This window comes from uncultured Gemella sp. (assembly GCF_963515875.1).
Classification (GTDB): Bacteria; Bacillota; Bacilli; order Staphylococcales; family Gemellaceae; genus Gemella.
The window spans coordinates 1-44560 of record NZ_CAUPZX010000009.1; the positions used below are offsets into that span (position 1 = coordinate 1).

Annotated in this window: 45 protein-coding genes and 1 riboswitch; of the genes, 14 read left to right on the forward strand and 31 right to left on the reverse strand. The window is 29.6% G+C overall.

The window, feature by feature from the left end:
* Nucleotides 1-163 precede the first annotated feature (163 nt).
* The 3 genes from RWL85_RS02780 to lepB form a co-directional block, all read right to left on the reverse strand.
* Nucleotides 164-817, reverse strand: a complete 654-nt coding sequence (locus tag RWL85_RS02780; RefSeq protein ID WP_314084704.1) for a DNA alkylation repair protein — start codon at nt 815-817, stop codon at nt 164-166.
* Between the two features lie 23 nt (nt 818-840).
* On the reverse strand, nt 841-2442 hold the full coding sequence (locus tag RWL85_RS02785; protein WP_314084706.1) for a CTP synthase: 1602 nt from the start codon (nt 2440-2442) through the stop codon (nt 841-843).
* A gap of 162 nt (nt 2443-2604) precedes the next feature.
* On the reverse strand, nt 2605-3156 hold the full coding sequence (gene lepB, locus RWL85_RS02790) for a signal peptidase I (RefSeq protein ID WP_314084709.1): 552 nt from the start codon (nt 3154-3156) through the stop codon (nt 2605-2607).
* A 214-nt stretch (nt 3157-3370) separates the two neighbouring features.
* Nucleotides 3371-3475, forward strand: a riboswitch (TPP riboswitch).
* A gap of 38 nt (nt 3476-3513) precedes the next feature.
* Between lepB and RWL85_RS02795 the strand changes: the two genes are divergently transcribed.
* The 4 genes from RWL85_RS02795 to RWL85_RS02810 are packed head-to-tail and all read left to right on the forward strand — an operon-like array spanning nt 3514 to nt 6250.
* Nucleotides 3514-3795, forward strand: a complete 282-nt coding sequence (locus tag RWL85_RS02795; protein ID WP_314084712.1) for a thiamine-binding protein — start codon at nt 3514-3516, stop codon at nt 3793-3795.
* A complete protein-coding gene (locus RWL85_RS02800; protein WP_314084715.1) occupies nt 3770-4555 on the forward strand; it encodes an ABC transporter permease in 786 nt (261 codons plus the stop codon). The genes RWL85_RS02795 and RWL85_RS02800 overlap by 26 nt, the downstream gene beginning before the upstream one ends.
* Nucleotides 4536-5531, forward strand: a complete 996-nt coding sequence (locus tag RWL85_RS02805) for an ABC transporter substrate-binding protein (RefSeq protein WP_314084718.1) — start codon at nt 4536-4538, stop codon at nt 5529-5531. Before RWL85_RS02800 ends, RWL85_RS02805 begins: the two co-directional genes overlap by 20 nt.
* On the forward strand, nt 5531-6250 hold the full coding sequence (locus RWL85_RS02810; protein ID WP_314084721.1) for an ABC transporter ATP-binding protein: 720 nt from the start codon (nt 5531-5533) through the stop codon (nt 6248-6250). Before RWL85_RS02805 ends, RWL85_RS02810 begins: the two co-directional genes overlap by 1 nt.
* Nucleotides 6251-6297: 47 nt before the next feature.
* Here RWL85_RS02810 and RWL85_RS02815 read toward each other — a convergent pair whose 3' ends face one another.
* Both RWL85_RS02815 and RWL85_RS02820 read right to left on the reverse strand, forming a co-directional pair.
* Entirely contained in the window at nt 6298-7455 is a 1158-nt protein-coding gene (locus RWL85_RS02815) for a chloride channel protein (RefSeq protein ID WP_314084723.1), read from the reverse strand.
* Between the two features lie 102 nt (nt 7456-7557).
* Nucleotides 7558-8466 carry a YitT family protein gene (locus tag RWL85_RS02820; protein ID WP_314084726.1) on the reverse strand — a complete coding sequence of 303 codons (909 nt, stop codon included), beginning with the start codon at nt 8464-8466 and terminating at the stop codon, nt 7558-7560.
* 171 nt (nt 8467-8637) lie between these two features.
* Between RWL85_RS02820 and pssA the strand changes: the two genes are divergently transcribed.
* Nucleotides 8638-9156: a CDP-diacylglycerol--serine O-phosphatidyltransferase gene (gene pssA, locus RWL85_RS02825; protein ID WP_314084730.1), complete on the forward strand. Its 519-nt coding sequence runs from the start codon at nt 8638-8640 to the stop codon at nt 9154-9156.
* Nucleotides 9157-9270: 114 nt separating this feature from the next.
* Here pssA and RWL85_RS02830 read toward each other — a convergent pair whose 3' ends face one another.
* On the reverse strand, nt 9271-10032 hold the full coding sequence (locus RWL85_RS02830; RefSeq protein ID WP_314084733.1) for an alpha/beta hydrolase: 762 nt from the start codon (nt 10030-10032) through the stop codon (nt 9271-9273).
* Between the two features lie 133 nt (nt 10033-10165).
* Here RWL85_RS02830 and RWL85_RS02835 point away from each other — a divergent pair, with 133 nt between their 5' ends.
* On the forward strand, nt 10166-11416 hold the full coding sequence (locus RWL85_RS02835) for a peptidoglycan bridge formation glycyltransferase FemA/FemB family protein (protein WP_314084736.1): 1251 nt from the start codon (nt 10166-10168) through the stop codon (nt 11414-11416).
* A gap of 67 nt (nt 11417-11483) precedes the next feature.
* On the opposite strand, the gene clpP is transcribed toward RWL85_RS02835, so the two are convergent.
* Nucleotides 11484-12131, reverse strand: a complete 648-nt coding sequence (clpP, locus tag RWL85_RS02840) for an ATP-dependent Clp endopeptidase proteolytic subunit ClpP (protein ID WP_314084739.1) — start codon at nt 12129-12131, stop codon at nt 11484-11486.
* 164 nt (nt 12132-12295) lie between these two features.
* Nucleotides 12296-13174, reverse strand: a complete 879-nt coding sequence (locus RWL85_RS02845) for a YitT family protein (RefSeq protein ID WP_314084741.1) — start codon at nt 13172-13174, stop codon at nt 12296-12298.
* Between the two features lie 245 nt (nt 13175-13419).
* On the opposite strand from RWL85_RS02845, the gene cysS reads away from it, so the two are divergent.
* The 5 genes from cysS to RWL85_RS02870 are packed head-to-tail and all read left to right on the forward strand — an operon-like array spanning nt 13420 to nt 17011.
* Entirely contained in the window at nt 13420-14817 is a 1398-nt protein-coding gene (gene cysS, locus RWL85_RS02850) for a cysteine--tRNA ligase (RefSeq protein WP_314084743.1), read from the forward strand.
* Nucleotides 14802-15233: a ribonuclease III domain-containing protein gene (locus RWL85_RS02855; protein WP_314084746.1), complete on the forward strand. Its 432-nt coding sequence runs from the start codon at nt 14802-14804 to the stop codon at nt 15231-15233. The genes cysS and RWL85_RS02855 overlap by 16 nt, the downstream gene beginning before the upstream one ends.
* A complete protein-coding gene (rlmB, locus tag RWL85_RS02860) occupies nt 15217-16032 on the forward strand; it encodes a 23S rRNA (guanosine(2251)-2'-O)-methyltransferase RlmB (protein ID WP_314084748.1) in 816 nt (271 codons plus the stop codon). The genes RWL85_RS02855 and rlmB overlap by 17 nt, the downstream gene beginning before the upstream one ends.
* Nucleotides 16025-16465 carry a GNAT family N-acetyltransferase gene (locus tag RWL85_RS02865; protein ID WP_314084751.1) on the forward strand — a complete coding sequence of 147 codons (441 nt, stop codon included), beginning with the start codon at nt 16025-16027 and terminating at the stop codon, nt 16463-16465. Before rlmB ends, RWL85_RS02865 begins: the two co-directional genes overlap by 8 nt.
* 21 nt (nt 16466-16486) lie before the next feature.
* Nucleotides 16487-17011: an NYN domain-containing protein gene (locus RWL85_RS02870; RefSeq protein WP_314084753.1), complete on the forward strand. Its 525-nt coding sequence runs from the start codon at nt 16487-16489 to the stop codon at nt 17009-17011.
* A 66-nt stretch (nt 17012-17077) separates the two neighbouring features.
* Here the strand turns inward: RWL85_RS02870 and RWL85_RS02875 are convergent, their stop codons facing one another.
* Nucleotides 17078-17812 carry a DUF4097 family beta strand repeat-containing protein gene (locus tag RWL85_RS02875; RefSeq protein ID WP_314084755.1) on the reverse strand — a complete coding sequence of 245 codons (735 nt, stop codon included), beginning with the start codon at nt 17810-17812 and terminating at the stop codon, nt 17078-17080.
* Between the two features lie 95 nt (nt 17813-17907).
* On the reverse strand, nt 17908-19260 hold the full coding sequence (gene gorA / locus RWL85_RS02880) for a glutathione-disulfide reductase (RefSeq protein WP_314084758.1): 1353 nt from the start codon (nt 19258-19260) through the stop codon (nt 17908-17910).
* A 245-nt stretch (nt 19261-19505) separates the two neighbouring features.
* On the opposite strand from gorA, the gene RWL85_RS02885 reads away from it, so the two are divergent.
* The gene (locus RWL85_RS02885) at nt 19506-19832 is read left to right on the forward strand and encodes a thioredoxin family protein (RefSeq protein ID WP_314084761.1); all 327 of its coding nucleotides are present in this window, start codon (nt 19506-19508) and stop codon (nt 19830-19832) included.
* 188 nt (nt 19833-20020) lie between these two features.
* Here RWL85_RS02885 and RWL85_RS02890 read toward each other — a convergent pair whose 3' ends face one another.
* From RWL85_RS02890 to RWL85_RS02945, 12 genes are all read right to left on the reverse strand, one after another.
* Nucleotides 20021-22189, reverse strand: coding sequence for a hypothetical protein (locus RWL85_RS02890; RefSeq protein WP_314084764.1), 2169 nt, complete (start codon nt 22187-22189; stop codon nt 20021-20023).
* Between the two features lie 250 nt (nt 22190-22439).
* Nucleotides 22440-22736, reverse strand: a complete 297-nt coding sequence (locus tag RWL85_RS02895) for a DNA topoisomerase IV (protein ID WP_314084767.1) — start codon at nt 22734-22736, stop codon at nt 22440-22442.
* A 71-nt stretch (nt 22737-22807) separates the two neighbouring features.
* Nucleotides 22808-24070 (reverse strand): competence/damage-inducible protein A, encoded by a 1263-nt coding sequence (locus RWL85_RS02900; protein WP_314084770.1) that lies wholly within the window; start codon nt 24068-24070, stop codon nt 22808-22810.
* Nucleotides 24071-24240: 170 nt separating this feature from the next.
* Nucleotides 24241-25635 carry a polysaccharide deacetylase family protein gene (locus tag RWL85_RS02905; RefSeq protein WP_314084773.1) on the reverse strand — a complete coding sequence of 465 codons (1395 nt, stop codon included), beginning with the start codon at nt 25633-25635 and terminating at the stop codon, nt 24241-24243.
* A gap of 313 nt (nt 25636-25948) precedes the next feature.
* The gene (locus tag RWL85_RS02910; RefSeq protein ID WP_314084776.1) at nt 25949-27406 is read right to left on the reverse strand and encodes a DEAD/DEAH box helicase; all 1458 of its coding nucleotides are present in this window, start codon (nt 27404-27406) and stop codon (nt 25949-25951) included.
* A 178-nt stretch (nt 27407-27584) separates the two neighbouring features.
* The gene (locus RWL85_RS02915) at nt 27585-28523 is read right to left on the reverse strand and encodes a serine hydrolase (RefSeq protein ID WP_314084779.1); all 939 of its coding nucleotides are present in this window, start codon (nt 28521-28523) and stop codon (nt 27585-27587) included.
* 163 nt (nt 28524-28686) lie between these two features.
* Nucleotides 28687-29442, reverse strand: a complete 756-nt coding sequence (locus RWL85_RS02920) for a GNAT family N-acetyltransferase (RefSeq protein ID WP_314084782.1) — start codon at nt 29440-29442, stop codon at nt 28687-28689.
* A 55-nt stretch (nt 29443-29497) separates the two neighbouring features.
* Nucleotides 29498-30667 carry a slei family protein gene (locus tag RWL85_RS02925; RefSeq protein ID WP_314084785.1) on the reverse strand — a complete coding sequence of 390 codons (1170 nt, stop codon included), beginning with the start codon at nt 30665-30667 and terminating at the stop codon, nt 29498-29500.
* Nucleotides 30668-31615, reverse strand: a complete 948-nt coding sequence (locus RWL85_RS02930) for a polyprenyl synthetase family protein (protein WP_314084787.1) — start codon at nt 31613-31615, stop codon at nt 30668-30670.
* 17 nt (nt 31616-31632) lie between these two features.
* Nucleotides 31633-32019 carry a hypothetical protein gene (locus tag RWL85_RS02935; protein WP_314084790.1) on the reverse strand — a complete coding sequence of 129 codons (387 nt, stop codon included), beginning with the start codon at nt 32017-32019 and terminating at the stop codon, nt 31633-31635.
* A 222-nt stretch (nt 32020-32241) separates the two neighbouring features.
* Nucleotides 32242-32379 (reverse strand): hypothetical protein, encoded by a 138-nt coding sequence (locus tag RWL85_RS02940; RefSeq protein ID WP_314084793.1) that lies wholly within the window; start codon nt 32377-32379, stop codon nt 32242-32244.
* Nucleotides 32380-32563: 184 nt separating this feature from the next.
* Nucleotides 32564-33019, reverse strand: a complete 456-nt coding sequence (locus RWL85_RS02945) for a DUF4064 domain-containing protein (RefSeq protein WP_314084796.1) — start codon at nt 33017-33019, stop codon at nt 32564-32566.
* 339 nt (nt 33020-33358) lie between these two features.
* Here RWL85_RS02945 and RWL85_RS08550 point away from each other — a divergent pair, with 339 nt between their 5' ends.
* Nucleotides 33359-33526, forward strand: coding sequence for a LytTR family transcriptional regulator DNA-binding domain-containing protein (locus RWL85_RS08550; protein ID WP_399533478.1), 168 nt, complete (start codon nt 33359-33361; stop codon nt 33524-33526).
* A 104-nt stretch (nt 33527-33630) separates the two neighbouring features.
* Here RWL85_RS08550 and RWL85_RS02950 read toward each other — a convergent pair whose 3' ends face one another.
* The 8 genes from RWL85_RS02950 to RWL85_RS02985 all read right to left on the reverse strand — a co-directional run bounded on the left by RWL85_RS02950 (nt 33631) and on the right by RWL85_RS02985 (nt 41290).
* Nucleotides 33631-33918 (reverse strand): hypothetical protein, encoded by a 288-nt coding sequence (locus tag RWL85_RS02950; RefSeq protein ID WP_314084799.1) that lies wholly within the window; start codon nt 33916-33918, stop codon nt 33631-33633.
* A 205-nt stretch (nt 33919-34123) separates the two neighbouring features.
* Complete coding sequence (locus RWL85_RS02955; protein WP_314084802.1) at nt 34124-35353, reverse strand: HAMP domain-containing sensor histidine kinase; 1230 nt, start codon at nt 35351-35353, stop codon at nt 34124-34126.
* Complete coding sequence (locus tag RWL85_RS02960; protein WP_314084804.1) at nt 35346-36023, reverse strand: response regulator transcription factor; 678 nt, start codon at nt 36021-36023, stop codon at nt 35346-35348. Before RWL85_RS02960 ends, RWL85_RS02955 begins: the two co-directional genes overlap by 8 nt.
* A 432-nt stretch (nt 36024-36455) precedes the next feature.
* On the reverse strand, nt 36456-36626 hold the full coding sequence (locus RWL85_RS02965; protein ID WP_314084807.1) for a methyltransferase: 171 nt from the start codon (nt 36624-36626) through the stop codon (nt 36456-36458).
* Nucleotides 36627-37208 carry a methyltransferase domain-containing protein gene (locus RWL85_RS02970; protein WP_314084809.1) on the reverse strand — a complete coding sequence of 194 codons (582 nt, stop codon included), beginning with the start codon at nt 37206-37208 and terminating at the stop codon, nt 36627-36629. It abuts the gene before it with no gap.
* A 339-nt stretch (nt 37209-37547) separates the two neighbouring features.
* Entirely contained in the window at nt 37548-38486 is a 939-nt protein-coding gene (locus RWL85_RS02975; protein ID WP_314084812.1) for a carbohydrate kinase, read from the reverse strand.
* A gap of 1 nt (nt 38487) precedes the next feature.
* Nucleotides 38488-39798: a glycoside hydrolase family 32 protein gene (locus RWL85_RS02980; RefSeq protein ID WP_314084815.1), complete on the reverse strand. Its 1311-nt coding sequence runs from the start codon at nt 39796-39798 to the stop codon at nt 38488-38490.
* Nucleotides 39788-41290, reverse strand: a complete 1503-nt coding sequence (locus RWL85_RS02985; RefSeq protein WP_314084817.1) for a sucrose-specific PTS transporter subunit IIBC — start codon at nt 41288-41290, stop codon at nt 39788-39790. Before RWL85_RS02985 ends, RWL85_RS02980 begins: the two co-directional genes overlap by 11 nt.
* A 235-nt stretch (nt 41291-41525) precedes the next feature.
* Between RWL85_RS02985 and RWL85_RS02990 the strand changes: the two genes are divergently transcribed.
* On the forward strand, nt 41526-43289 hold the full coding sequence (locus tag RWL85_RS02990; RefSeq protein WP_314084819.1) for a glycerophosphodiester phosphodiesterase: 1764 nt from the start codon (nt 41526-41528) through the stop codon (nt 43287-43289).
* 93 nt (nt 43290-43382) lie between these two features.
* Here the strand turns inward: RWL85_RS02990 and RWL85_RS02995 are convergent, their stop codons facing one another.
* Complete coding sequence (locus RWL85_RS02995; protein WP_314084820.1) at nt 43383-44285, reverse strand: Rpn family recombination-promoting nuclease/putative transposase; 903 nt, start codon at nt 44283-44285, stop codon at nt 43383-43385.
* Between the last annotated feature and the right edge of the window lie 275 nt (nt 44286-44560).

Genomic DNA, 44560 nt, shown 5'->3' on the forward strand with positions numbered 1-44560 from the left:
TGTACATTTTTATTTTGTCACTTTTGTACATTTTTATATTGACATTTACATTTTCGAGTTACTCCTAAATAATCTAACATTAATCCGACTAAATCATAATTATTTTTTTAGTATTCGTCCTATGAACAAAGAAAAAAGAGCGATTAAAAACCACTCCTTTCTCTTACTTATCTAAATACTTACTAGCCTCTCTTAAGCTAAGATTAGCCATATTCTCTCTATTCTTTTCTATGAATTTTGTTACCCACTCTGGATTAGATTTCGAATAATCTCGAAGTGCCCATCCTATGGCTTTATTAATGAAAAATTCACTATCACCTAGGTTGTTTACTAAAATTTTATCTAGAATTATTTCATCTACTTTTTCTTTAAATGAAAGTTGGTGTAAAATAGCAACTCTTCTTAACCAAATATTACTATCCTTACTCCACTCTAGCATTATTTGATCATAACCTTCTATACGAATAACCAAACTACCTACAACCTTAGCAAGTAAATCAACAGTATCCCACCAAGATTTTGTCACGATTAGATATTTTAACCTTGAAATATCCTCTCTTTTTAAGAATTTCTGCATTGCCTTTAAATAATAAACAACTACATATTGAAATTCTCTTTCTTCTTTATTCCAACAAGTTTCAATAAAGTTCCAGTCTATTACTTTAGATTTTCTAGCCTCAGGAAAATATTTTTTATAGATTTCTGTTCTAGTTGCACCACGCACACCTAAAAATCTAAACTTATCCTGCATATATCTCTCCATTGATACTGCTAAAAGTTCATTACGATTTTCTTCAAGATCTGAAATTAAACACATTAGATTCATATTTTTTTTAGTTTCTATCTCTTATTTTCTAAACTTGCTTTAATAAATCCTGCGAATAATGGATGTGCTTTTTCTGGACGAGATTTAAATTCTGGGTGGAATTGACCAGCTACAAACCATGGGTGTTCAGGAATTTCTACGATTTCAACTAACTTACCATCTGGACTAACACCTGATAATACCATTCCTTTGTTAGTTATACGATCACGATAGAAGTTATTAAATTCATATCTGTGACGATGACGCTCAGTAATATTGATTTCTCCATATTCTTTATGAGCTACAGATCCTTCTGTTAATGTACATGGGTAGCTTCCTAAACGTAAAGTTCCTCCCATTTCTACAACATTTTCTTGGTCAGGTAGTAAGTTAATAATTGGGTACGGTGTGTTTGGATCTAATTCTGAAGAATGTGCTCCAGTTAAACCACACACATTACGTGCAAACTCAACAGCAGCAAGTTGCATACCTAAACAAATACCGAAGAACGGAACTTTGTTTTCACGTGCGTATTTAATAGTAGTAATTTTACCTTCAACTCCACGATCACCAAATCCGCCTGGTACAAGGATTCCGTCTGCGTCTTTAAGATACTCGTGAACATTTTCTTCTGTAATATCTTCAGATTGAATCCAATCAATTTTCACTTTAGCATTATGTTTATATCCTGCATGTTTTAGAGATTCTACAACTGAAATGTAAGCATCGTGAAGTTCTACATATTTACCTACTAATGCGATTCTTACATCTTCTTTTAAGTTATCTACTCTATCAACTAACGCTAACCATTCAGTCATATCAGCTTCAGGCGCAGTTAAACCAAAGTGTTTTAAAACGATATCGTCAATTTTTTGAGCTTTAAGATTTACTGGCAATTGGTATAAATTACTTACATCACGACTTTCAATAACATTTTGTTTCGGAATATCACAGAATAATGAAATTTTAGCTCGTAATTCATCATTTAGAGCAAGCTCGTTTCTAACCACGATAATGTCTGGTTGAATACCTAAACCACGTAATTCTTTAACGGATTGTTGTGTAGGTTTAGTTTTCATTTCTCCAGCAGCTTTGATATATGGTAATAACGTACAATGAATAAAGCATACATTTTCACGACCTAAATCACTACGGATTTGACGAATTGCTTCTAAAAATGGTAATGATTCGATATCTCCTGTTGTTCCACCAATTTCTGTAATAACTACATCGGCATCACTAGATTCACCCGCTAATAATACGCGTGACTTAATTTCGTTTGTTACGTGAGGAATAACTTGAACAGTACCCCCTAAATAATCTCCACGACGTTCTTTTTCAATAATTGAAGAATAAACACGTCCTGCAGTTACGTTAGAATATTGTCCTAAGTTAACATCGATAAATCTTTCATAATGACCTAAGTCTAAGTCAGTCTCAGCTCCATCTTCTGTAACGAAAACCTCTCCGTGTTGATATGGACTCATTGTACCTGGGTCAACGTTTAAATATGGATCAAATTTTTGTAATGTTACTTTTAATCCTCTATTTTTTAATACACGACCTACTGATGCCGCTACAATACCTTTTCCTAATGATGATACTACTCCACCTGTTACAAAAATATACTTTGTCATTGTGTTCTCCTTCTATTAAAAATAATAAACCCCCTACGAAAATATCGCAGGGGGTGGTTTCTTAAATCACTCTTTAAGAGTGCCCGTATATTATTCTAGCATAACGCTAAATTTTTAGCAACTAAAATAATTCGATATATTAAATTTTTCTTTTAGTATTTATTAAAAGAATTTGAATGAACTAAATGGATAGTATCTTAAGCTTACTTTCCCAATCATTGCTTCTTTCTTAACAAATCCGAACACACGACTATCAGTACTGTGCTGTCTGTTATCTCCTAATACAAAGTATGTACCTTCTGGTACAGTTTTAGATTTTGTACTACTTAAATATTCAATATTAAAGTCTGGAGTAAATGGTGCAGTCCCAGAAGCTTTAGCTTCTTTTATTTTTTGAGCTAAATAAGGTTCTTCTACTTTTTCACCGTTAACATATAATACATCATTTCTGTATTCTATTGTATCTCCAGGAATCCCGATTATACGTTTAATATAATCATCAGTCTCATTCGCATGGAAAACTACCTCATCTCCACGTTCATAATTTTTATTAAACTTATTAACAAATACTTTATCGTTATCAGCAAATGTATAATCCATTGAATGACCTTTTACTGTGAAAGGTGCAATAACATATGTGCTTATAAGTAGATAGATAGCTATAGATACAACAACTACTACTACCCACTCCATTATTTCTCTAAAAATTTTCACTGGTAAATCCCTCTTTTATTTTATTTATGATTAATAATTCTATCATATATTAATAGAAAAATCAAAAATATTCTTTCTTTGATAAATTAAGTATTAACAATATAAGCTTAGTTTTTTTTATTTAATACATTACACAAACAAGTATAATTCAATATATTTGCATACCTATACAACTTGTAAGCACTTATATTGTATTTTTTTCTCGATATGCTATAATTATTTATACGGGAGTCTGTGAACAGTCTGAGAGGAAATAATAAAATTTCGACCGAACCTGATCTGGATAATGCCAGCGTAGGTACACTTAACTTAAAGACAAAACCTAGACCCCTTAAAGTTGTAAGGAGGTTTTTTATTTTGATAAATTGCAGTATTGCATTACAAATTCTTCCACTTGATAATCATGACGGGAGATTAGAAATTATAGATAAAGTTATCTATTTTCTACAAAGTAAACATTCTAATGTAAAGGTTACTCCATTTGAAACAGTCATTGAAGGTGAATTTAACGACTTAATGGATAGTCTAAAAGAATGTTTTGTCCTAGCGGGTGAGGACAGTAATAATATATTTGCTAATGTGAAAATTAACTACGGAGATATTTTAACAACAGATGAGAAGATTAAAAAATTTAATTAATAAATATGCTGCTCTTATTTCTATGTTGTGCTTAGTTGTTATTTGGCAAGGAGCTGGATTTTTAGCTTTATTACCTAAATACATTATTCCTACACCTATTGAAATAATGAGAGCATTTATAAAAAACTACGATCTATTAATTTTTCACAGCAAAATCACCCTACTTGAAGCTATTATCGGTCTATTTTTAGGAATTGTAATAGCTTGGCTTCTAGCTTTAATTATGGATAGTATACCTATATTTAACAAGTCTATCTATCCACTTCTTGTCCTAACTCAAACTATTCCAACAATTGCAATAGCACCTATACTTGTACTATGGTTGGGATATGGGCTTACTCCAAAGATTGTACTAATCGTCTTAACGACAACTTTCCCAATAGTAGTGAGTATTCTCGATGGATTTAGAAACTGCGATAAAGATATGATTACATTATTGCAGCTAATGAATGCCAGTAAATTACAAATACTTTGGCATGTTAAAATCCCTACGAGTTTAAGCTATTTCTATGCTGGGCTTAGAGTTAGTGTTTCTTATGCCTTTATCGCCGCTGTAGTAGCTGAATGGCTTGGAGGTTTTGAAGGATTAGGAGTTTATATGATTAAAGCAAAAAAATTATTTGAATACGATACTATGTTTGCAATCATAATACTAGTATCAGTTATTAGTTTATTAAGTATAGAACTCGTTAAACTAAGTGAGAAAAAATTTATTAAATGGAAATACATAGGAGAAAATCATGAAAAAGATATTAACTAGCATTTTTGCTTTTATTTTAGCTATTTCACTAACTGCATGTGGAACTGTAAATAAAAATGCAGAGAAAAAAGAACTTAAAAAAGTAGATTTCGTTCTTGACTGGGCGATAAATACAAACCACACTGGTCTATATGTAGCAAAAGAAAAAGGTTACTTTGCTGAAGAAGGTATTGACCTTGATATTAAACCAGCACCTGAAGATAGTACTTCTGACTTAATTATTAATAATAAAGCACCTTTTGGTATCTACTATCAAGATACTATGGCTAACAAACTTTCTAAAGGAGCAGGAATCACTGCTGTTGCAGCGATTATTGAACACAACACATCTGGTATCATCTCACTTAAGAAAAACAACATTAAAGAACCTAAAGATTTAGAAGGTAAAAAATACGGAACTTGGAATGATCCAGTAGAATTAGCAATGGTTAAATCACTAATTCAAAAACAAGGTGGAGATGCTAATAAATTAAACTTAGCCCCAAACACAGATACTAACTCTGTAACACCATTAGAAAACGGACTTTTTGATGCAGCTTGGATTTACTATGCATGGGATGGTAAATTAGCTGAACACATGAAATTAGATATTAACTACTTCTATTTAAAAGACTTCAATAAAGACTTAGACTACTACTCTCCAGTAATTATTGCTAATAATGATTACTTAAAACAAAATAAAGAAGAAGCTAAAAAAGTTCTTAAAGCTATTAAGAAAGGATATGTCTATGCTATGGAACATCCTGAAGAAGCTGCAGAGATTTTAATTAAAAATGCTCCAGAATTAAAAGATAAAAAAGATTTCATCGTTGAATCTCAAAAATATCTATCTAAACAATACGCAACAAACAAAGATCACTGGGGTGAATTTGACGCTAACAGATGGAACGCATTCTACCGTTGGGTTAACGAAAACAAAATCACTGAAAAACCTCTTGCAGAAAACACAGGATTTAGCAATGACTTTATAAAATAATGAACATATTATCAATAAAAAACTTATCTTTCAATTATCCAAACAATAAAATACTACATGATATAAACATTCATGTCGACAAAGGTGAAGTAGTTTCTATACTTGGGGGTAGTGGTGTCGGTAAAACTACACTTTTCAATATTATTGCAGGTATAAATCCACTGCAAACTGGTGAAATATCTATAAAAGGAAATACTGACTATAAAGGTCGCGTAAGCTATATGCTTCAAAAAGATTTATTATTAGAACATAAAACTATTATTCAAAATATTATACTCCCTCTTCTAATAAGAAAAGTTAACAAAAAAGAAGCTGAAGAAGAAGCGATAAAAAGCCTAAAGCTATTTAATCTTTATGACTATAAAGATAAATATCCAAGTGAATTAAGCGGAGGTATGCGTCAAAGAGTCGCACTTCTTCGAACATACATGTTCAAAGAAGAACTATTCTTACTAGACGAACCATTTAGTGCACTTGATGCTATTACGAAAATTTCACTACATTCATGGTATCTAGAAATTAAGAATAAGCTAGATTTGACAACCTTACTTATTACACATGATATCGATGAAGCTATCGATCTAAGCGACAGAATTTATATCATAAAAAATAAGCCTGGTGAAATAGTATCTGAAATAAAAATTAATTTTGACGAACAAGATCAAGACGAACAAAAATTAAAATATAAAAAAGAGATATTAAAAATACTTGGTTTATAATAATACACCCTAGTGTGATTCAATCACACCAGGGTGTATTCTCTTGTTTATTTATAAATACTATATCTTTTATTAATCAAGTAGATTAATATTGCAGGGATAACTGCAAAAAACATCAACTTATAGCCAAATACTTCTAAAGCTAAAAATATCGGTGCAATATACGTCTTAGTTGCTGCAGAGAATACTAAACAATATCCTAGAGCTGCAGTTACTAATATAGGCAGTCCTAGCCAAGTACCTAATATTACTCCACAAGTCGCTCCAATCGCAAACAATGGAGTAACCTCTCCTCCACTAAAACCAATTCCTGTACAAAGTGCTGTTAAGATTATTTTCAATATAAAATCATAAATTTTAATCTGTTCAACGTTCGTAAAAGAAAGACCAATTAAATTCGTTCCTAATGAAGCATATCTATACTCAAAAACAATACTAACAATAATAAAAATACCTAAAAGAAGCCAACTAATTTTACTATTAAAACCAACTAGTTCTTTAATTTTTCTTTGAAGCATCACAAATAGAATTCCTACAAATACAAAAATAACACCTATTAAAATCAACTTTAATATGAACACTACATCTATATTCACTTTGCTTATATCTATATCAACAAAAAACTTCTCTAATCCCAATTTATGAGAAACTAATGCACTAGTATAAGCTCCAACTACATACGTTACATATTCAGAAAATTTCCTAAGAGAAAATCTAAATTTTTCACTAACAACTTCTAAAATAAATACTACTGCTGCCAAAGGTGTTTGAAACAAACCGGCAAAGCCACAGATCATTCCTAATTTAACAAAAAACTGTTTCCTTTCTTTGCTAAATTCATCTGCTGCCAAGTTTCCACCAATAGCTCCACCTAATTGAACAGCGACACCTTCGCGACCAACACTTACTCCAAACCCATGTGCCAACAAAGTATTCAACGTTAATATGAACGGAAAAGTCCATGTTACTTTTTCTTTCTTAGTAATTGCCGCTTCTATAAAATATTTCATTCCAATATTATTTGTTTTTAAATAGCTATTACTATATCTTGTAAAAACTAATATGAATGGTGTTAATATTATCAAGAATTTATAATAATCACTAGTTAGCTCTATAAGTTTTAATAATACTTGTCCAAATACCGAACAACAAATTGCTATTAATAAAATTAAACTTATAAGTCTTATATAATAATTTTTCAACATATTATTTTTGATTCTTTCTCCTTATATTAAATAACGGCGGATCGACTTAGTTTTATGATTCACAAAAATCAATTTTATAAAATCGCTCCGATACAAACTTATTTATAATTTATTTTTAAACGATAATCTCGTTTTTTTGGGCTGATCAAAACTAAATCCTTCACCAATAATATCATGAACTTCAGTAATTGTCACAAAAGCACGTGGATCAATTTTATAAACTAGTGATTTCACTTTACCAATCTCATTTCTTGATACAACACAATACCCTATATTCAGATCTTTTTTTGAATAACTACCCTGTCCTTTAATATAAGTAAGACCACGATTCATATCTTCTTGAATTCTCTTAGTAATAGTCTCGATTTCTGATGAAACAATCATTACTCCTTTACCTGGTACTCCACCTTCAACAACATAATCTATCATTTTTGTACAAATAAATATATAAATTAAAGTATATAATATCGCAGGATAACTTTTTACTACTACAAATGTTAAGGCAATGATTACCCCATCTAGAATTTGGATAATTCTACCAATAGAACTTCCAGTATATAATTGTACAATTTTAGCAACAATATCTACACCACCAGTAGTTCCTCCTGCAAGAAATACTATCCCTAGACCTATTCCAGCTATTATTCCGCCAAAGACAGCGGCTAATAATCTATCTCCGCCTAGGTCTATAGATATATTATACTTCTCGAATATTCCAATCCAAAATGTCAGCATAAAAATACCATATATCGTATACATCATAGTTTTCTTATCTAACATTTTATACCCAATTATTAAAAGAGGAATATTAACTAATATTGTTCCAATAGAAACAGGTAATCCAACAGCATATAAAAGTAACAATGCTATACCAGTTCCTCCACCTTCTGCAAGTTTATTAGGTACGTTAAAATGCATAATAGAAAATGAATAAATAGCACAACCTAATGAAATAATTAACAATTCTTTTAGTATTTTTCTAAAATTTAAATTTTTAATATTATTTTCCATAATACATCTCCTAAAAATAATCGTATCCTAATTATAACAGTTTATATCATGATTAACAACACCAATAATTCATAATTTTTTACCCTAAATTACTAGAAATTTTATATTTTCTTAGACTTTATTTGAAATTTGTACTATAATTATAATATCACTATTGGAGGTTAATTTAAAATGAATAAAAACTTCATACCAAATTATCTTACCCTTTGTAATATTTTTTGTGGGTTTATGTCGATTCTAACTACAGCTCACGGATATTTCGTTTGGGGTACTGTCTTTATTATATTAGCTATGCTTGCAGACAGATACGATGGTATCGTAGCAAGAAAACTTGGTGTAGTTTCTGAAATTGGTCATGATTTAGACTCATTATGTGACGTAGTTAGTTTCGGAGTTGCACCAGCGACACTTATTTTTGAAATATTTATTACTAATGATAAACCTTCTACTTTCTTAATGATAGTAGTAGCCATACTTTGCGGAGTCTATGTATGTTGTGGAGCTTATCGTTTAGCAAGATTTAACGTTACAAAAATGAAAAATGGATACTATCAAGGTGTTCCAATAACTACTTGTGGAACAGTTCTTGCTTTTTTATCTCTATTTAAACTACCAAGTATCGCAATGCTAATTTTATTAGTACTGAGTTCTTATTTAATGGTAAGCAACTTAAAAATCAAAAAAATATAAAAAAAAGGTTGTATATTGTAATATATATCAGAAATCCGATATATATTTACTAATATACAGCCTTTTTATCTTATTTATACTACTCTTACTTCAATCCACTACTAGTTAAAACTATTATAAACAACTACTAATTACCTCTACTAGTTCCTCTGGATTCTCCCAAGCCATCGAGTGTCCAGCATTTTTTACTACTTTTACAGTTATGTTATGTTTTGGTAATTCTTCAAAATCCATGCTAGGTAGTGTCTTTTCTCCGAAAATAAAGTATCTAGGTACATTATAACTATACAATAAACTACGCCAAGAATTTTCTCTTACTACTACCGCATCGCGAGAAATCTGATAAGCTGCCTCTGGTAACCAATTTTTCAATGTTGCTGCCCACATAGTATTTTTCCCACTTTCGCAGTATTGTATTAATCTTGTTATACTTTTTTTATAGTTTTCTTCAGTGTATTGAGCTACAGCCCAACTAGTACGCCCTTTTGTCGCAGGATCAAGGTTAGGTTCAGTTAATATCAATCTTTCAATTTTTTCCTCACATAACGAACACAATTCTATAGCTATCGCACCTCCTAAACTATGTCCGAAAACTATAACTTGTTCAAGCCCTAAATCTTCTAAAAATTCCGATAAATATTTAGCGTGATTTTTCACTTCATAAATAAAATCAAGTGGTTTATCACTATATCCTGCACCTAGTAAATCCACTAAAATTCTTCTATGTCCTAAAAATTCTTTCTTACTAGCTATTTCTACATAATCAAATGAACTAGCGCACCCCAAGCCATGAATAAATATTATTGGTAATCCTTCACCACAGAAATCATTATACCTTATTTTATAGTTAGTATTTCTTATTGTATACTCTTGCACAATTATTCCCCCTAAAAATAGTTTCTTTACTTAATTATATCATTAACTCCTAGTATATTACTTTTTTTTTTCTAAAATTTGTTATATAATTTATAAGTGATTTTGAAAATAAATAAAAAAAGGAGATTTCGAAATGATATTTACTGAAATTAGTAGTAAAGAACTACTAAAGTTTCAAAAAGAAAATAATCATCGTTATTACTTTTCTCAAACTGCTGAATATAATGTCATGGCACATAATAATAACTTGAAAACTAAAATTTTAGCTGTTAAAGAAAATAATGAGATCTTAGCTTACGGAATATTTATATATTTTCAGTATAAAAAATACTTTTACAAAGTAACCGCCCAACATGGGCCAATAATGGACTATTCTAATACTGAATTAGTTTCGTTCTACTTTGAACAATTAAAAAACTACTATTCAAAAAATCTTAGAGTTCTTTGTGTAAGAGTAAATCCATTTATAAATGAGAAATATTATAATGATATTGAATTTATATCAGATAACGAAGAAGCTATAAAGACTAATAGAATTTTAAACGATTTAAATTTTTATGCTATGAATGAGGATTTATTCACAAATCCAACTCTTTCTCCACGTTGCATTTTCTCTAAAACATTAGATGAAGATGTCACAGAAGCAAACTTATTAAAAAACGTATCTCAAATAGCTCGCTATACTATTAATCGAACTATTAAAGAAGGTGTTCAAGTTCGAGAGATAGATATCTTTAATGAAGAAGATGCTAAGATCTTTGATGAAATAAACCGAGATACAGAAAACAGAATTGATTTTGAAATTCGTGATAATACTTATTTTAAATCATTAAAAAATAATATCGGTAGTAAAGCACATTACCTTGTTTCATATATTGATTGTGATCAGTTCGTAGAAACTACAACTAACACAATCACAAATCTTGAAAAAGAACGCGATGACTTAAAAGAAAAATTAGAACAAGGAAAAGTCAACGCTAAAAAAGCGACAAATCGTCTTAAAGAATTTGATGAAAATATTGCAATTTGGTATAAAAAAATTGATAAGGTAAAAGAATTAAAATCTGAAAATGGTAATATTATCAATTTATCTTGTGCAAGTTTTATCGAATCAGGTCAAGATTTAATTTACTTTACTAGTGGAGCGATGAGAAAATTCCATCGTTATGAGGGACCATATGCAATCTTGTTCCATATGATGAAATACGCAATCAATAATAACTTTAAATATTTCAATTTCTTCGGTACATCTAAAGATTTTGAGTCTGAAGAGGCTACTGATTACGGAGTTCTTCAATTCAAACGTAATTTCAACGGAAATATAGAGTATTTTATGGATAACTATGAAATCAGAAATGCTATCGGAAAAATTTGGAAAATATAAAAGGGAGTGACTCAAAATCTCGATTTCATAGAAATCGATTTTATCGAGTCAGTCCCTTTTTTCTCATTTAATCTTCTTTTTTAGCAACTTTTTTCGTAGCTTTTTTTGTTTTTTCTTTTTTTTGAGGTTTATTATTTTCTGGATACATAACTTTATCTACTAATCCATATTCACAAGCCTCTTCTGCTGTTAGATAGTTATCACGCTCTGTATCACGTTCAATAGCTTTAATAGTTTGTCCAGTTCTATCAGCTAAAATTCTGTTTAATTTTTCACGTGTTCTTAGTATATGTTTTGCAGCAATTTCAATTTCTGTTGCTTGACCTTGCGCTCCACCTAGTGGTTGGTGAATCATTACTTCAGCATTTGGAAGTGCATAACGTTTACCAATAGTTCCAGCCGCAAGTAAAAATGCTCCCATACTAGCTGCCATACCCATACAAATAGTTACAACATCACATTTAATGTGTTGCATAGTATCATAAATAGCAAATCCAGCAGTCACACTACCACCTGGTGAGTTAATATAGAAATAGATATCTTTTTCACTATCTTGTGCTTCTAAAAATAATAGCTGACTTGTTATAGAATTTGCTACTTGATCGTTTACATCTGAACCTAAAATAATGATTCTATCTTTTAATAATCTTGAATAAATATCGTAAGCTCTTTCTCCTTGAGAAGTTTGCTCAATTACTGTAGGAATTAAATTCATTTTCTTACCTCCTAATTTTCTTTTCACTAGATATTATATATCAAAAATGGTCAATTAGCAACTTTTTTTCCTTTCTAACTCTTCTGCATTTTCAATAGTTATATGCTCTAATTAAACAAAAAGATTCAACTTAAAATCATTTCTAAGCTAAATCTTTTTAAATTCTATAATCTATATGAATGTTCTTTAAAGTTACCTACTATTGTATTTACTGCGCTTACTGTTATAAATGCGTCGGGACAATTTTTAGCTACTAATTTACGCAATTGATACATCTCGTTTTGTTGAATTACTACTATAATCATACGTTTTTTTTCATGAGAATATCCGCCCTCTACATCCATTATAGTTGATCCTCTATGTAATGTGTTATTTATAAGCTCTACCATAACCTCGGGATTCCTACAAATAATTGTACATTGAATATAAGCAGAGAAGAATTTTTGAACACCTCTCATCGTCTGATTACGTACAAAGCTCATAACCAATGCATACATTACATACTTTATATCAAAAAATATCCAGACTATTGTATAGATAGTAATATCTTGCACAAGGAATACTGTAGGTAAATTAAGATCCATTTTTTTTGAGATAAATTTACCCGTAATATCGGTTCCTCCAGTTGAAGCTCCTGCAACTAATAAACAGCACATCGCAAGTCCAGATATAATTCCACAAAAAATTGCTGCAACAAGTGAATCCCCTAAATGAACAGGAGTTATTATCCTAGGTAAATTATTAATTAAAAATGACGATATACTTATTACAACTCCTGTAAGAATTACAAACTTTCTACCAATATATCTATAACCTATATAAAATAGTGGAACGTTTAATAAGAATTGTACTGTTCCTATTTTTATTCCTGTTAATTTATTTGCAACTAAACTTAACCCTAATGCACCACCTGCACCAATATTATTTACAGGGATTAATAAACCAGCATAAATAGAGAATAATATCGTTCCTATTATAATAAGAACAACATCTTTAGTTTGTTTATGTTTTTCAGTAGCATAAATTGTATCTGATAATTTCATTATAATTTTATCCTTTATTTATTTTTCTCTATATATTTTAATACAAATCAATATTTAAAACAATTAAAAGTTAACTAACTTTTATAAAAGTTTAATAAACAATTCATTTTATTAGCGTTTTGTGTTAAAATTTAAATAATAGACTTTTTAGTTATTATGATATTGAACAATTTTGGGAGCTATTAACCTAAGAAACAAAGCACTTTAGTTTCTTAATTTATTCTCCCATATAAAAGGAGCTATTTATGATTAAACTCTATAATACTTTAACAAAACAAAAAGAAATTTTAAAAACAATTGAAGAAAATAAAGTAAGAATGTATGTTTGTGGACCTACTGTTTATAACTATATACATATTGGAAATGCACGTCCGATAATAGTTTTTGACGTAGTTCGCAAATATTTAGAACACAGTGGTTATGAAGTTGATTTCATCTCTAACTTTACCGATGTAGATGATAAGATTATTAAAGCTAGTAATGAAGAAGGTATTTCAACAAGTGAACTTACTGACAAGTATATTTCTGCCTTTTTTAAAGATTATGATGCCCTAGGATGTAAAAGGGCAACAAAAAACCCTAGAGTTACTGAATATATGCAAGAAATAATTAACTTCATTTCAAAACTTGTTGAAGAAGGATTTGCATACGAAGCTAATGGTGATGTTTATTTCAGAACACGTAAAAAAGAAGACTACGGAAAATTAAGTAAGCAATCTATCGATGACTTAATAAGCGGTGCTCGTATTGAAGTTGGTGAACATAAAGAAGATCCTCTAGATTTCGCATTATGGAAAAAAGCTAAACCTGGTGAAGTTAAATGGGATAGTCCATTTGGAGAAGGTCGTCCTGGTTGGCATATTGAATGTTCTGTAATGGCAAAAGAAACTCTAGGTGATACAATCGACATCCATGCTGGTGGACAAGACTTAACATTCCCTCACCATGAAAATGAGATTGCACAATCTGAGTGTCATAACCATGCACCATTTAGTAATTATTGGATGCATAATGCCTTTATTAATATTGATAATGTTAAAATGAGTAAAAGTTTAGGTAACTTCCGCCTTGTAAAAGATATTATCGCCGAAATAGACCCTATGGTACTTCGTTTATTCATGTTAACAGTTCACTACAGAACTCCAATTAACTATACATTAGAAAATATTGAACTTGCAAAAACAAACTTTGAAAAAATTAAAACTTCTTATCAAAACTTACAATTCAGATTAAATAATGATATGACTGATGAAAAACTAGATACAGATGTTGTAGCATTAGTTACAGAAGAGTTAAACAAATTTGAAGAATATATGCAAGATGATTTCAATACAGCAAATGCACTATCTTCTTGGTATGAAATCGTAAGAATATCTAATTCATACACAGCAAAAGAAGCTGTCAACAAAGAAACTCTAGAGCTAATTAACGCTGCATTTGAAACTTATAGTTCTATTCTTGGAATAAACGTAAAAGAAGATAATACACTTGATAGTGAATACATCGAAAGTTTAATAGCCGAACGTGAAGAAGCTCGTAAAAATCGCGATTTCGCTTTAGCTGATAAAATTAGAGATGACTTAAAAGAACAAGGAATTATCCTAGAGGATACAAAACAAGGTGTACGATGGAAAAAAATGTAACTTTTAAATTCACTGAAAAAAACTTCACAAACCCGAATCAAATGCAGGCACTTACTCTTGCTTACATTGGTGATAGTATCTATGATATTATGAGTAGAGAATACGTTATGAAAAATCACTTAGGAAAAATAAATGATCTTCATAAAACAGTCTCTACAATTGTATCTGCTAGAGCCCAAGCGAGTTTTATGGAAGAAATATTAAATAATAATATATTAACAGAGCAAGAAGAAAAAATTTATAACCGTGCGAAAAATCAAAAAAACAACTCTAAAGCAAAGAACGCAAGCATTATGGAGTATAAACTTGCTACAGGTCTAGAGGCTGTATTCGGCTATTTATATTTAGAAAAAAACTTTGAAAGATTGGAGGAAATGTTTAACTACATAATTAAATTATATGAAGAAAAACAATAAACATTATAAAGAATTAAGATTAAAAAATAAAGAACAAAAACCTCAAGTTCAAACTGCTGAAATTGATTTGGATAAAGAAGTAATTGCTGGTCGTAACGCTATACTTGAAGCAATTAAATCAGGACGTGAAATTAATAAGATTTTATTCCAAGAAGGTATTGAAAAAGGAAGGTTAAAATCTATTTTTACTATAGCAAATGAGAAAAAAATCATTTGCCAAGAAGTTCCAAAGCGTAAATTAGATAATTCAACTACTGAACGACACCAAGGAGTAATCGCATATGTTGCACCTTACTCATACTTTGAACTTGATGAAGTAGTAAATAACCTAGAAATTAATAAGGATACTACCCTACTAATTTTAGATCACATTGAAGATCCACACAATCTTGGAGCAATAATTAGAACTGCTGAAGCAAGTGGTGTTAAAGCAATAATAATTCCTAAACGACGTGCCGCTGTAGTTAGCCAAACTGCAGTTAAAGCATCTGCAGGAGCAATTGAACACATGCCTGTTATCCGTGTATCAAACCTAACTGATGCCATTAAAAAATTAAAAGAAAAAGGGTTCTGGATTGCTGGAACTACACTAGCAGAACGCTCTGAAGATTATACAAAAATCGCAAAAGATGTACCTTTAGCTATCGTAATCGGTAACGAAGGTGAAGGAATGAGTAAAGTTGTTACTAACGAATGCGATTTCTTATATCACCTACCTATGTTAGGGAAAATCCAAAGCTTAAATGCTTCTGTTGCAGCTGGTATAATAATGTACGAAAGAATTAAATCTAATGATTAAAATATTAGAAACTAAAGAAGAGCTTAACCTTGGTTTTGCTCTTCGTATTGAAGTATTCGTTAAAGAACAAAAAGTTCCAATCGAACTTGAACTTGATGAAAAAGATCATAGTAAAAATACGATTCATATTGGATATTTTAATGATAATAAACTTATCGGAGTTGCACGACTTATAGATCTTGATAAAGACGTTATTCACATTGGACGCGTTGTTATTGATAAAGAATACCGCGGTCAAGGAATTGGACGTAAACTTATTATTGGATGCGAAAATATCGCACAACAAATTTTAAAAAGAAAAATAATTATTGAACTTAGTGCTCAAATTCAAGCTGAAAAATTCTACGAATCATTAGGTTACAACCGAGTTAATAATAAAATATATTTAGATGCTGGAATTGAACATGTTGATATGAGGAAAGTAATTAATTAAATTATTAAAGGAGGACTTTTTATGAAAAAACAATATTTATTTATTGATGGTTATAATTTACTTTTTCGCATGAAAGAATATGACTTAATAAAAAGCTCCACCTTCCCTACTGAACGTGATATTCTAATCGATATGTTACGTGAATATGCAGGTGGAAACAATTATATTGTCTACTGCGTATTCGACGCCTATTTAACTCGTTCAAAAGAATATATTAAAGAAGAACCACCTATCAGCATTGTTTATACAAAAACTGGAGAGCGTGCAGATCAATGGATTGAAAGAAAAACTCGAGAATTAAGAATAGATCACTTTGTGGATATTATAGTTGTAAGTGATGATCATGACGAACGTGATACTACACTAGGATATGGAGCTATCTTACGTGACTGCCATATGTTTATAAAAGAGTTGAAGGATAGAAAACAAAATGTTTCTAAAATAACAAAAAAACATAATTCTAGGGAATTAAAAAATAGGCACATTCGAATGAGTGAAAGTGATAGAAGAAAACTAGAAAATTTCATAAAAAATGGAAAATTTTAAAACTAAAGAGACGGACCTATAAAATCCATCTCTTTTTTTAATATTTCGAAAAATTCAGGCTCTAATTTAAATAAAGCTAATTTCAATTTTTCCTTTGTTTGAGATTGCTGTTATTTGTTTATCTTTAGAGTCAGCTGTATTTTTACTATAATTAATTTGATAATCTTGTTTATTTCCTTTGATTTTTGCGAAAATATCTCCAGATTCTGTTAGCATATTCATAGAATTTACCTTTGTTTGGTCTACTATAATTTTTGTATTATTTTTAGTTTCAATTACTCCATTTTTTATAGTATCCTTAGTAATTTGTATCTTTTTATTATCAGTAGATAATTTAAGATTTTCTACTTCAGCACCATCAACAACTATCTCATCATTACTATTAACAACTAAATTCTTAACATTCACATCAAATATTTTCGAAGTCGCATCTTTATTTTCAATACTAATACTTTTATACACTTTTTTAGGTAGATATATTATTAGACTATTGTTGCCTGACTGTTCTGCAGTAGAATTAATATCAAGTAAATTTTTCTCTGTAGAATATTTGTAATCCCCCTTAAAATTTCCTTGTATTAAAATCGTCTCATTATCGTGATAATAAATTTTAACATTATTTTTCATTGTGTTAATTTTAACACTGTCTATCCCTTTTTCTCCAATCCATTCTCTAAATACTTTATTAGAAGATTCTTTTGGAGTATTAGTTTCTTTATCCTCTTTACTGAACCTTACACAACCTGTAGCAATAGACACAGTGAATATTCCAATAATTATTATTTTTAAAAATTTTTTCATTATTATCCCCTCCTACCCTCAGAATACTCCTATAAAAATAGAATGTCAAGAAAAAAATGATTGACCTAGGAAAAGCCCAATCATTTTTTATAAAATTATCTCATTGTTACGAATTCTTCAGAACCAGTTGGGTGAATCGCTACTGTATTATCAAAATCACGTTTTGTTGCTCCCATTTTAATAGCAACAGTAAATCCTTGAATCATTTCATCTACACCATAACCAATTCCATGTAATCCTACAACTTTCTCCTCTTCACCAAGAGTGATAAGTTTCATAAAACATGGTTGTCTGTGACTAGTTATTGCTGAATACATTGGAGTGAATGATGATTTATAAACTTTAATGTTTTCTTCACCAAACTCTTTAATAGCTTGTTCTTCTGTATATCCAATAGAACCAATTGCTGGGTGCGAGAATACAACTGTAGCAACATTAGTGTAATCTAAGTGCTCTTCAGGTTTATTATTAAATAATCTTTCTGATAATCTACGTCCTGCCGCAACAGCAACTGGAGTTAAAGCAAGGCGACCTGTTACATCACCTACTGCATAAATTCCTTCTACATTAGTATTTTGGAATTTATCTGTAGGAATAAATCCACGCTCATCTACTTCCACACCTGCAGCTTCTAAGTTAAGATTTTCAGATAATGGTTTTCTACCGATTGCCCAGATTAAAAGATCAACTGTAGTTTCGCGTCCATCTTCAAGTACTAAAGTAACACTGTCATCACCATTTTTCACAACTTTTTTAGGAATAGCATTTGTGTGAAGAGTTGGACCTTCTTCATTTATAACTTTTACTAAAGTATCTACTATATCTTTATCAAAAGTTCTTAGCGGACGATCACGACGTACAAATAAGTGAGTATCAACACCTAATCCATTGAATACCCCTGCAAGTTCAACTGCAATATATCCTGCACCAACTACAGCGATACGTTTTGGTAATTGTTTAAGTGCGAATACTTCATTAGAAGTAACACCAAACTCAGCTCCCTCAACATTAGGGATAGTTGGTTGTCCACCAGTGGCTATTAAAATGTGATCAGCTGTATATTGTTCACCATTAACTTCAACCGTATTTTTATTTACAAATTTAGCATACCCTCTCACTAAATCTACTTTATTATTGTTTAATCCACGTTCATATGATCCATGAATTCTATCAATGTATGCTGAACGATTACCTACTAATTTTGAAAAATCAAATTCTACATCTCCAAAATTAAATCCATAATCATTAGCGTATAATTTTAAACTTTCAGATATTTGTGACGCATGCCACATAACTTTTTTAGGAACACATCCAACATTTACACATGTTCCTCCTAATTCATTACCTTCAATTAACAATCCTTTTACACCATACATTGCAGCTCGGTTAATTGAAGCTATTCCTCCGCTTCCTCCACCGATCGCAATATAATCATAATGTTTTGCCATGTTTTCACCTCTAGAATATTTTATAGCTTTTATAAGCTAAAGATTAGTATTTTACTTAGGTTTTCTATGAACTAAAACTAATCTCTATATTTCATATTATGCAACATTTAATAATTAAATTCAATAGATATGCTTACATTTGTAATCGAAAATTAAAAATAATTATGAATAGTTTTCATTTAAGCATTGTTAATGCCAAGAATTTTTATTTATGATATAATTTTAGCTATAAATGAGGTGATAATATGTTTAACTATATAGAAAAATTGAACTCTATAGAACAATTTAAAATATTAAAAGAAGAAAATGAAAAAATTGTTTTTGTATTTTCTGCAAGTTGGTGTCCTGATTGCATCATGCTTGATCGTTATTTAGAAGAAACGATGAATAAGTTTCCAGAAATAAAATTCATCTACGTTAATCGTGATGACTATCCAGAAATAGCACAAGCTCTTGATATTTTTGGTATTCCTTCTTTTGTAGGTTACAAAAACAATGTCGAAGTTAGTCGTTTTGTTTCACGACTTGCTAAAACACAAAAAGAAGTAGAACAATTTTTAGAAAAAATTTAGTAAAAAAGGGAGTGACTCTAAAATCATGATTTCTTAAGAAACAAGATTTTAGAGTCACTCCCGCAAAGTTTATGAAATATCTAAAAAGTTTTTATAAAGTAAATTTAGATATCAATAAATCACTGCGTTCATAAGTTTTCTTATAAATTTTGTTAAAAATTTAGGACTTTTAGAGCAGTTCTTATATATTACCTTAAATAATACAATGGACCTAAAATTTTCCTAATATTTTCTGTTGATTCAAACTCCAAATTCAGAGCATCATCTACGGTTTTTATCTTATTATTCTCTATCATCTCTTTTAATGACGACGGAACAACACTCAATTTAAATATAGGTGTGATTTTTAAATCTGATGTCGGAACAATATTATATAAATCACTCTCCTGAATTTTCTGACCAAGAAATATTTCTTTAGTCCCTTTTTCAAGATTAACTTTCACATTTTTATTCGCTAAAAAATATGATATTGCATACCCTGCTCTCGGTTCAACAATTATTTTATTATTTTTAGTTGCATCCCCAATACTATTGAATTCATCAACTTTTAAAATATTCGATGAATTTTTTGAAAGATTAATATTTCCTAAAAAAGTATTTTCAAATTCTACATTAAATAATTTTCTATAAACTGCACTGAATTCAATATTCTTCCCTTTTTCAGTTACAACAGCACCTAGCTCATTCGTTTGTAACAACCTGTTCTTAGATACTCTTGTATTTTCTGAGTTCTCTCCTGCGATTAAATAATCACCATTAGCTTGCCAACCTAAAAATTCTTGTTCAGTAACTCCCGTAGCAGTTGGTAAATTAATCATACTATCTATCCTTGAACCAACTAATACGTCTTGACCATCAGATAAAAATTTATCTATTCCTCTTCCTACAAATTTAACATTAACCCATTCACTTTCTACTTTTTTAAAGTAAATTTCTAGAACAGTTTCAGTTGTAATATACTCATCATCATTTACTACCTTTTTATTAGATCTGAACAATACTTCGTATCCTGAACTAGGTTTAATCTTTTTACGTAACTCAGCTAGTAATTCCCCTATTTTCTTCGTTTCAGGCCATTCTAAATCCTTATCCTTAATACTATCGTCTACTTTACCAAAACGTTTATTATAATCATCTTGACGAATTTTTATAGTATTTACATTTTCTTTATAATTTGCCTTAACTATAATGCTATCATCCACTTTAATTTCTGATAAATCTTTGATTTCTTTAATTTTTGTATTATCACTTGCATTTAATATGGTATATGAATCTACATGATATTTTTCTTTATCAAAGAATTTAGTATCTATATCACTTAATTTTTGATCTGTTAGTAAAGTTACCTCTTTCTTAGCCGTACCATTATCTAATACCACTTTTGTATTATATTTAGCTTTTATTTTTATATTATTTCCTAAAACTTGTGAATTTGTCACTTCTTTCTCATCAAGATAATAACCAGAAAATTCATAATCAGAGTTTTTATCCCCTACCACTTTTATTTCATTATCTCTAATAAAGTTTGTGAACGTTACGCCCTGTTTTATTAAATACTCCTTTGTATTTTCCTTAAACTTCGACGGATACTCTAAAGTTACTTTATTCCAATAATTTTTATCTTGTGACAGTTTCACCTCAATCTTTTTAGATAAATATGGAACCTCAATATTTTCATAATTAATTTCTTTACCATCTATTAGAATAGTCGCTTTATTGTAACTATAATATTTATCTGGGCGATAATACTGCTCTATTTCATACGGAAGAATCGAAACTCGCTCATCTTGTGGAGCATTTCTTAATTCGATAGTTTTATTTACTACCTCTTTTTTCCCTTCAGTAACTACTAAATTAATATTTTTTTTAGTAAAATATACTTTACTAGATTTTGAATACTGGAGATTTTCAATATTACCACTTTTATCTATATCATAACTCATTACATTCATGATTATTCTACTATTCACTGTAAAGAGTTTTAATAATGTTCTATCAACAATTTTACCAGTTCCACTCTTTTTCAACTGAATTCTAAACATTTCATTAGGAACATTTTGGCTATCAAGAGAATAAAAAATCAAATAATTATAAGCATTCTTTTTATAACTAAGCAATTCCGCATTATACTCTAACTCGTCCATATTATCATGTATCACATTATTTTTGATAACAGGAAGAGAATAACTAGTAGTACTAGAAAAGATATCAAAATTAAAAATATTATCTCTAAGAATCGTATCCATTACAGTAGTATTATAATCAGTAAAATAATCTGCCTTAACCTCTGAATTTATCGCTGAAAAAAAGCTACAACATAATAAACACGAAGTTATAAACTTACAATATTTCAACATTTCTCCTCCTTTCTTATCACTTTCTTTTTTATATTATACCACATTTCATAACAACAATTATACAAAATGTTGTTAAAATAAAATTAAATAATACAATTATTATCTGAAAAATCGTAATTTAAATTTACATAATTCAACTAAATATGTAGAGAATTATATAATTGATATTTAGAATGACTAAACATCATAAAATTGACCTATAAGTGGTTTATTTCACTTATAGGTCAATCTTTCTTTTTAAAATGTTATTTTAAGCTTCGCTTATGTTCTCTAACATTATCTGATCATTAGATATACTAACTTCATCATACTCGTAATCATCTGCAAAATCGTACGAATACTCCTTATATAGGAACATCTCATTAGAGTAATCTAAAAACTCCTCCTCCGGAGTTAAAAACTCTACTTCGTTATAACTTTCATCAGCATAATCTGATAAAATTTCATCTTCATAATCTATTTCAGTATTGAAGTCCTGGGAATATTCATCATCTTGCCCGTACCTGGGATCCGGTGACTCCAAACTAGATAAGTTCATTGTATACATAAAAATCTCCTTAATATCTTTTTTTATTAATATACATTATACAAAATAGTATAACATTTTACAAGTAAAAACTATAAGTTTTTTAAAATAATTTTTCTTACTTCATTAAGTGCTTCAATACTTGTTCTATAGCGGATTAGCTCCCTATCTCCTGTGAAAATACATTTCTTAACACTCACTTCACCAAAAGCATAAATTCCTATATACACTAAACCAACAGGTTTACCACTCTCATCACTATTAGGTCCTGCTATTCCTGTTGTTGCAATAGCAAAGTCACTACCTAACCTATTAGCAACACCTAGTAACATTTCTTCTGCCACTTTTTCACTAACAGCACCATATTTTTCTAAAGATTCTTCCTTAACACCTAAGGTTCTCACTTTAGATTCATTTGAATAGCATACTATTCCTTCAAGCAATGAATTTGAAATCCCACTTTTTTCTACTAACATCGAAGTTATTTTACCACCAGTTAATGATTCAGCTATAGAAATTGTAAAGTTATTCTCAACTAATAAGTTTGACACTATACTATTCATTTCGGTTTGAGTGCTAGAGACATTCTCATCACCTACTAGATAAATATATTCACCAACTCTACTTTCTATCACATCTAGTTGTTCTAATATTAATTTTTCACATTCACTCTCTTCATCCGAGCTTGCAGTTATGCGTAATAATACCTCTCCTGTCTTTGCATATAGTGCCAATGTCGGATTAGTTTGGCTATCCATTATGTCTTTTATTTTCGTTTCTAATAACGATTCGCCAATTCCGTAAAACCTCACATATTTAGATATAAATTTCTTATTACTAAATTTCTCTAAATACGGTTTTACGCTTTTCTCAAACATATCTCTCATTTCACGTGGAGGTCCTGGTAATAGTATGATACGTTTGTTATTCTCCTCGATAATTATTCCTGGAGCAGTTCCACAGAAATTCTCTAATACTATTGCACCATCAGGAATTAAAGCCTGTTTTTTATTATTTTCTGTAATAATAGTTCTTCCTGCTCTTGTCAATCTCTCCAGTATTTTCACCCAAGAATATTCATGAAAATAAAAATCTCTACCAAAAAACTCAGCTGCACATTCCTTAGTTATATCATCATCAGTTGGACCTAATCCACCTGTAATAATAACGGTATCATTTTCTAAAAATGCAGATTCTAATGTTTTAAGTAATCTTTCCCTATTATCTCCTACTGTTGTCTGCCTATATACACCTATCCCTAATGCAGCTAGTTCTTTCGATAAATAGGCAGTATTCGTATTTACTATATCTCCTAATAATAACTCTGTTCCCACAGAAACTAATTCAACTTTCATAATAAACACCTCACAAAAATAGTTATTATACTTTAACTATATTCTACATCAAATCTACAAAAAAATAAATAAAGTATACTTAAAATAACACTAATTATAAATTATACTAAAAAAATAGAGTAAAATTCTCAAGATTTATAATTCTCATAGAATTTTACTCTATTAAAATATTATTCTCTATTCGTATAAGCTTGATGTAGTTCTAATTGATCCCCCATAAGCTCTTCAATAGTAACCATCTCAAAACCTTGTTCTGTTAAATACTGTAAAATTGATGGTAATGCATCAATAGTTGTCTGGTGAATATCATGCATAAGGATAACTGACCCTGGTTGCGCTTTTCTTATTTCTTTCATTATAGAAGCAGTATTACGATTTTTCCAGTCTAGTGTATCTATATCCCATAGAATAAATGATTGATCAACCGCTGCCTGAATAGCACCATTTATTGCTCCATATGGTGGTCTCATAATATGAACATCTAATCCACTCGCTTTTTTCAACGCTGCTGTTGTATCATTAATCTGACTTTTAGCTTTTTCTAAACTTATTTTTGTTAGTACCGGATGATCCCAAGAGTGATTTCCTATTTGATGCCCTTCAGCCACAACTCGTTTAACTATCTCCTCGTTACCTTCAACAGCATGTCCAACCATAAAGAACGTACCTTTTGCATTATACTTTTTAAGAAGTTCTAATGCAACAGGAGTTGTTTTTGGATTAGGTCCATCATCAAATGTTAATGCCACAGCTTTTCTATTTTTCTTTTTAATGTAAGTCTGGTATTTTTCTAGATCTTCGCTTTTCAAATAACTCTCATTTATATATTTATAAAAATCATTAATAGAAACTTCTACCGAATCAACATCTCCAACTTTTGGTTCTGTAATTATGTTAAACTTAGAATCATTAAATGCAAACTTCCAAGTTGCCATATCTTGATCTCTCAATTTATTTATTATCGTTTTAATATCATTTTCCGATATTCCCTTCACCGCTAACTGTTGCTTAATCTTAAATAAGAATTTATTTTTAGCTTCATCAGGAGATTTAAAAAGACTTGATAAAGTGAAAGTTTTACCATCTTTTTCTAGATAAATACTAGAAAGAACTTTATCAACACCCGCACTTACTTCATTGGCAGTAACATTGTGAGAAACTTTTTCAATACTAAGTTCAGTCACGTTCGCAAATTTTGCCTCTTCTTCTTTACTACCATAGAATATTATTTCCTTAATATTTTTACTGAAATTCAATTCTCCTTCAACTAGTCCTTTAGTTTCTTCATCTAAACGAGATTTTACCTCGTTTGCCTCCGGTGTATTAGAATTTGGATAATAAACTTTAACATATTTATCTCCAATCCAACCACTTTTAGCCTTACTATCTTTTGCTAAATCTAACTTATCAGCGGCCTCAACAGTTTTTTTTACTTGTGATTGGAAATTATATTCCTGCCACTTCTGATAAGCAGTATCTCCATAAAATAATAAAAAAGAACAAATCGATATACATAAGAGTCCTAAAAAAATACCAAATTTCTTCATTATTTTCATTCCCTTCATAATTTAGTACATAATTTCTAATAGTTTTAATAAGATGAAAATAAACACACTCCAAAAATAAAAAATTCTAAGAAATTGATTTTCAAAAGTCAGACTCACCTTGATAAATAAAACATCTCATTATAATTATACATTAAAATACGAAATTACTCCAGCACATTTTTAACAAAACAAATAAACGGTTTAAAATTACGATTCTTTTATAGAAACGAAATTTTAAACCGCTTTATAATAATTCTACAAATTCTAAATAATTAGTATGTCTTTATATTTTTCAATTAAATCTCTATTTAATTTATAAAACAACTATATTTTATTTATTTTGCATTCTACGACCTTTTTTGTCAAAGAATTTTTTATCTGTTCCACGACGTTCATTGCGACCTCTTTTGTCGCGATTTTCCGAACGACGTCGATCATTCCCTCTATTAGAACGTCTACTTTTTTCTTGTTTACGAGGTAATGGTTTTTCAAAAGATAATTCTACATCTACTTCTTTTTTATCATTGATTAATTTACTTAATAAAATTGTAATTACTTTTTCCGCATTTGTTTCAGCCAATAGTTTATTAGCTAAACTATTGAACTCAACATGATTATTGTCTACTTCAGAAATAACTTCTTCAAATAATCTATTGTGACGAGATTTTTTCACTTCATCTTGTGAGTACGGGCGTAACATCTTCATTCTCTCACCACGAGAATTTTCAATATCTTTTAAATACGGCATTTCTACAGGATTTAAAAATGTTATCGCAACTCCTGATTTCCCTGCACGTCCAGTTCTTCCTATTCTATGTGTATAACTTTCTACATCTTGAGGTATATCAAAATTATAAACATGTGTAACATCACTAATATCAATTCCACGAGCAGCAACATCAGTTGCTACAAGAATTTGTAATGAGTTATTTTTAAACTTACGTAAAATTTCTAAGCGTTTTGACTGAGTAATATCTCCATGAAGGCCTTCTGCTAAATAACCTTTCGCTATTAATGCACTCGATAGCTCATCAACACGACGCTTAGTTCTTCCAAATACAATTGCTAAGTTTGGATTTTGAACATCTAAAAATCCTATTAATGTTTCTAATTTTTCATTTTCTCTAGCAATCGTTGCAAATTCTGTAATATCCGGTTTAAGATCTTCATCACTAAGTGTTTTTATTAGTTTATAATCTTTCATGAAATCTTTAGATAATTCCATGATTGTTTTCGGCATTGTAGCTGAGAATAACAATGTCTGATGTTTTGTAGTTATTTTCGATAAAATAAACCTTACATCTTCTATGAATCCCATATTTAACATTTCATCCGCTTCATCTAATACTAAATGAGTTAAAGTTTCTAATTTAATTGTTCTTCTGTTAATATGGTCAATTACACGCCCAGGTGTTCCTACTATTATTTGTGGACGTTTTTTCAAGTCTTGAATTTGCCTTTCTATACTCGTCCCACCAAATACAATACTAACCTTTAATCCTTTTGCTCTTGACATTAGGCGAAGTTGTTCACCTACTTGTTGAGCTAACTCTCTTGTTGGAGCAAGGATTAGTGATTGTAATTGGTCATTTCTTCTTACTGTATCTACTAACGGTATTCCAAAAGCACCTGTTTTTCCTGATCCTGTTTGTGCTTGTGCCAAAATATCAATTCCAGATAATACATACGGAATCGTCTCTACTTGAATACCAGTTGGAGATATGAAATTCATATTGGTTAGTGATTGAACAGTTTCTTGACTAACCCCTAATTCTTCAAATGTTGTCATTTATTTCTCCTTAATATCAATTTTATATACTGTCTTATTTATATAACCTGTTAATTATAGCATGAAAATTGAAAATAATAAAGAAATACGCGTACATAATTTATAGTAATAGGAGCGACTCAACAAAACCTATTTTTAAAATTACGATTTTGGAGTCACTCCCACCTATCTTTTTTTATTACATATTTTTATTAGTAATCTCATCGATTTTCTTAGCAATATTTTTTATACTTTGTCCAGAGTTACTTAGATTATTCGTATAGATTAATAACATATAATCTTTATCACCAAATACTATTGCGGTATCATGATAATTAGCATCAAGAGCACCGTATTTACTCGCGATTTTTTTATTTGGAATACCTTCTTTAATCCATTCTCCCTCATCAGAGTTTTCTAGATATTTAATTAATTCAGGATATTTATCGCGTTCTTTATACAATTTTGTCCAAACTACTTCCATCATCGCTGGTGTAATTCTATTATTTTGTGCTTCTTCTTGCGGTAATGTCACCCCAAGTTCAGATAAATATTTAACTACAAATACAGATGCTGTTGCACTATTACCCATCAACATATTAGTCGCAGTATTATCAGAATATTGAATCATATTTTGTATAACATAATCAAGCTTATAACTATCTTTCTTCTCATTATTAGTTATTTGTCCATTACCATCTTCTAAAAATTTCTCGTTATAAAATATATCAGCATTTTTAGATAGTTCACCTTTTCTTATACGATCATAAATTTTCATAGCATAAACTACTTTAATAGTACTTGCCGCTGTAAAGTAGTGATTGTCCTCTTGTGAATATCTATAACCTGTAGAAAAGTTTTTATAAACAATACCAATTTCATTATTACCTTTATATTGTTCGATAACTCTGTCTAAAGCCTCATTTAATTCTGTATCACTAAGCTTCCTATTCTCCACTACCGGCTCTTCTTTTTTGTTTTCCTCATTTTGCGCTTCTTGCTTCGCCATTTCCTGTTGCTTAATAGCATCTTTTCTAGCCTTTATATGACCACCTGCAGAAAACACTCCGTAAATAATTAATATCACTGCTGTTGATTCAATTATAAACTTTAAAATTCTCTTTCCAGTCTTTTTCACTACTCTACTCACATCCTCTTTCCATATTCTAGTACTAGTTTACTATATATTAACAATTTTCTCAATATCAACCTATATACAAAACATCACAAGGAAAATAATAAATATACGCTATCTAGAAAAGAGTAACCCAAAATTAGTATTTCGAATCACTCTTGGAAAATTATACATCTGTCTTTAGATAAAAATCTTGTTCTGATATTTTCACAAATCCCATATTTTCATACATATATTTCGGAGTATCATTAGCATCAACAACTAAAAGAACATTCTCTTTTCGCTCATTATCAATAGCATAGCTAATAATATGTCTAGCTATTCCAAGATTCCTATATTCAGGTGCAATATAAAGATTATCGATTTCGAAGAAATTATTCTTAACAATAATATTAGCTGAGCCCACTATTTTCTCGCCGTCTTTAGCAACGAGCTGTTTAATATTCTCTGATCTAATATCTTCATACAGTAAACTCTGATTATGTTCAGCCCATTCTTCATTACTAGCCTCAATATCTACCTTGTATTGAAAACTCAAATATCTATTCAAATCAACTTTTTGAAGATACTCTACTGAAAAATCACTTAACTCTTGCTCTATAAAATCATTAATTTTTAAATAATATAAGTTTAAATTTATCTCACTAAAACTTTCCTTTTTTAAATACCTTTTTAATTTCCTAGATAATTTCACATTCTCTAAAGCTGCTAAATGAATAAAATTAACACCTTTATCCTTAAAGAAATTTCTACAAGATGAAATATAATATTCAACTTCATCAATTGTAGTCGGCTCTTTTTTCATCAATAAATAATTCCCACTAAAATACAGTTTCGATTTAATTGTTTGATATATTACGTAACTATCAGTTTCAACAACCGACTTTGCCCTAGAATAAATATCTTTAAAACTATAATCCATACTTAACACCTCCTATCATTGTATATTTAAATTGCTCACCTAAGTATTAAGTATATTAATGATGATGTCCGTGTGGTCCGTGATGACGTTCAAAATGATTAATAATATCAAGAACTCGTTCACTACCTGTTAAGTCATACACATTTCTTAATGTTTCTACATATGTTGGATCATCATGTAATACTTGGAAATAAGTAACTACTTCTTCTTCAACAAAATCAATATAGTCTTCTTCCTCAGATAATGCATTTAATGCCGCACCTAAAAGAATAGGATCTTCTTTAATCTCTGCGTTATCATTATAAAGACCATAAATTTTATCATATTCAAATAATGACTTAAGAGCGTGGATTGTAATAAATAATGTCTCTTCCGAAATTCCTTGAGTCGTTAACACCTCTTGCATAAGAGTACGAATGCTATCATATTGTTGATCCTCTTTATATAATGTAATCAAATGAAGATATCCACTAATTGACATTCCTTGTAACTCAACATATTTCTCTAAATATCCTTTAGCTTCATCGCCTTTAGACATATGTCCTAAATGTAAATACGCCTCTGTAAAATCTGGATCCAAAGCAATAGTTTTTAATAAATTCATCTTAGAATTTTCTAAATTTTGAATTTGGTTATACGCGAATGCTAAAGAGAATAGAATACTTGCATCCTCATAGCCTCGTCCATGCTCATTATAAAAATTAATCGCCTCTTCAAACAATCCCAAAGCAAATAAATTATCAAATGCAGTTTGGAAATTTTCTAGAGTAGGTTCTTCATGGAAAATTCTTTCACTTAAACTTTTAGCCTTATCTTCTCTTCCGGTCGCTAAATAAATACCTACTAACTCTTTATCAATAGCACGAATTGCCTCATTAAAATCTGTTCCAGCTCTAGCTGATAAAAACTTATCTTCTGCAATCTCATATAACTCATCTTCTAAATAAATCAATCCCTCTTGATATAAAATCGCTGGAGTTTTTGGAGAATTATATAATACTACTAATGCGTCATCTTTTCTATCTAAATATAGTAAGTTATGTACATATCCCTCAATTGCTGTATCTTCTTCTCTATTTTGTTCATAAATAACTCTAGATAATTCTAAACACTCTTCAAATAAACCATTATCTAAAAGTACTGTTCTAAACTCCTCTTGTTGCTCTCTATCTAATCCATAAAGATCAATATTTTTTAATTCCTCTAAAAATTTTTGTAAATCCATCTAATTTTCTCTCCTTGCTAATTTATTCATTATAAAAGTTAATTCACTTTTCACATTAGGGTTTAAATTCTCTATACTAATCTGAGCTTTTTCTAAATATCTTCTACTTATATTTAAAGTATTCATCAAAATCTCTTCATCATTTTTAATAAAATTAATTATTTCTTCCTTTTTTTCATCGGTAGTATCTCTAGTAAAGTCACTAAATAACTCAGAATTTTTCTCTTTTGCAAGTAGGGCTGGTAAGGTAATATTCCCATTCATTAAATCCTGCCCCACTTCTTTCCCAAGATTCTCAGCTCCACCTACGAAATCTAAGTAATCATCAATAATTTGATAGCTCATTCCTAGGTAATAACCATACGAAAATGCACTTTTGATATTTTCATCAGAAGCTTTAGAAACAATACTACCAGCTACACAAGCAAAAGCAATTAATATCGCTGTTTTTCTCTTAATTTTCTTTAAATAATCTAATCTGCGAGTATTAATATTATATAAACCATCTTCTTGGATTAGTTCACCAATACAAAGCTCTTTAAGCGTATCTGCTAAATAATAATGAACTCTTTCATCATCAAATCTAGCAACCTCTCTTAAAACTACCGCAAAAAGATAGTCTCCAACACGAAGAGCAAATTCATCTCCATGCAGTTTGTTCATTGTAACACTTCCACGTCTTGTCTCAGCATTATCAATAATATCATCATGAATCAGACTCGCAGTATGAATAATTTCTACTATGCTAGCCATTCGAATTATATCTTTTTTATTCAATTCAAAATTTCCTAATTTAGCACACATAAGTAAAAGTAATACCCTTACCCTTTTACCTCCATTTAGAAAATACTTCTTGATAATTTCATTTAGTTTATCATCTTCACTTCTAGTAATATCAAAAATATCTTCTAATACATCTTGCACCAGAATTTCATACTGTTTTAACATTCTATTCTCCATTAATCTTATATAAAGACTACCGCTTTACTATCAAATTCTTGAAACTCAATATTGTAAAAATTAAACCATGTCTTTATTATACTTAAATAAAACTCTTCCTCAGTCATTCTCTTAGTAAGAATTTGAAAATACCCAACTCGCATAGTTTCAGTCAAAGTACTTAACTTATCTAAATCGTCTTTTAGTAAACTATAATACTCAAAACTATAATAATCTCCCAGTAATATTGACTTCGACTCGATATGTTCGAACCTAGCACTGTGGCTGTACAAAGAACTTAAAGCACAAAAAATAGCCGTATTATAGCTCTCATTACTAAAATTATATTTTTCTATAAAAGGAATAATATTTAATTTTTCTATTAATCTTTCATTATAATTATATTTTTTCATAATAAATCCTTCATTATTCATCTGTATAAATTATACCACAATATTGCAATTTATTAAAATTTGATTATCTATTTTCTAGATAAAAATTTTTATACATTGAATATCCCTAATGATAATAAAAATTAAGAGCAACCTTAAAATCATGATTTAGAAATCACTACAATAAAGTTACTCTATAAATTTATTCATTTTTAAAAATTGAGATATTAATCTTCAATATATTTATATCTTTTCTACTACTAATTCTGTGTCTTTATTATTTAATATTTTTAATGTATTTAATTCATTTATTAAAATTAAAAGCATCACAAATGTAACAATTACTTTTGTATAGACATTATCTATTTTATCAATAATCATGCCTAAAAATACATAACACTGCATGCTACTGATCCAATTAGATCTTTTCATATACTTTGAATTTTTAAAATTTATATAGAAACTATATAAAACTATTAATATTTGACAAAACACTAATATATTACTTAACATACACATTCTCCTTTTTAAAATTTAGTAATCTAAAGCATTCTCAAGTTTATTCTTACAGATAATTAACTGTTTCTTGATATTCTTCAGGTCTTTCTTTTCTAACAAATAGCATAATCGCTACGATGAAGTAGAAGATATATACAGGTACTAATAATCCCGCTGTACTAACAGCTACTACTATTGCTAATAATAAGAAAAGTATTGCTGATAAAATACGTTTTTTCATTAAGAATGTCGCTAATAATGCAACTACAACTAATACGATTAATAGAACTGAATATATTTTTAGTCCTTGGATCGTATAGTCGATTATTTGTTCAGCCGATAAATTTACCCCGTTAGGATTTTTAGCAATTTCTTGTTTAAAAAGATTTAAAAATTCTTGATTATCTTTTAAAACTGAAATTTTAAAGAATGATCCATACGCTAAAACTCCCGTTAAAACTATTAAAATAATATTAGCAATCCACGCTAAAACTTTCTCTACTTTTCTATTGAATGGTTTCATAATAAACCCCTCCTTTTATAAACTCAAGGATTTTCCCCTTAATTAATTATAACATAAAACGTTCTCATAATATATAGTAATTTACCTAAATTAACAAATTTTATACCTGAAATGATATTCTTTAAATTTTACTAATTATAAATTTTTATTATCTATACTTTCATCTTCATGTAAATTTTTATTTCTATCAAGGGGACAAAAAAGTCTTAAATTAAAATATAACTCATAGACGAAGTAGTTTATTAATATCTAAATTCGCTTTGTAAAAGCTTTTTAGATAACTAATAAACTACTGCGAGAAATGACTCGACAAAATTTTTTTCTCCAAAATCGTGATTTTTGAGTAACTCCCATCCATCAATATATATCTGTCATAGATCCTACGCGATAAATCTAGAAAATATCGATAAATTAGATACTGAAACTGTAATTTTTAAAGATGGGACTTCTATGTATCTTTCTTCAAAAACTATACGCAGAATAAAAAAAGAAATTAAAAATAGATAGATAAAAAACTTCAAAATAACTTAAATGCAAGTTAATTTTGAAGTTTTTATTTTTATACAGTTGTCTTTAAACACACATTTCTTTTTTATAATTACCAGTAAAATTTATTTCATTTCTCGATTATCTATCTTCACCTTTATTTTTCTATAAAAATACTGATGTACTAAAAACACAATCAATAATGTAGCAAAAGATGCAAAAGGCACAAGAGAATCTATCTCCTTAGCTATTTCAACCGTTAAATAAAATATAATAATTAATTCTATCACAAATAAGAAACATTGAATAATTTTTTCAAAGAATATCATTTTATTAAATACTTCTATATATTTCCTCCAGTTATCTTTAATATATCCGAACAATCTAAGATAAAATTCTATTAAACTATCCATAAATATTCCTCCTAGAAAATTTACTTTTTATAATCAAGGTTGATTCAAAAATCCTAAACTTTTTAAAAATTTATATAGTAATTTATTGATGTAGCAGTTTATTGATATCTAAATTCGCTCTATAAAAGCTTTTTGAATATCTAATAAACTTTGTGGGAATGGCTCGACAAAATCAATTTTGTCAAATCACTCCCACTACTTCTAATTAATGTCTTTCATCAAGTGTAAAACGCATTTCTATTTTAAAGATTCCATCTTCAGGTGCATATGCTCGAATAGTTTCTTTGTGTTTTTCAACGATAAGCTGTGCCATAGATAATCCTATACCATATCCCTTAATGGCACTATTTCTTGACTCATCTAAACGATAGAAACGATCAAAAACTTTACTTAAATCACCTTTCTTAACCTCAGCCTTATTAGAAATTTTCATTATTGCATTTCTTCTATTTTTCTTAAGTGTTATTAGTATATCTCCACCTTCAGGCGAGTACTTAATAGCATTTTCTAATAGTATATCCATAAGTTGAACTATCGATGCTTGCTCTCCATAATAACTTAGATTCGCATCAATGTCAGTGATTAGATATCTTTTTTGGAAATCTGCTAACTCACTGAAATCTTCGATTCTTGACTTCAATGCATCGGATAAATCAAAACGCGCTCGTTCGACAGTATCTTTTTCTTCCATTCTACTAAATACTACCAAGCTATTTACTAAGCTTGTTAGACGATCTACTTGGTTATGAATATTATTTGTCCACTTAGAGTCTCCATTTTCCATTTCTAATACATCAGTATTAGAGCTAATTATAGCCAATGGAGTTTTTAACTCATGACTGGCATCTGTTATGAATTGTTTTTGTTTTATATAGCTTTGTTGTATTGGAGCAATAACTCTTTTAGATATTAAAATTATTAATAATAATACTGACACTACTACAACAATACACATTAAAACACTATTTCTAGCGAATGATTCAAATGAATCTAATTCACGCTGACAGTTTAGAAATAAAATTAAGTTTCCTACTTCGGTTTTAACTTTTAAGTATCTATAACTACCGATAAACCCGCTAGTCCCACTTTTTTCTATAGCTTGAAATACTTTGTTTTGTAAGGCGTCATGGTCTGGTATCAATGTATCATCACGATATTCCTTTATTATTTTACCAAAGTTATCAACCTTAGCAATCGAAAAACCATTGTAGTCTGTCGGACTTGATGAATTTTTCGTGATTACTAAATCATCACCATCTTCTGTAAAGATTTTTGTTAGAGCCTGCGATTTAGAGGCGTCTATTAATGTATTATCAATTCTCTCTTCAAGTTTATTAAAGTTAATAATATTTAATGCTACTGCTAGAACAGTTATTACTACAGCTACGCTACCTACAGCCGTTATTACGAATTTCTTCCTGAGACTCTTAAACATTTAGCATCTCCAGGGTATATCCTACATTTCTAGTAGCTTTGATGTGGACATTAGCATCTAAAGCTTTTAATTTCTTTCTTAAATACGAAATATTAACCCACACTACGTTAATTTCAGAATCACTGTCATAACCCCAGATTTTTTCTAAAAAATGTTCAGTTTGAATTACATTTCCCGGATTTCTCATCAACATTTCCATCATTTGATATTCTTTGTTAGATAATCTTACTTTGTCCTTTTCTGTAGCTAACTCAAATGTATGTTTGCTTAAACTTACATTTCCTAATTCTAATACATTACTAGTAAATGTAGCTTGTCTTCTTGTCATTGAACGTACTCTTGCCAATAACTCTTTAGTAACAAAAGGTTTTGTTAGATAGTCATCTGCCCCACTGTCTAAACCATATACTTTATCTTCGATTTCTGATTTAGCCGTAAGTAATAATACAGGCGTACTTTTTTTATTTTCTCTTAATTTTTTTACAACTGTTACTCCGTCCATTTGTGGCATCATAACATCAAGAATAGCACCATCATATTCATCTAACATTAGATAATCTAGTGCATCTTGTCCATTATTAACCACATCAACTGAGTAATGATTATGTTTTAACATTGCTTCAAGAGCATCTGCTAAGTCTTTTTCGTCCTCGGCTAATAATAACCTCATTGACTTTCACTCCTAACTTTATTTTTATGTTATTTTACTAATATAAGTCTATTATATATACACAAACTAAAATTAAGTTTAAACAATTTTTTTAATTTTAAAAATATATTACTCTTAACTAGAAGTCTTTCTTATAAAAACTTAATATGTTAAACTTCAATAATTAATAAACTTCAATACATAGACACTCTAATATTTTAGTCTATAATTCCACTTTCCCATTTACACATATATTTTACATCATTTTACTAGACAATGTCAAAAAAATAAAATCATTTTAAATTTTTTATTATTTAAAACAACTAAAATACCTATTATAATAAATCATCTATTTAAAATTGAAGACATCTACAAATCCTATCTAAATAGATATTGAAATAACAGTTAAATTCAAATTTATATATTTTTAATTAATAAGTTATAAAAAAATATTTACTTTTTTCCTATTAACAAGCCACTTTGAATGTAGTCTTTCATTCCTTTTCCATAGCCCCATTTTTCTGCATATTCGTCCGTTACATCAGAATTAATGATTTGGAACTTAGTAAATCCTGCTTTTTTAATTATTTCTACTATCTCTTCTTCCAGAAGAGCGCCTGCCACTCAAGTACAGTGCATCTTTCTAGAATTTTTCCATTCTAATGGTAAATCTTTTTTCAAAATAATATCCGAGATTACAAACATACCATCTTCTTTTAAAATACGATAAACTTCATCGTACACTTTTTGCTTATCAGGTTCAAGGTTGATAACACAGTTACTGATAACTCTGTCTACAGCTTCATTTTCTAAAGGAATATTAATTAACTCACCTTTAATAAATTCAATATTATCGAACTTCTTATTATCACGGACCTTCTTCGCTTTTTCTAACATAGAATCTAATCTATCCAGACCATATAACGTTCCTACTTTAGGATTTTTCATCTTTGTAATGAAAATATCCATCCCTGCTCCACATCCTAGGTCTATTAAAGATTGTCCTTCCTTAATTTTCAAGTGGTTAATTGGATTTCCACAAGAAAGCCCCATGTTTATTTCATCAGGAAATTCATTAATAATTTTTTCATCATATCCTAACGATTTACTTAGTTGTTTTGGATCAATTTTTGTCTTTTGTTTATTTTTAGAAATATTATCATAAAAGTTATCAACTGATAATCTTATTTTGATATTATCTTGCATACTTTCACCTATCTCTACTTCATTTCTTACTTTAAATTTATTTCCTATCTTTATATTAACTAGGAATTGTATTTACCAGTTTTATTAATTTCTTTTCATTTTCTAATTATTTAACATTAATTCTATCATAATATCCCATATTTTTCTATCCATAAAAAAGAGAGTGACTCCAAATTCGTGATTTCAGAGAAATCAGTTTTGTTGAGTCACTCCCACAAAATTTATTAGATATCAAAAAGCTTTTATAAAGCGAATTTAGATATCAATAAATCACTGCATATTTGAGTTTTCATATGAACATTGTTGAATTTTAGGGCTTTTGAGTTAGCCCGTTTATAATTATATTAAACTATTGTACTCTTCTTCTGTTAAGTAACTTGAAATTGCACCTGTTTTTGTAGTTGTTAAACTAGCATAGTTTGTCGCAAAAGTTGCCATTTGAGCTAATTCTTCTTCTGTAATATTATTAATATCTTTTTGATTTAATAATTTAGATAAAAATGAACCAGCAAAAGCATCCCCTGCACCTGTTGTATCAACAGCTTTTATATTTGGTATTTCAGTTACTACTTTATGATTTTGATAATAAACTTCTGCCCCATGTTCTCCTTTTGTATAAAGAACAACTTTCATATGACTGAAGTCTTTTTTCAGTGCTTCTTCGACATTAGTAGTTCCTGTTAAAAATTCTAATTCATTATCAGCAACTTTAATTACATCAACATAAGGTAAAAATTCTTTAATCGTTTCAAGATATACCTTATGATCGTCCCACAAATTGAAACGTAAATTAACATCAAACGATATTAAAACTCCTGCTTCTTTTGCTTTTTTTAGTAATAAATGATGGCTATCTTTTGATTCTTCTTGAATAGCGATACTTGCGAAGTGAATTGCTTTGATTTCTGATAAATCTACTTTCTCAACATCTTCTTTACTAATTCTTAATGTTGAAGAACCTTTGAAGTAAAAACTAAATGAACGGTCTCCAGTTCCATCTAAAGAAACAAATGCTAATGGTGTAAAACTGTCTGCTTTACGACTCACATATCTACAGTCTACATTTTCATTTTTTAAAGTATCCTCTAGAAAATCACCAAAACCATCTTGTCCTAATGATGTTAATAAATAACTCTTATGACCTAGTTTTTGCGCAACACACGCAACGTTAGCTACACATCCACCAGCCTCTTTTTTAAATGATTTTACTTTATCGATTGTTCCTACACCTTCTCCGATAAAGTCAATTAGCATTTCTCCTATACATAAAACTGCCATTTTAGTTCTCCTCTCTAATTCCGATTGCTCCAAGTTCTTTTGCTACATAATTAGTAGCCAATATTTTTACATCATGATTTTCTGGATAAAATCTTGTCGAAAGTGCAAATGATCCATCATTAGCAAATAATTCAATTGATGAACTATCAAATACTATTTCTACATCTTCTAAATTCAATTTATATTTTCTATCATCTCTACCATAGCCACTATTTCCAAAAGAAATTTTTAATTCTTTATTATCATAGCTTACTTTAAAATCAGCTACACTAATTTCGAAATCTTTACCATGCTCTTGTTTATAATACCATGTATTTTTGTTAAAGTCATTAGATTCAATATCGCTACCTAATAAATCTTTTACAGACTTATGTAATGTTTGTCTAAATTCTCCATCTTTGTAGTTTACTACACGTGGAACAGTTAGACAGTTTTGATAACCAAACTTCGTAGTCGGATTTGTATAGCTACTATCTGGTACATACATCCAACCGATTAGTACACGATTATTATCCTCATCTAAAAATGTTTGTGATGCATAAAAATCATGACCATAATCTAATAATGTGAAGTTATCTAGTTTATCAACATTCTCAATTCCATCTTCAACTACAGAATATCCAATTTGATACATATTTTCATAATGTGGATACATTCTTGTAATTCCTTGAGGTGAAAACATAAATATTTCTTTCCCATCTACTTCAAAATAATCAGGGCATTCCCACATGAATCCTAGATTTTTTTGTGAATAAATAGTTTTGTATGGTTTAAGAGTATCTTTATCGTATACTAATAAACATCCATAATCATTACTATCTCTAGCACCTAGCACTAAATATTTTTTTCCATTTTTTTCAAATATCTTTGGATCTCTAACATGATTTGACATATTAGGGTAATCATCTGTTGTTAACAGACATTTTTTCTCAGTAAAGTTAATTCCATCTTCCGTTTCAAAAGATATGGTATTATGACCACGCCCAGCATGAACGTAGTCATAATCTCCTTTATATTTCACATTTCCTGTGTAATAGAAGACTAATTTTCCTTCTTCTATATTGGCACTTCCTGAATACACACCATGTGTTTCTTCTGCAATTGTTGGTGTTAAGAAAACGCCACGATCTTCATAATTCTTTAGATCGCTACTAGTATAGTAATACCATAATTTTAGTCCACCACTTACTTCATATGAATATTGGTGAAAAATATGATACTTACCATTAAAATAAGCTAATCCATTAGGATCATTTAACCAACCTTTAGTAGGTTCTAAATGAAGATTTTGTTTCCAATTATTAGCTAGCATTTACAAGCTCCTTCTTAGTTTTAAAGAAATATGCTGTTACTGAGAATGCTACAACGAATGACAATGCTAAACCAATAGCAAATGTTGACCAATGATTTGCAGGAATTGATATAAATCCTGGAATACCTGCTGCACCTAATGCTGATGCAAATACTTTATTAAGACCAATCCACGCACTTCCTACAGCACTTCCTGCGATTGCTCCGTAGAATGGATATTTAAGCCTTAAGTTAACCCCGAACATCGCTGGTTCTGTAATACCTAGTAGTGCAGAAATACCTGATGCTGAAGAAATTGATTTCATTTTTGTATTTTTAGAGAATACTAATACTGCAAGAACGGCCGCCCCTTGCGCTACGTTTGACATAGACGCTATTGGGAAAATAAATGTAAGTCCTGTTGCTGCAAGTAATTGTGTTTCGATAGCTGCGAAACTTTGGTGAAGTCCAGTAATAACGATTGGTGCATATAATAGACCAAAAATACCAGCTCCTACAAATCCTCCATTCGTATATAACCATTGTAATCCTTCTCCAAGTAATGTACCCGCCTCACGAAGAACCGGTCCCATCCATGCGAATGTTACGAATCCAGTTACGAATAATGAAACTAATGGTGTAGTTAAGTTATCTAACCATGATGGAGTTACACGACGTAAGAATTTTTCAATTGTCGCTAATAACCAAGCAGCTGCAAGAATTGGTAATACAGTTCCTTGGTATCCTACTTTAGCAATCTTAAATCCGAATACATCCCAGTATTGAAGAGATGTAAGTCTTTGTAGACCATCAACTGCTTGACCACTTTGGTTTACGATATCTAAAGCTGGTGCAAGAAGTTGGTTTGTAGATGGATCTAATTTACCAAATGTATAGAAGTTCATTACATCTGGGTGAACCATTAACATAGCTAGAGCAGCCCCTAGATACGGGTTACCACCAAAACGCTTAGTAGCAGAGAAACCAATTAATACAGGTAAGAATACGAACGGTGCATTTGCAAATACGTTAACCATATCAGCAAGACCTGCAATACCTGGGTTAGCTTCAATAACTGATTTACCAGTGTAGAATAAATCTTTAGCTGTTAATACGTTATTAATACCCATTAAAAGACCACCAGCAACGATCGCTGGGATAATCGGAACGAAAATATCACTTAACATTTTTACAAAACGTTGTAGTGGATTTCCTTTTGGTTTTTTAGAAGTAGTTTTTTCACCTTCTTCTTCACTAGAAGCTCCACCTTTGTATACCTCATTGTACTTAGCGTACACTTGTTGAACAAGACCACTTCCGAAGATTAATTGAAGCTGACCATTGTTAAAGAATACACCTTTAACTCCCTCGATATCTTCTAATTTTTCTTTATTATATTCTTTTTCATCGTTTAATTCTAAACGAAGACGAGTTGCACAGTGAACAACAGAGCGTAAGTTTTCTTCACCACCACTATGTTCAACAACTTCTGTTATAACTTTTTTTAAGTCCATAGTTCTTTCTCCTTTATATTATTTTTCTTTTATATAATGACATTTAACAGTTACCAAAACATAATGGTAACGTTACTTTTTTATTTTAACCCACTTAAGAAAGTTTGTCAAGAGAAAAAAGTAACGTTTCCTTTTTTGTTTTTAAAATTTTCTTTACTTCTCCAATTTCTTGATACATAATCTTATTTTTGGTATAATCTAGTAGCATAAAAATACTATAGAAAGCGAGGTTACCATGAACTTTACAATTAGAAATTTATTCTTTAGTGTATTAAAAAACATTAATCGATATAAATTCACCTATATTTCAATCGCAGCTATCATTCAATTTATTTTAATCTGCGCCTTGTGGATAATCTCCAAAATCTTCCTACTAGCTCTTACCCTCGCTGGTGAAGAACATTTAGATAAGAATAATATTCTAAGCATATTAACCAATCCATATAGTTTTGTAATATTAAATATATTAATACTTATAGTAGCATTCTTTATGTTTGTTGAGTTTTCGATACTAACCTTTACTATTTATGGGCAATTAACTGATAGACAATATTCATTTAAAAATATATTAAATAACGCTTGGAAAAAAACTAAAAACCTAGCAGGTTTTCAAACTTTATTTTTTATAGTCTACTTCCTTATAACTATACCAACTATCAATCTTGGTGTTAAATCTGTTATCGCAAAGAATTTATTTATTCCGAAATTTATTAGTAATGAAATAATGAAAACTACTAGTGGCTTTATTATCTGGGGTTTAATAATGTTAATGCTGGCATATATAAATCTTAGACTAATTTTCACACTTCCACTAACTGCTGTAGGTGATGAAAAAATACTAGATAGTATAAAAAGAAGTTGGGAAATTACAAGATCTGGTAAAAGAAAATTGTTATTTACTATTGGTTTATTTGAAATTATATATCTAATAATAGCTGGGATCCTAACAGCTCTAATCACAATTATTTGTATATACTTCGATAGTGACGGGAATAATCCTTTTGTTCAAACTCTATTTTTCTCATCTATTAGTGCGCTTGTTTTCTTTCTTGGAGTTATCTCAAAAGTAACAGTTATCACCTCACTAATTACAATTCTTATCGATCATAATGAAATATCAGAAGAGCTAGTTAATAATCTTAATGAAAACAAGAAGAAATCAAGCTTCGCAATAACCTTTATAACTATCATTATAATAATTGCAACTATTATTAATGGTTTTAATATATATGGGAATGGAGTTAATAAAAATATTGAAACAATAGCACATCGTGGCTATGTTGCTAAAGGTGTTGAAAATTCAATTGAAGCTCTTGAAGGTGCTGCAGAAGTTGGCGTTGATTATGTCGAATTTGATATTATACTAACAAAAGATAATAAGTTTGTTGTTATGCATGACTTTAATCTAAAAAGACTCGCTGGTATTAATAAACGTATTCAAGACATGAATTTTGATGAAGTAGTAGGTTTAACAATCAAACAAGGTGATTATACTAGTAAAATTCCATCATTAGAGGAATTTGTAAATAAAGCGAAAGAATTAAACATGAAGCTTGTAATCGAACTAAAACCTCATGGTGAGGAACCATCTAATTATATCGACATATTGATTAATGAAGTTAAAAGATTGAAACTTGAAAACTATAAATTCATGTCATTAAATCCTAAAGTAATGGAAGAACTAGAAAAAAAAGCACCAAACTTGGAAACTGGTTATGTAATTCCACTTCAGTTCGGAAACTTTCACCAAAGTAACGTCGACTTTTTTGTAATAGAAGATTTCTCTTATAGAGATCGTCTTGTAGAACAAGCTAAAAAGCAAGATAAAAAAGTTTTTGTTTGGACTATCAATGATTCAGCACTAATTACTAAATATCTACAAAGCCCTGCAGACGGAATAATTACTGACGAACCTGAGCTTGTTAAAGAAGAGAAAGATATTTTAGAAAATCATTATTCATATTTCGATAAAATATTAAGGCTTGTTAATTTTAGATAAAAAATAATCGGGAGCAACTTCCAAATCATAAATTAGTTTTATATTATGGCGTTCTTCTATATTTTTTACTCCCTTTGTTTTTCTTCTATCTTTCTATAAATATTTATTTAATTCCTCAATATTTAGTTTTAATTGAGCGGCAGCTACTTCTGGAGAGATATGGCCGTTTTTCATTAGAGTAATAATTGCTTCTTCAATTCCTTCTGCTCGTCCTTCTTCTCGTCCCTCAGCACGTCCTTCTGCTCGCCCTTCTTCTTGAGCATAAGCTAATGAAGCCCAATAATGATCTTGTTGTCTTGTTATCTCATCATACATACGTTGTTCCTCCTTAGTCCAGTTTCTAACATTAAGTAAATCATCAGCCTGATCTATCACTTCTCCAGGTTCGCTTGTATATTTCTTATTCCCGAAAAACTCTAGCCAACGTACTTTATTGTAACTTTCTTTTAGTTCTGGTTTATATTTTTTTAATTCTAAAAATACGATTTTTAATAATGGCATTTCTTTAGTAGCGTTATCTACATACATTTTTAATTCTGTATTTCTTGTTTTCTCTTTGATTAAAAAAGTACTTATAGGATTTTCTCCATCAAAGTAGTTTTGGTCGACAATGGCTGCAACATAAACTGGCGGTAATTTTCTATAAATAGCCAGTTTTTCTTTTTCTGTTTGTTTTAATCTTTCGATATTATCATTGACCTGTTTACACAGATATGCCCAAATACGATTAATGAAAAACACTTGTTTAGCCAGTTGAACTTCAATAATTACCTGTGCATGATTATCTAGTTCAACTAATATATCGACAGCTATATTGAAATCTGTTTCTACATTACTGTTGGCTGAAAATATTTGATTTCCCTCAATTAATTTTGCACTTTTCGCTGGTAAATCAAAAATATCTTTTACAAACTGTAACGCTACTTCTTCATTACGAAACACTTTTTTTACAACTAAGTCGTAAATAGGTTTTATATTTTTATGGCGTTCTTCCATTTTTTTCACTCCCTTGGTTTTAATCCTATTATTTATAAATTTTATTCTACCCTATTACTAACTTTATTATACTAGAAAAAAAATATTTTTTCTAATGATATCACTATACTACTTACGATTCTTCCACTAAATAGGCTCTTTGTCAAGTTCGGGGCATGGGAAAAAATCACTCTAGAAATCTAGGCAGCATTTTGCTGCTTAGATTTTTTCTTACTTTCTCTAAGTTTAACATTATTTTTATATTCAGAAACAAATAATCTAGACATAATTAAAAT

What these genes read in the sequence shown, in the direction of transcription:
- RWL85_RS02820 (WP_314084726.1), bottom strand. Translation starts at nt 8,466, where the DNA reads ATGGAAAATAATATTAAAAATTTAAATTTTAGAAAAATACTAAAAGAA.
- RWL85_RS02960 (WP_314084804.1), bottom strand. Translation starts at nt 36,023, where the DNA reads ATGAGGTTATTATTAGCCGAGGACGAAAAAGACTTAGCAGATGCTCTT.
- RWL85_RS02955 (WP_314084802.1), bottom strand. Translation starts at nt 35,353, where the DNA reads ATGTTTAAGAGTCTCAGGAAGAAATTCGTAATAACGGCTGTAGGTAGC.
- rlmB (WP_314084748.1), top strand. Translation starts at nt 15,217, where the DNA reads ATGAAGAAAAACAATAAACATTATAAAGAATTAAGATTAAAAAATAAA.
- cysS (WP_314084743.1), top strand. Translation starts at nt 13,420, where the DNA reads ATGATTAAACTCTATAATACTTTAACAAAACAAAAAGAAATTTTAAAA.
- RWL85_RS02865 (WP_314084751.1), top strand. Translation starts at nt 16,025, where the DNA reads ATGATTAAAATATTAGAAACTAAAGAAGAGCTTAACCTTGGTTTTGCT.
- RWL85_RS02970 (WP_314084809.1), bottom strand. Translation starts at nt 37,208, where the DNA reads ATGCAAGATAATATCAAAATAAGATTATCAGTTGATAACTTTTATGAT.
- RWL85_RS02905 (WP_314084773.1), bottom strand. Translation starts at nt 25,635, where the DNA reads ATGAAGGGAATGAAAATAATGAAGAAATTTGGTATTTTTTTAGGACTC.
- RWL85_RS02920 (WP_314084782.1), bottom strand. Translation starts at nt 29,442, where the DNA reads ATGGATTATAGTTTTAAAGATATTTATTCTAGGGCAAAGTCGGTTGTT.
- RWL85_RS02910 (WP_314084776.1), bottom strand. Translation starts at nt 27,406, where the DNA reads ATGACAACATTTGAAGAATTAGGGGTTAGTCAAGAAACTGTTCAATCA.
- RWL85_RS02975 (WP_314084812.1), bottom strand. Translation starts at nt 38,486, where the DNA reads ATGGCAGTTTTATGTATAGGAGAAATGCTAATTGACTTTATCGGAGAA.
- RWL85_RS02885 (WP_314084761.1), top strand. Translation starts at nt 19,506, where the DNA reads ATGTTTAACTATATAGAAAAATTGAACTCTATAGAACAATTTAAAATA.
- RWL85_RS02900 (WP_314084770.1), bottom strand. Translation starts at nt 24,070, where the DNA reads ATGAAAGTTGAATTAGTTTCTGTGGGAACAGAGTTATTATTAGGAGAT.
- RWL85_RS02985 (WP_314084817.1), bottom strand. Translation starts at nt 41,290, where the DNA reads ATGGACTTAAAAAAAGTTATAACAGAAGTTGTTGAACATAGTGGTGGT.
- RWL85_RS02930 (WP_314084787.1), bottom strand. Translation starts at nt 31,615, where the DNA reads ATGTTAAAACAGTATGAAATTCTGGTGCAAGATGTATTAGAAGATATT.
- RWL85_RS02785 (WP_314084706.1), bottom strand. Translation starts at nt 2,442, where the DNA reads ATGACAAAGTATATTTTTGTAACAGGTGGAGTAGTATCATCATTAGGA.
- pssA (WP_314084730.1), top strand. Translation starts at nt 8,638, where the DNA reads ATGAATAAAAACTTCATACCAAATTATCTTACCCTTTGTAATATTTTT.
- RWL85_RS02895 (WP_314084767.1), bottom strand. Translation starts at nt 22,736, where the DNA reads ATGTATACAATGAACTTATCTAGTTTGGAGTCACCGGATCCCAGGTAC.
- RWL85_RS02835 (WP_314084736.1), top strand. Translation starts at nt 10,166, where the DNA reads ATGATATTTACTGAAATTAGTAGTAAAGAACTACTAAAGTTTCAAAAA.
- RWL85_RS02935 (WP_314084790.1), bottom strand. Translation starts at nt 32,019, where the DNA reads ATGAAAAAATATAATTATAATGAAAGATTAATAGAAAAATTAAATATT.
- RWL85_RS02815 (WP_314084723.1), bottom strand. Translation starts at nt 7,455, where the DNA reads ATGTTGAAAAATTATTATATAAGACTTATAAGTTTAATTTTATTAATA.
- RWL85_RS02990 (WP_314084819.1), top strand. Translation starts at nt 41,526, where the DNA reads ATGAACTTTACAATTAGAAATTTATTCTTTAGTGTATTAAAAAACATT.
- RWL85_RS02945 (WP_314084796.1), bottom strand. Translation starts at nt 33,019, where the DNA reads ATGAAACCATTCAATAGAAAAGTAGAGAAAGTTTTAGCGTGGATTGCT.
- RWL85_RS02940 (WP_314084793.1), bottom strand. Translation starts at nt 32,379, where the DNA reads ATGATTATTGATAAAATAGATAATGTCTATACAAAAGTAATTGTTACA.
- RWL85_RS02870 (WP_314084753.1), top strand. Translation starts at nt 16,487, where the DNA reads ATGAAAAAACAATATTTATTTATTGATGGTTATAATTTACTTTTTCGC.
- RWL85_RS02810 (WP_314084721.1), top strand. Translation starts at nt 5,531, where the DNA reads ATGAACATATTATCAATAAAAAACTTATCTTTCAATTATCCAAACAAT.
- RWL85_RS02925 (WP_314084785.1), bottom strand. Translation starts at nt 30,667, where the DNA reads ATGGATTTACAAAAATTTTTAGAGGAATTAAAAAATATTGATCTTTAT.
- RWL85_RS02800 (WP_314084715.1), top strand. Translation starts at nt 3,770, where the DNA reads ATGAGAAGATTAAAAAATTTAATTAATAAATATGCTGCTCTTATTTCT.
- RWL85_RS02995 (WP_314084820.1), bottom strand. Translation starts at nt 44,285, where the DNA reads ATGGAAGAACGCCATAAAAATATAAAACCTATTTACGACTTAGTTGTA.
- RWL85_RS02980 (WP_314084815.1), bottom strand. Translation starts at nt 39,798, where the DNA reads ATGCTAGCTAATAATTGGAAACAAAATCTTCATTTAGAACCTACTAAA.
- gorA (WP_314084758.1), bottom strand. Translation starts at nt 19,260, where the DNA reads ATGGCAAAACATTATGATTATATTGCGATCGGTGGAGGAAGCGGAGGA.
- RWL85_RS02855 (WP_314084746.1), top strand. Translation starts at nt 14,802, where the DNA reads ATGGAAAAAAATGTAACTTTTAAATTCACTGAAAAAAACTTCACAAAC.
- RWL85_RS02845 (WP_314084741.1), bottom strand. Translation starts at nt 13,174, where the DNA reads ATGAAATTATCAGATACAATTTATGCTACTGAAAAACATAAACAAACT.
- RWL85_RS02890 (WP_314084764.1), bottom strand. Translation starts at nt 22,189, where the DNA reads ATGTTGAAATATTGTAAGTTTATAACTTCGTGTTTATTATGTTGTAGC.
- RWL85_RS02805 (WP_314084718.1), top strand. Translation starts at nt 4,536, where the DNA reads ATGAAAAAGATATTAACTAGCATTTTTGCTTTTATTTTAGCTATTTCA.
- RWL85_RS02780 (WP_314084704.1), bottom strand. Translation starts at nt 817, where the DNA reads ATGTGTTTAATTTCAGATCTTGAAGAAAATCGTAATGAACTTTTAGCA.
- RWL85_RS02875 (WP_314084755.1), bottom strand. Translation starts at nt 17,812, where the DNA reads ATGAAAAAATTTTTAAAAATAATAATTATTGGAATATTCACTGTGTCT.
- RWL85_RS02950 (WP_314084799.1), bottom strand. Translation starts at nt 33,918, where the DNA reads ATGGATAGTTTAATAGAATTTTATCTTAGATTGTTCGGATATATTAAA.
- clpP (WP_314084739.1), bottom strand. Translation starts at nt 12,131, where the DNA reads ATGAATTTAATTCCTACAGTAATTGAGCAAACTTCTCAAGGAGAAAGA.